Here is a 56,733-nt window from a genome sequence, read left to right as displayed (position 1 = left end):
ATCCCGGCGAAGCCGATACGCCCGGAGCAGATTTCTCCTTTCATGGCGGCGAGTATCGGCGTGAGCCCAGGGTAGCGATCGCTGGCGGCATCGACCACTATCAGGGCCGGCATCAGCGGCTCCAGCCCTTGCATTGCGCCAAGATCAAACTGCATACAGCCGTAAAAAAGAATGGCGCTGGGGATGGCGCTGGTCGTAGGGCACAGGTTGACGGCGCTGACCGTGTCACCCAAAGGAGCCGATTCGAAAAAACCGATGTCCTGGACTGGCGCGTCCGAGCTGGACAGCAACTGATGCGCTGCGCCCTGCGGCAAGAACACTGCATGCCCTGCGGACAGTTCATGCAGGACACCATCTTCCGTGCGCAGCACAGCTGAACCGATGGCGAGGTAGTGAAAATAGGCATGTCCACGCCGGGCGTTCAAGCTTACACCGAACGATGGACCGGTCTGGATACGACGGTACTGCACGCCTCGCAGGCGCATGCCGGTCAGCAATTCGCTGATGAGTTCGGAAGAAAGAGCGAATGGATCTGACATGTGCAATCCGGATTCCTGATCAAAAACTACAGACGAACCATCATAGATCCTCCTGAAATCGACGCATAGACTTTGCGCTCGCTTCAACTTTAGGGAGATGGTGATGGTGAATGACAGCGTAATGGCGCCCCAATCCAGTGTTCAAGCGGGCGTCGCTGGAGGTGTAGAACCGAAGACACCGGCCTGGATGGCGGTGCTTTCGCTGGCAATGGGCGTGTTCGGATTGCTGACGGCCGAGTACCTTCCGGCCAGCCTGCTGACCCCGATGGCCACAGACCTGGGGGTATCTGAAGCCATAGCGGGCCAAGCAGTGACCGTCACCGCCATTGTGGCGCTGTTTGCTGGATTGCTGGTGCCAGGGTTCACGCGAACACTTGACCGGCGCACTGTGCTTCTGGGGTTTTCGGTGCTCATGATCGCTTCCAACCTGTTGGTGGCGTTGTCCTCCAGCATGTGGGTGCTCATGCTGATGCGTGTTCTGCTGGGGGTGGCACTGGGTGGCTTTTGGTGCATGGCTGCGGCCGTGGCTATGCGTTTGGTCCCGGCGCGGCTGCTTCCTCGGGCGCTGTCGATCATTTTCAGTGGTATTGCCGTAGGCACGGTGGTCGCGGTCCCGCTCGGTAGTTACCTGGGTGGCCTGTATGGCTGGCGCTCCGCGTTCCTTGCCGCTGCCGCAGTGGGCGGTATTACCCTGCTCTTCCAGTGGTTCACACTGCCAAAAATGGCGCCGCGCAGTCCGGCACGACTCAGAACTGTACTGGAGGTACTCATGCGTCCTGGCATCGCTGTCGGCATGTTTGGCTGCGTGCTTGCCCACACAGGCCATTTCGCGCTGTTCACCTATATCCGACCATTCTTGGAAAGCACCACCGGCGTTGGTACGGATGGGCTCGCCCTTATGTTGCTGGGGTTCGGGGTGGCCAATTTTGTCGGCACGATGCTGGCGGGGTGGCTGATTGCGCGGAGTCTGAGCGCGACATTGGCGCTCATGCCGGCGCTGGTTGGGCTGGCAGCGCTGGGTATGGTGCTGTTGCCTGCCTCAGAGCCGGGCCAGGCGCTGCTGGTTGCGTTTTGGGGATTGGCGTTCGGCGGCGTGCCAGTCGCGTGGTCCAACTGGGTGGCACGGTCAGTGCCTGATCAAGCGGAAAGCGCAGGCGGGATGGTGGTGGCATCGGTGCAGTCTTCTATCGCCGCGGGTGCCGCTGCGGGAGGTGCCATGTTCAGCTTCAGCGGCATCGCTGGCGTGTTTGTCGCGGGAGCAATCGTGATGCTGCTATCAGCCCTGCTGATCGTATGGCGCGTCAGCGTTCAACCGTCCTCTCTGGGCAAGGCCACCCTGGCGGGGCATCTTTAACGTGTTGTAGCTCACTCCAGGCCGCCTTGGAGTGGGCACCTCAAGCGGATAACAGATGAACGCCTGGACGGGTGTCCAGAACCAAAATACCGAGCGCTTGAACCTGGTGCTGATCGGTCGGGCTGAGTTGAACGCCGTCGGGGCCGCACAGCGGCACCGATCACTCTTATCCTTGAGCCGGTTTTTTGGACCCAAGAGACGGTGCATGCCTGCCACGACCTGAGCGCGACAGGTGTGCTTGAGGTGCACACGCTACCGCGCTGCGCCCGAGCGATCTTCGCCCAGACGCAGCGCGGTAGCGGGTTACTTGGCAGCGCCTGCCATCCACTTGAAGTACACCACTCCCCACACCAGCCCGATCGCCGCCGCCAGCGCGGACGCACACAGCACGCTCAACTTGGCCACGGCCAGCAGGTGCGCATCATCGAAGGCAAGGCCTGCGATGAAGATCGACATGGTGAAGCCGATCCCGGCAAGCAGCCCGACCAGCGCCACCCCACCCCAGCTGACGTGCTGCGGCAGTGTGCAGACACCGCTGCGCACCAGCAGGAAGGTCGCCAGGAAGATACCGATCGGTTTGCCGACCACCAGCGCTACCACGACCCCGTACGCCACCGAGAAGCTGATCGGCACATCCAGATGAGCGCCCTGCAAATTGACACCGGCATTGGCCAAGGCAAACAACGGCATGATGGCGAAGGCCACCCATGGATGCAGACGCGACTGCACGCGCTGGACCGGCGGCACCACTTCACGCTCGGCCAGACGAATCTGCTTGAGCGGGGTAGCCACTTTCTTTTCGCCCTGGTCGACCCGATGCAGCAGATCACGGAATGCCTTGGACATCATGTCCAGCGGCCGCTCATGGGACGGCGCCGAGCGCACCGGGGTGATCAGGCCCAGCACCACCCCGGCCAGCGTAGGGTGCACGCCGAGCTTGAGCAGGCCGGCCCACATGATCACGCCCGGGAGCACATAGGCCCATGCGTTACCGATGCCCATGCGCTGCATGACCAGGACCAGTGCCAGACCACCGGCGGCGATCCCCAGGCCGGCGAAGTCCAGGCTGGCGGTGTAGAACACGGCAATGATCAGGATGGCGGCGATGTCATCGATGATCGCCAGGGCCAGGAGGAAGATGCGCAGGTTAGCCGGAATCGACTTGCCCAGCAGCGCCAGAACGCCCACCGCGAAGGCGATATCGGTGGCCGTCGGCACGGCCCAGCCGTGACTGGAAGGCAAGCCCCAGTTGAAGGCCAGGTACAGGCCCGCAGGCACCAGCACGCCGCCCAGCGCAGCACCCAGCGGCAAGGTGGCCAGGCGCGCGTTGGACAAGGCGCCGTCCTGGATTTCCTGACGGATTTCCATGCCCACCACCAGGAAGAAGATGGTCATCAGGCCATCATTGACCAGAAAATGCAGGGATTGGCCCAGGCTCAACGCGCCGATGGTGAGGGTGACCTGCGTATGCCAGAAGGCCTCGTAGGAGGCGCTGGCGGCGCTGTTGGCCCAGATCAGCGCGGCGATCGCGGCGATGACCAAGGCAATGCCGCTGACGGCTTCGATGTGCGCGAAACGTTCCAGCGCGGCGAGGGCCTGGCGGGTGAGCTGCTGGGGCCGGGGGATAACGGCCGAGGCGGGCGTATTGGGTGCGGGCACGGTAAAACCTCACCAGCGGCCCGACTGGTGTTGGACATTTAACCTGCGATTCAGCGACATGCCTGACGCACCCGTGCGCATTGTAGGCATAGCGCCCGACACCTGCAAAACACCCTGGACCGATGACCGGCGCTGGCCCCTGATATCAGGCATTTCCTACACAGGGGAAGTGTTTCCCGCGCTCTTGCAGAAATCCCTTCAGCGTGCACTGATGGTAGACGGTATACCACTCGGCGGATGCTATCGCCGCCATCGCCGATTTCGATTGGCAATAGCTATGTGCCACCATTACTCTCCATCACATTGGGCCTAACCAAAAGTTAAGGCGTGCCGATAGTCTGTTGCCACGCTGCCGATCCACCCCCTCAGAACCTGAACCATGAAAGCAACTGTGCCCTGCCTCGCAGCAATGATGCTGTTGAGTGGGTGCAATGGAATGCCCACCCGCTCGTTCGCTTCAAACCCCACCTATGACCAGGCGTTCGTCGTCCATTCCGGCGGTCCGCTGCCGATGCTGCTGATGGCCTCGGCGATCCAGTGGAACGAGGACTACGCGGTCACCGCCAAACACACCCCTTTCCTGCCCGGCGTGGTCCATGAAGGCCTTGGCGATGTCGTGTTCTTCCGCCACAAGGCCGAGCGCACCCCGCAGTGGCGACAGTTCGTACCAGGCGAGGCCGTTACCGCAGTTGGTTTCAACGGCTTGCAGATGCCCGTCGAGGGCCGCGGCCATGCCTCGGCCTCGCTGGTACGGCTCAAGGGCACCGGTGGCGGCGTGTTCTATTCAGTGCATGACGGCCCGCTGGTCAAGGGCATGTCGGGCGGTCCGCTGTTTGCCGATGATGGCAAGGTGGTTGGTATCAACATCGCCTACATCGACAAGGACGAGATCGACAGCACCCGCCGACCAGATCTGGCCAGTGCCGAGCGCATCAGCGTGTTCATGCCCTACAGCGAGATCGACCGCGAGTGGCGCCGCTATCAGTTCCAACTCGCCCGGCAAGGGGTCACGCCGCAGCGGCCCAAACCGGTACCGGCACTGGTGGCGAAAGCGCCGCAGGTCTGAATCCGCCCTGGTACTTGGGCGTGGTTCGTCGGCATCAGGCGGCGGCTGTGCCTCAATGCGGACAGGCGGCCACTTCGGTGGTCGGCATGCCGTCGGCCAGCACCAGTCGATTACGGCCGCTGCGCTTGGCTTGGTACAGCGCCATGTCGGCGGCGTGCAGCCAGGCATCGGCATCGGCCAACGCCGCACAGTGGGCCGCGACGCCGATACTCAAGGTGACCCGCAGTTCCGGCAGCGCGGGATGGCGGTACGCCTCCACCGCCTGGCGCAGCCGCTCGAGGATGTCTTGGGCCTGGGCAGGCGATGTGTCGGGTAACAGCACGCAGAATTCGTCGCCGCCGTAGCGCCCCATCGGGTCGCGTTTGCGCAATTGGCGGGTAAGGCTGGCGCTGATGGCGCGCAGGATGCTATCGCCCACAAGGTGGCCGTAGGTGTCATTGATCTGCTTGAAATGGTCGACATCGATCAGCGCCAGATGGGTAGGCCCCGCCTGCAGCCGGCAGTGCTCGAATTCGCGCAGCAGCAGGTCTTTCCAGGCGCCGTGGTTGGTCAGCCCAGTGAGGCTGTCGGTTTGGCTAAGACGCGCGAGGGCGCGCTTGTGCTGACTGAGCTGCACCGTCACCTGATAGCAGACCATGCCGATGGCCATCGGGTAGATGAGCAGAATCGGCAGACACGCCAGCATCTGCTGCTGGGTGGTCGGTGGAAACAGCGGCGGCCCATATAGCCACAAGCCCACACCGATACCCACAGCCTGGGCGGCAAAGGTCTTGAACAGCATGTGCCAACCACCGGCGGCAATCTTGTCCATGGCGATCATCGACAGGATGATCACACTCGGTAGCGGATTCAGGCCCATCGCCCCCGCCCAGCAACCGCCGGCAAAACCATCGAAGATCAGGCTGCGCTGCTCGGTACGAAAAGGCGAGGCCGACACGCGGGCCAGCTGGAAGGCCACATGCGGCCAGACGAAACCGTGCGCCAGCAGCAGCAACCACACCCCGCCATCAGGCTGCAACGGCCAGAGGCCCACCGCAACGCAGAAGAAACCCAAGCCTGTTCCGACCGCGCGCGGCAGGTACATGCGCCTGGCGAACGACAGACCCTTGGCGGCTGGCTGGTGCATGGAGAAGTACCGAGTCGAAAGCGTGCCTTGGCGGAGCACAGGACAAGATCGAAGCCGCTGCCAGAACAACCAAGGCATTGTGCCATCACCTGCGGAGTTCGCCCAGATACCCCGACCAACCGCAGCGTACGGCAACCGCTCGCGCGAACCTTGCTCATGCCGCGACGTCCGATGCTCACTGTCCCGCACACGAGGTCGTGCCTTGAAAGCACTCATTGCCCACAAAATTCGCTTAGTGACAAAAACCCTCGGCTATATCGGTTGGTCACTGTTCTGGCTGCTGATCTGGGACGTTCTGGTCACCATTGATTTCATGCTGTTTCTCAACAGCAAGTTCAACCTGCCCTTGATCCCGCTCACCCTGCTCGGCTCGGCGCTGGTGGTGCTGGTGAGCTTTCGTAACAGCAGCGCCTATAACCGTTGGTGGGAAGCGCGCACGCTGTGGGGGGCGATGGTCAACAGCTCACGCAGCTTCGCCCGCCAGGTGCTGACCCTGATCGATGACCCGGACGACCGTCTCAGCCCGATCAAAGCCACCTTGCTGCGGCGCCAGGTGGCCTATGTCAACTGCCTGGCGGCGCACCTGAAGGGCGAGCCCTGCCCGCCCGAGCTGACTGCGTTCATCCCGCATGCGGAATTCGAGCGGCGCAATGGCTCGAACAATTTCGCCAATGACATTCTGGCGGGCTCCGCAGCACTGCTGGCCACCGAGTACAAGGCGGGGCGGCTCGACAGCATCCGTCTGGCGCGGCTGGAATCGACCATGGTCGATATCTCCAACGCGCAAGGCGGCATGGAGCGCATTGCCAATACGCCCCTGCCCTTCCCGTACGTGTATTTCCCCCGGTTGTTCATCAGTCTGTTCTGCCTGATCGTGCCGGTCGGCATTGTCGAATCGCTGGGTTGGTTCACACCGCTGGCTTCTACCGTGGTCGGTTTCATGCTGCTGGCCATCGAGCGTATCGGCACCGATTTGCAGAGCCCGTTCAAGGCCAGCGAGCACCAGATCAAGATGGACACGATCTGCGAAACCATCGAGCGCAACCTGGAATCGATACAGCGCGAGGCCCTGTACGATGAGCCGGTGCCTGAGCAGCCGCGGGTCTAGCCCTCGGGGTTGGCCATTTGCTCAAGCTCTGCGGCGCGGTCGCGGGTCAGGTCCTTGACGCACATCGTCGCGTTGACCCGCGACAGCGTGCCGTTGTCGAGGCTGCCATGGAAGCTGCAGTTGGCGTCGCGGTAGGCCATCCAACTGCGCTGAATCTCACGCAGACCTTTCTTTTGCTGCGCATCCAGCTTGCCCATCAGCTGCTTGTAGGCCTGATTCAGGCGCGCATCTTGGGCCTGGGTTTCGGTCTGGATGCAGGTGCTCATCAGCGAGGTGCTGGAGGCGGTGTCCATGCATTGGGTATAGGCCGGCGAGTCGTCTGCCGCGTGGGCGCAAGAGACCGCGAGCAGCAATACCGCGCCGGTGCCGATCAAGGAACGAAGCATCAGGTGAACTCCTTTCAAGTCAATGCAGAGCCGGTCAAGAACGCCTGCCCATGCTGGCCCTAGACCTCAGGTTGCCAGGGAGGGTTCAGGCGGCAGCAGAATCCGCCCAGGCTCGAACCGCAGCGAGGGCATGTCGGCGGCGGTGTAGAGCGTCAATGCCAACGCCGCCAGCAGCAGCACATCCGGCCACCGCCAACCGGGCACATCGCTCGCACTGCGGGCCTTCCAGCACCACCAGCCCTGCCCCAGGCTGAAGCCGAACAGGGCCAGCACCCACACGTAGAAACCCACGCCCAGGGCCGTGACGTCATGGAAGACGTAGCTGATGTTGTCAGGCAGGCGCTCGATGCCCAAGCTGCCTAAAGCCAGGTACAGCGCGGCCAAGCTCGCCAGGAGCGCCAGGCGGCGAAAGCGCCGATGCGCCAGCACGGCCAACGCGAACAGCGGATTGGCAAACCACTGGAACAGACCGAAAGGCATTGCCCACGGGCCATACAGCAGCATCTGCAGCGACGGCATCTGGCTACCGCCGTCCAGGTGAGCCCCCGTGCAAAACAGACAAGCCAGGTACAGCAGCAGGCTCAAAGACAGGTAATAACGGGGCAAGGTCGGCACCACACACAGATCGATCGTGCAGCGACCCTACCTAGCCCCCTGCCGGCGTGCAAGCTGACTCACGCCACTGGCGGCTCCAGCAGCAAACCATACAACCCCGAATCCGACAGCTCCCCGGCCACGCACCAGCGTGCGCGCAACGTGCCTTCGAGTACGAAGCCTTGGCGTTCCAGGGTACGGGCCGAGCCCTCGTTGCGTGGATCGATCTCCGCTTCCAGGCGGCGCAGGTGCAGGGTATGGGCCAGGTAGTCGATGAAACAGGTCAGGGCTTCATCCATGTAAGCGCGTCCCTGCACCGCGCTGGCCAGGCAATAGCCGATCTCGCCGCGACGCGACACTTCGTCGATGTTGAACAGCTGCACCATGCCGATCAGCTCGCCATTGTCACGGCGGTACATGCCCAGCTTCAGCTGCTGGCCGTCAGCGTAGGCCTGGCGGTCTTGGGCCAAGGCGCTTTCGGCCTCGGACACATCCTGCCAAGGCGCGTGGTGCCAATACCGCATCACCTGCGGGTCGGCCATGATGGTCAGCCAGGCGGGCGCATCGGCATGGCGCATGGGGCGCAATTGCAAGCGCGGGCTTTCGAGGCTGAGGTCGGTGGAAAAACTGCGGGGCTGGGTCACGCCGGGTCTCCTGTCCATTGCGGTCGTATGACCGTGTAGTGTCATCTGGTCACACTACCAGAGCGCACCCGGCCTTGGTCGAATGGACAGCCGTCGGGTTACCTCATTGCCGGCAGTTATGCCACTTTGGCGCCATCGTCATCATCATCGTCGTTCGGCCAGTGCGGCTCGTTGACGCCCGGCGGCATCAGCGGCGGCAGGCCATAGGCGGCGCGGGCATCGTCGCAGCTGGGGTTGTGCACGCCGTTGACCCACGAGGCGTCGAACTCCCGGCACGGGCTGGAGCGGTTGGCGTAGATGCTGCAACCGACCTGCTTGCCGATTTCGCCGTTCAGGCTGATGCAGCGTGACGGTTTGGCGTCGGTGCCAATCATCGCAACGCGGGTCGGGTTGATCTGCACGACCAGATCATCGGGCACCACCCCCCCGGAGGACTGGCATTCACCCCAGAAGAAGGACACACGGAAGTACGCGCAGCATGCGCCGCAGTCAAGGCAAGGGTTGTATTCGGACATGATGCCCACGGGAGGAGAAGGATTGAGGGGAACGGGTTTGCCCCGCGCGCTCTTTTTAATCCAATGCCGTGCGGCTGAGAAGAGGGCTGATGAAAAATAAAGGGTCGGCAGATGGCCGGTCATGGCGAACCTCACCACGGGCCGCCACCCGTGGTGAGGCAGCACTCACTTCTGCGTCAGGCCATCGGCCCGGAACATCTGCCGAATGCCGCGAATGGCCTGGCGAATACGGTCCTGGTTTTCGATCAGGGCAAAGCGCACATGGTCGTCGCCGTAATCACCAAAACCGATGCCCGGCGACACACACACCTTGGCCTCGGCCAGCAGCTTCTTGGCGAACTCCAGCGAGCCCAGATGGGCATACGCCTCTGGAATCTTCGCCCACACGTACATCGACGCCTTGGGGTTCTCGACCATCCAGCCCAGCTCGTGCAAGCCTTTGACCAGCAGGTTGCGACGCTGGCGGTACTGCTCGGCGATGTCGCGCACACATTGCTGATCGCCTTCGAGCGCCGCGATGGCGGCCACCTGCAGAGGGGTGAAGGTGCCGTAGTCGTGATAGCTCTTGATCCGCGCCAACGCATTGACCAGCTCAGGATTGCCGACCATGAAGCCAATGCGCCAGCCAGCCATGTTGTAGCTCTTGGACAGGGTGAAAAACTCCACCGCAATGTCCTTGGCGCCGGGCACCTGCATGATCGACGGGGCTTTCCAGCCGTCGTAGACGATGTCGGCGTAGGCCAGGTCGTGAATCACCAGCACGTTGTACTGCTTGGCCAGGGCCACCACGCGCTCGAAGAAGTCCAGCTCCACGCACTGCGCGGTGGGGTTGGAGGGGAAGCCCAGGATCATCATCTTCGGCTTGGGAATCGATTCGCGAATCGCCCGCTCCAGCTCATTGAAAAAATCCACCCCCGGCACCAGCGGCACCGAGCGCACTTGGGCGCCGGCGATGACTGCACCGTAGATGTGGATCGGATAACTGGGGTTGGGTACCAGCACGGTGTCACCAGCATCCAGCGTGGCCAGCATCAGGTGCGCGAGGCCCTCTTTGGAGCCGATGGTGACGATGGCTTCGTCGTCCGGGTCGATGTCGACCTGATAGCGGTCCTTGTACCAGCGCGAGATGGCCCGGCGCAGACGCGGAATACCGCGCGAGGTGGAGTAACCGTGGGTGTCTTCGCGCTGGGCGACCTGCACGAGCTTCTCGACGATGTGCGGCGGCGTGGCGCCATCGGGGTTGCCCATGCTCAGGTCGATGATGTCCTCGCCACGGCGGCGGGCGGCCATCTTGAGCTCGGCAGTGATGTTGAAGACGTAGGGGGGAAGCCGGTCGATGCGCGCGAAGCGGCGCGGCGAAGGGGTGTCAGCCATGATGTGCCTCTGTAGACGTCAGCGCCCGGAACCGTCCGAGCGACGTTGGCCACTGCGGTGGCCGAAACAGACGTTACCGCTGAAAAGCTTGCTTTGTAAACGAGTATTTCCTGTTTATGAGAACATTTTCAGCATCATCATTCGGGTACGGGTTTTCAACCGCCCATAAAAAACCCCGGCACAAAGGCCGGGGCTCGAGGTACTGCATGCCGATCAGCGTGCGTAAGTCATCAGCACATCGGTCGCGCTCTGGCTGTCCACCGACATCATCAGGCTCAACGCCATGACGGTGAGGATCGAGAAGCCGAACACCTTGCGCGCCCACTTGCTGTCGTCCTGGGCCCGGTAGCCGCCCCAGGCCATGTACAACCAGTACAGGCCCATGGCCGCTGCCACCACCAGGTAACCGATGCCGGCATAACCGCCCAGCGTCAGCATCACGGTGGCAAGCACAAAGGCCAGGATGTATAGCAGGATCTGCTTCTTCGCGGCCAGAATGCCACGCGCCACCGGCAACACCGGAATGTTGGCGGCGCGGTAGTCATTGAAGCGGAAGATGGCGATGGCAAAGCTGTGTGGCATCTGCCACAGGCTGAACATCACCAGCAAGGTCACGGCTGCGAGGTCGAAGCTGTTGCTCACAGCGCAGTAGCCGATCACCGGAGGCATGGCCCCCGACAGACTGCCGACCAAGGTGCCGTGCACCGACTTGCGCTTCAACCACAGGCTGTAGAAACCGACATAGACCACGAAGCCAGCCAGCGCGCAATAAGCCGCCAGCGGGTTGGCCTGGACATACAGCAGGCTGAAGCCGGCTACGCCCAGCAGCGTCGCGTAGACCAGCGCCACGGTCAGGGACATGCCGCCCTGAACCATGACGCGGTTCTTCGTACGCTCCATCTTCTGGTCGATGTCGCGGTCGATGCAGTTGTTGAATGCACAGCCGGAAGCCACCACCAGACACGTGCCGACGATCACTGCCAACAGCAGCGCAAAGTCGACGTGGCCCTTGGCAGCCAGAAAGAACCCACCTGCCACGGAGATCACGTTACCGAAAATGATGCCCGGCTTGGTGATCTGGATGAAGTGCTTCACGGACATGCAGAGTTACCTCACTTGGCCATCATCTGGAAGTGGATGCTGAAGATGATCCACAGCGACAGGCCGACCAGCAGTGCGATCACCATGACGGTGAACAGGAACGTCGAGACGTTGTTGCGCTGCCCTTTCGAGCGGTCCATGTGCAGGAAGTACACCAGGTGTACCACGACCTGAATCACGGCCATCGCCACCACGACCACTACGGTCCACATCTTGTCCATTACTGGCGACATCACCAGCGCGAACGGGATTGCGGTCAGGATGATCGACAGTACAAAGCCGATCATGTAGGACTTCACGCTGCCGTGGCTGTTGTCGTGATGCGCGTCATGTGCATTGGCCATTTAGATAACCCCCAGCAGATAAACGACGGTGAATACGCAGATCCAGACCACGTCCAGGAAGTGCCAGAACAGGCTCAGGCAGCTCATGCGCGTGGTGGCGGTCGGCGTGATGCCGTGCTTGTTGATCTGGTACATCATGATCGCCATCCAGATCAGGCCAGCGGTCACGTGCAGACCGTGGGTGCCAACCAGGGCAAAGAAGCCCGACAGGAAACCACTGCGCTGCGGGCCGAAGCCCTCGCCGATCAGGTGATGGAATTCATAGACTTCCATTGCGATGAAGCCTGCACCGAACAGGAAGGTCACAGCCAACCAGCCCAGCACGCCTGACTTGCTACCGGCGAACATCTTCAGCATGGCGAAGCCGAAGGTGATCGAGGACAGCAGCAGGAACGCGGTTTCCACCAGCACGAAGTCGAGCTGGAAGATGTCGTGACCCGACGGGCCGCCGGCAAAACTGCCGGACAGCACCGCGTAGGTAGCGAAGAGCGACGCAAACAGAATGCAGTCGGTCATCAGGTACAGCCAGAAGCCCAGTACGGTCATCTGGCCCGAGTCGTGGTGGTGATCGTCGTGCCCATGGTCATGACCATGAGCGTCACCGTGCATTACTTGACTGGACATTGATTACACCCGTTCAAACGTTTCGACACGTGCGCCACCGGTAGGCACACCGGCGAGCTGCAGGGCCCGTTGGCGTTCACCTTCGATGCGCGCCACTTCTTCAGCCGGCACCATGAAGCCCTGGTCATCACGCGCAGCGTGGCGAACGAAGACCGCGATGGTCGCAACCAGGCTCACACCGACCAGCCACCAGATATGCCAGATGAAGGCAAAGCCGAAGACGGTCAGGAACATACCCATGAACAGACCCGTAGAGGTGTTGCTCGGCATGTGAATGGCGTCGTACTTGGCTGGAACCTTGTAGGCAACACCGGCTTCCTTGGCTTCGTGCCAAGCGTCGAGACCGACCTTCTCAGGCATGTGGGCGAAGTTGTAGAACGGTGGTGGCGACGAGGTGGACCATTCCAGCGTACGGCCGCCCCATGGGTCGCCAGTGACGTCCATGTTGTCTTTGCGGTCGCGGATCGACACGAACAGCTGGATCAGCTGGCACGCGATACCGAACAGGATCAGCACGGCACCGACCACGGCGACATACAGGTAGGGTTCCCACAGCGGGTTGTCGGAGTGGTTCAGACGACGGGTCATGCCCATGAAGCCCAGCGCGTACAGCGGCATGAAGGCGACATAGAAGCCGGTGAGCCAGAACCAGAACGCTGCCTTGCCCCACTTCTCGTTCAGGGTGAAGCCGAACGCTTTCGGGAACCAGAACGCGAAGCCTGCGATGTAGCCGAAGACTGCACCACCGATGATCACGTTGTGGAAGTGAGCGATCACGAACAGGCTGTTGTGCAGCACGAAGTCGGCACCTGGAACAGCCAGCAGGACGCCGGTCATGCCACCGATGGAGAAGGTGACCATGAAGCCCAGGGTCCACAGCATCGGCGGCGTGAAGCGAACACGGCCCTGATACATGGTGAACAGCCAGTTGAACAGCTTCACACCCGTCGGAATGGAGATCAGCATCGTCGCCAGACCAAAGAAGGTGTTGACGCTCGCGCCCGCCCCCATGGTGAAGAAGTGGTGCAGCCAGACCGCGAAGCCCAGTACCGCAATGGCACCCGACGCATAGATCATCGCGTGGTGGCCGAACAGGCGCTTGCCAGAGAACGTCGAGGTGACTTCCGAGAACACGCCGAAGGCCGGCAGAATCAGAATGTAGACCTCAGGGTGACCCCACGCCCAGAACAGGTTGACGTACATCATCGGGTTCCCACCAAGCTCGTTGGTGAAAATGTGGAAGTCCAGATAACGGTCAACGGTCAGCAGTGCGAGTGCAGCAGTCAGGATCGGGAACGAGGCGACGATCAGCACGTTGGCCCAGGTGCAGGTCCAGGTGAAGATCGGCATGTCCATCAGTTTCATGCCAGGCGCGCGCATCTTCATCACGGTGACGAGGAAGTTCACGCCGGTCAGTGTCGTACCCAGGCCTGACAGCTGTAGCGCCCAGATGTAGTAGTCGACACCCACCCCAGGGCTGTACTGAATACCCGCAAGCGGCGGATAGGCTACCCAGCCGGTCTTGGCGAATTCACCAACACCCAGCGAGACGTTGACCAGAATCACGCCTGCCAGCAGCAGGTAGAAGCTCAGGGAGTTGAGGAACGGGAAGGCCACGTCACGTGCACCGATCTGCAGAGGAACCGCAAGGTTCATCAGGCCGGTGAAGAACGGCATCGCCATGAAGATGATCATGATCACACCGTGCGCGGTGAAGATCTGGTCATAGTGTTCAGGCGGCAGATAGCCTTCGGAGCCACCGGTCGCGACCGCCAGCTGTGTACGCATCATGACGGCGTCGGCAAAACCACGCAGCAGCATGACCATGGCAACGATGATGTACATCACGCCGATTTTCTTGTGGTCGACCGTGGTCAGCCATTCGGACCACAGGTACGTCCACTTGCGGAAGTACGTGATCAGGCCGACGACTGCGATACCACCAAGCGCGATCATGGCAAGCGTCACCATGACTATCGGCTCGTGATAGGGAATCGCCTCCAGACTTAATTTACCGAACATCTCTTACTCCTCTGCCCCGGCAGCTGATTGCTTACTCGACTCAACACCCTGGGTTGTCGCCAGATCCTTGCTGCCTTCCTGCTCGTGGCTCGGACCGCGCTTCATACCTGCGTACTTGTCGACGATGACCTGGAACTGCTCAGGCGCGGCCTCGCTGTACAGCACAACTGGGTTGTTTTCGCTAGGTTTGGCCAAGGCGTCGTAGGTTGCCTTGTCCAGTTTCAACGGCGACCGCTTCACTTCGGCGACCCATGCATCGAAGTCAGCCTGGGACGTGGCGGTAGCCTTGAACTTCATACCGGTGAAGCCGGCGCCGCTGTAGTTGGCGCTGATACCGTCGAATACACCTTCCTCGTTGGCGATCAGGTGCAGCTTGGTGGTCATGCCCGCCATGGCGTAGATCTGCCCGCCCAGGCCTGGGATGAAGAACGAGTTCATCACAGCGTCGGAGGTCACGCGGAAGTTGACTGGGGTATTGGCCGGGAAGTTGATCTTGTTCACCGTGGCAATGCCTTGCTCGGGATAGATGAACAACCATTTCCAGTCCATTGCGATGACGTCGATCTTCACCGGCTTGACGTCGGAGTCTAGCGGACGGTACGGATCCAGGCGGTGCGTGGAGAGGTAGGTGACGTAACCCAGGGCGATGATGATCAGGATCGGGATGATCCACACCGCTGCCTCGATCTTGGTCGAGTGCGACCAGTCAGGCGTGTAGGTCGCGGACTTGTTGGAAGCACGATACTTCCAGGCAAAGGCCAGCGTCATGATGATGACCGGCACTACCACAAGCAGCATCAGGCCGGTCGCGATCAGGATCAGGTTCTTTTGCTCAATGCCGACCTGGCCCTTAGGGTCGAGCAGGGTCCAGTTGCACCCACTGAGTAAAAGCATGCCTAAAACGGGCAATATGCCAAACAGTCTGGGGTAACGCTTTTTACTCATCTCACGACCTCTAGATCAGCTTGCTTCAATGCAATTGTGTTTTGGTAGCCAACGTTTCGTCCTGCCAAACGTGAGCATTTATTAGCTCGAATACGCGCCTGCCAAGGATCCGACTGCTGGATCTGGCGAGGAGCGTGCTCAACGGTGCTTAGGTATCTTAGGCTAACGGCCTGTACTTCAGACCAAGTCCATTTGGTGCGAGAAAACGCGGAGGGGTATCCGCCCGGCATCGCCGCTTGGCGAAACTTGACGAAGTCAGCAAAAAGGAGCGCTGAGGCTTCCTTCTATTCTGCGACTCGCAAGCAGTTGCCGAACGGAAATTGGGGGCGATTGTAGTTAGCTAGCCAGACGGTGACTATGACTTATTGAGCAACAGTCTATTGCATGAAATGTAACAATAGACCCTCAACAATCAACTTTGCGACAGTTTGTCGCACCCTCGCTGAACAGTCTGCACGCCTTGATCTGCGCGGGTTAGCGCAGATCAAGTGGGGGGTTTGCCGGGGGAACTGGGCTGTCGCAGTGGCGGGCAATGGGGGGCAGCGACTGCGGCATTTTGTCTACCCCTTGCGGCGATTGCGCGCTATGCCAAGCGGAACCAGGATCGCCGTCAAGACGAAGGCTGCCAACGCCCACTGGGCGAGGGAAAGACCGAGGATGGGCGGATAAGGCGTGCTGCAGAAGCCGTCGACCTGAAACGCCAGGGGCCAGAGCTTGGCCAGGGGCAGGTCGTCGACGATCGGCTGCAGGGTATCGATGCCGCAACTGACCATGGGGTTGGCGAGGATGTAGACGTGGTTGCCCGCTGCCGCGATTCCGCCAATGGCGCTGACCACTACCAGGGCTTCCATCACCGTCAGGCTGCGGCGTCCGGGCATGGCCGCGCCGAGGAAGGCGAACACGGCAATGAACAGCAGGGCGTAACGTTGCAGGATGCACAGGGGGCAAGGCGCTTCGCCAAGCACCACTTGCATGTACAGCGCGCCGCCGATCAGCGACAGGCAGATGACTCCAAGCAAAACCAGAAAGCGCCGCTCTCGGTTCAAGGTGGAGGTGTGTTCGTTCATTGCCGGTTCCTTCGAGGAATAATGACAGCGTGCAGCGTATGAGGCGTTAGGACCCAAGCCTGTGAAATCGGTTCAACGATGACCCCACTCGACCCAGTGCTCCGGACGCCCCGTGGCCACAGGCCGTGACCGTCGGCAGTGAAGAATACAGGGATTAATGAAGGATTAAAGATGAACGAGATCAATCCTCGTTCATTTACCCACGGCGTCGCTGCTGCCCTGCCCCTCCCCCGACGTGCGTCAGGCCAAGACGGATCGAAAACCGGCGGCCATGTCGATGATCGACAGGGTTGGCCCGGCAGCCAGGCGACTTTACGCAACTTTGGTTACAGAAGAGGACCGATGCGGACCACGAACTGCGCCCTGGCCTTGAAACCCCCTTCATTACCGCTTATGTCGAGCCGCCGCCATGGGCGACGGTCATCTCCCCAGCGGCAGGGAATACTGGCCAACCCGTTCGCGCCGCGACGATTGGAGCGACACCTCAGAAAACGGCTGGGCGCATGATGCGCCCTAGGGGCCCGCACTCAGCCTTGCTGGGCCTTCTCCTCCTGCTCAGCCAGCGACGCCGCCAGGCGCGTGACTTCCAGATCGTTGTCCGAATACACCCGCTGACCGGCGTCGTCCTCGACACAGAACGCCTGAGTAACCCCTGACTCGCGCAGTGCTTCAGGGACATCGCTACCGTGAACCTTGATGACATGAACAGACATGACGCTCTCCAAACCTGAACAGTGAATCGTTTGGATGGAGGCTCTTGGGGATAGGTTCGAATGAGGGTGGGGGTGGTTCGGACGAGCGGAATCGGAGAAATAGTTCAGTTGGGTTGGGTAACCGAGAAACCGTAGTCGTACCCGCCTCCCAAGCGAATGCAGGCTCCCGCAGCTCGGCCTTCCTGGCCTGCGTCAGGCTTCCAGGCGCGACGTTCAGAGGTCACGCAGCGCCTGGGCACATCGCACGGCTGGCCGGCCTGCGCAGGGCCACCAGGCCAACCTGGGACGCTTGCTTCGCGGCCCATCGCCATCACCGAGCAGGTGTCGCCGCTCTTCTGCGCTGGAGGCCCCCGTCCTCGTGCTCAGAAGAAGTACCTGGCCGATGCCCCCAGTGTGGTGGACGGCTGCGGGACGATCACCAGCCCGGCGCTGGTGCCATAGGCGACCTCAGTGCCGTAACGATGGGGCTGAAAGGTGCCGTACAGGCTGAACTGATACTGGTCGTAGTCATAAGAAGCGCGCAGGTCATAGCGGGTATAGACCGGCATCTCGTTACGCGCACTGCCCACGTAATAAGGGATGCCCGCCAGGTGGTAAGCATCGGCATTGAGGGTCAGTTGGCCACCCATGAACGCATCGCGGTGCTGCACGCCCGCCTTGTAGGTGTGTTCGGGCACCGGCAAGCGGTCACCCACGCCCGGTGCAGGATTGCTGATCGATGCCTCGAGGATTCTGCCGTAGCTGGCATAGGTACTCAGGGTGGAGGTGAGTTGGTAGTTGACACTGGTTTCCACCCCCTTGCGCGTCGTGTCGCTGGCTTGCTCGAAGACGCCGGGTGAGGTCTGCAAGGTCTCGCTGTCGTTCAGGATGTAGTAGAACTCGGTGGTGCTGGACAGTCGATCGCTTGGGCGTGCGGTAAAGCCCACGTCATAGGAGGTGACCTTGCTGGGCCGCACGCTGCCGTTGATCCGCCCCCCGGTCTCGCTGAGCGGCAGTGCAGCACTGCTGCCGGAGCTGATGTACTCGGCCGCAGGCGAGCGGAAGCCCTGGGCTGCATTGCCAAACACCTCGAACTGCTCTGTGGGCGTCCACACCACCCCGAGCTTGGGCGTCGTGACGGAGCTGTGGTAGCCGGTGTCGGCATCGCGGAACTTCAGGTTCTTGATGTCGTAATCGAAACGGTCGTAGCGCATGCCGGCCAGCAGTTTCAAGGAGTCCACTGGCTTGTACTGCCCCTGGGCGAATACGCCGTAGGTGATCAGATCCTGGTCGAAGTCGAAGTAGTAGTTTTGCGTGGGCTGGAAGTTGCGGTATTGCTGTCTGAAGGCATCGCCCTTGTCGCGGCGAGCGTCGGCCCCGATCAGCAGCGCGGCCGAGTCCCGATAGACGAAGTTGTAGGCAATGCGGCCGCCGTAGATATCGCGATCATCCTTGCCGTAGTTGTGGGTCCGGGCGCCGTTGGCGATGCCTCGCACGCGCTTGAAGTCTTCGAAATAAGCAGTGTAGGAAAGGCCCGCTTCGCCTTCTGCCGGCGCGCGATTGAACACATAGGTGTTGCGGTTCGCATTGCCGAAGCCATACAGGTTATCCGTGTCACGCCGGCTGATGGTGCCCGCCTTGAGTGCAGGCAGGTTCAAGTAGCCGTCGTTCTTGAAGTCCGATTCGTAGTGGCTGAATCGTGCCGAATACCGGGCGTCCCCAATCACCTTGGAAAGCTTCCAGAAATAGTTGTCCCGATTGGTTTCGGCGGCTTTGCGATAGCCGTTGGTCTGGTAGGTATCGGCGATGAACAACGACTCGAAGCCCTCATGCTCGCCGCCAAGAACCAGGTTCCCACGCACGCCATCGAAACTGGCGATGTCCATGCCGATGCTCGAGGCCACATCACCGCCGTCGAGTGTTTCGATGTTCACCGAACCTGCGCGGTTCTGATCGCCGGAGAGCGCCGAGACAGGCCCTTTGATGACGTCGACCCGCTTGATCATCTGCGGCGTCAGCCACTCCAGAAAGACAGGCCCGTGCCCGGCGCCGCCCTGGCTCGACGGGATGTTCTGCGGCACGCCGTCGACGCTTACTGCGACATCCGCGCCGTGCGTGCCGTTGGTGGTGAAACCGCGCATGCGAAAGCCGTTACCGGTATCGCCCTGGTCGATATTGTTGGCCACGACACCCGGCACACGGCGGTAGATATTGGAAATGTCTCGGTCGACGTTCAGCGTCTGGATGTCGTCCTGAGTCAGCGTGGAGACCGCCGCCGGCAGATGTTCAGCGCCAGTGCCGACCTTGCTGCGTGTCAGCGGCTTGATGGGCCCAACCCCCTTCCCTTCACCTGCAACTTCGATCGCTTCCAGCTCGACGACATTTTCCGCGCCGGCTTCTGCTGCCGCCACCGATGCCCAAGAGACTAGGCCGGTCAGGGCGGCGCGCCTGAAAAAACCGGGCTGAACACGGTGTGTGGACCTGTACATGACGCGGTGTACCTCGATGATGTTGACTAATAACAATCTAACATTACTACGTTATACTATAACAAATTAAGTTTTGATCAGCCTTGGCGCAAGCCTTGACCAGATTGTGCCGAGGCCCCGTTTGCCTCCCTGCAGGAGGCTTCACGCAAGGCAACTGGAAGACCCTATGAGATTTTCACCCTTGATGGCTGTGGCAATCGGCGTTCTCAGCACAGGTGCCGCTTCGGCACACGGGATCTGGACGGAGGAACGCCGGGGTACGCTTGAAGTGGTCTATGGCCATGGCGCAGAAGACGAGGCCTACGCGCCGGAAAGGATCAAGCAGGTGTGGGCTTATGCACGCGATGGCCACTCGATACCCACCACGGTTGAGCGGCGGCAAGACCATGTCCGCCTGGTGCCGCTGGCCACGCCGGCGGTGGTGAGCGTTGCCATGGACAACGGCATCTGGAGCAAAGGCGCCGATGGAAAATCGGTCAACGCATCGATGACCCAGGTGGCGGGCGCAACCAGCGCGAGCCACAGCTACAAGTACAGCGTGGCCATTTTGCAGCCGCAAGCTCGCCTACCCACTGATCTGCGGTTGGCGATGCTGATTCGCCCCCTGCTAGACCCAACGACGGTGGGTGTCGGTAAGCCGCTGCCTGTTGAAGTGACCATCGACGGCAAGCCCGCGCCCGACATTGCGCTGTTCGATGACTATCGCGCGATGGCGGATGCCAGCAGTGTGCGGACCGATGCACACGGGCGCGCGAGCGTGATCGTCCGCAATGCCGGGCTGAATGTCATTGCGGCACAGGCCAGAGTGCCCTCGAACCGCGACCAGGGCGTGACCGAACGCAGCCTTTCCACTTCACTGACGTTCGTGGGCGAGCGCCATTCACACTGAACCGCGTCTACGCGTGATTTCACTTCGCCAGTGTCTGCACCGAGCTGCGCAAGGCGCCTGGGGCCGCCCCATCGCTGGCTGCCAGAAAGGCCTCGACGTCGCGGTCAGAGCGCAGGTGCACCACGCGGCAATGGTCTGGCGCGGTAGAGACAAGCTGCTGCATCTTGTTTCTTGCCGAGTGCCGCGTGGTCCACATGAACCGAAAGAACCCTGGCAGGTTTCTCAGCCGCTCGGGACAGTGATCCGGTAAGTCCGGGCGGGTGTGGCCACGCCCCTTGAGGGTTCTCTTCAAGGCCCGCCAAAAGCGCAGCGCCGGGGCGCGGTCGAGCCAGATCAGCAGATCGGCGCGCGCAACGCGGTTGGCCCAGGTGGCAGCGTGGCCACCTTCAAAAATCCAGTGTTCTTGCGCCTCGGCTGCCAGGCAGAGCCGAGTCTTCTCGTCCTGACTGCGCTCCTGCCAATTGGGCTGCCAATGGATCCTGTCGATGTGAATGATCGGAATGCCGGTGGCCTCGCCCAGTCGTCGAGCGAGGGTTGATTTGCCGGAGCCGGGTTGGCCGATGATGATGATGCGCGGCATGGGAAATCCGTTTCATGGGAAAGGGTATGGCTGGAACAGGCAAGGTCCAGCGGTTGAATGAAGCTGACACGCCGCAGAGCGCTGGAGGGTCCGCTCATGCGTTCGAACGTACAGCGCATGCGCGTGGTGGCATGCATCGATCTCAAACGATTCCACGTGCAGAGTCAAAACCACGCACCCGATACCTTATCGACTTCCTGCCTCAACGGCAGACGATGATCATGGGTTGGGCGAGATTGCCGTGGCTCATGGGCTGCACTAGCGGCGCACGCTCAGTCTGTTGAAGGCCTCTGCTGCGACAGCCTTGGCGGGCCAGTGATCATCGGCAGTGACCGCGCTGGCAATAGCCTTGCCCTATCGTCGCCAATGCCAAGGATCAATTAGCGTTCTCTAGGGTCACTACATACTATCGCTTTGCCATTATCTGGCTTTGAGCCAGTACTCGGTCCGGCATTCCCCTCGCCTCTTCAGGTTCACCACGCATGAACAGATCCCTCCCGCTCGCCACCCGTATCGGCCTGGGTTTCGCCGTCATTGTTTCGCTGCTCGTTCTGGTCACCGCCGTCGGCATCCAGCGCGTGGGATTCATTGATTCCACCCTCGAACACGTCAGCGAAAACGCCGCCAAAATCCAGCGCTACGCCATCAACTTTCGCGGCAGCGTGCACAACCGTGCCATTGCCATCCGCGATGCCGTGCTGGTGGACAATGAGGGCGACCTGGCGCGTCATCTGACCGAAATGACCAACCTGCAACAGGCCTATATCGATTCGGCCGGGCCGATGGACCAGCTGTTCGCCGAGCGCGGCGTGTCTCCAGAAGAGCAGCAACTGCTGCAGGGGATCAAGGACATCGAGACCCGTACCCTCGCCTCGTCCAAAGCCGTACTCGACCTGCGCCGCGCCGGTGATATCGCAGGTGCCCAGGCGCTGCTGCTGCGTGAGACTTCCGGCGACTACAGCGAGTGGCTCAAGCGCGTGAACGCGCTGATCGACCACGAAGAAGCCTCGATCAAGCAGCAACTGAACGATGTACAGGCTACCGCCAGCCAGTTCCGCGGGCTGATGCTCGCGGCCACCGGCGTGGCGCTGCTGCTGAGTATTCTGCTGGCCACGGTGATCATGCGCTTCGTGCGCTCGACGCTCGGCGCAGAACCCACCGAGGTCGGCCAGGCCATCGAGCGTCTGGCGGCAGGCGATCTGTGCCAAAGCATCGCCACGCGCTACCCCGGCAGCGTGATGGGCGTGCTCAAGACCGCGCAGGACCGCCTGGCCGACACCATCGCCCAGGTGCGCCTCGCCGCGCAGGCGGTCAACCAGTCCTCGACGCAGCTGTCCGAAACCTCCAGCGCCAACAACGAACACATCGGCCTGCAAACCCACGAGACCCAGCAGGTGGCCACGGCCATCGCGCAGATGTCCGCCACGGTCAACGAGGTCTCCGGCTACGCCGCCCAGGCCGCGCAGGCGACCCGCCAGGCCGACCAGGAAGTCGACCAGGGCAACCGCCTGGTGGCCGACAGCACCTCGGCCATCGAACAACTGGCGGCGGCTCTGGTGGAGACCACCGAGACGGTCGAGCAGGTCTCCCGCCAGGGCGAGCGCATCGAGACCGTGATCGACGTGATCAACTCGATTGCCTCGCAGACCAACCTGCTGGCGCTCAATGCCGCCATCGAAGCCGCCCGCGCGGGCGAGCATGGTCGCGGCTTCGCGGTGGTGGCCGACGAGGTCCGCTCGCTGGCCAACCGCACCCAGCAGTCGACCGAAGAGATCCGCGAGATGATCAGTAGCCTGCAAAGCGGCACCGCCGCCGCCAGCAACACCATGCGCAGCAGCTGCGAGCTGGCTGAATCGACCGTGAGCCAGACACGCAACGCGCAGCAGGCGCTGGCGCGGATCAGTCGGGAAGTCGGTGCGTTGAACGAGATGAACACGCAGATCGCCAGCGCGGCGGTGCAACAGAGCGCGGTGGCCGAAGAGGTGGCGCAGAATCTGAGCCGGATCCATGGCTCGACGGTGGAATCGGCGAACGGCTCGTTGCAGGTGGCGTCGGCGAGTCAGGAACTGACGGGGTTGGCGCAGCGGTTGGCGGAGAAGGTGGCGATGTTCAAGGTGCGGTGAGGGGTTGGGCCCGACGGTTGGGCGTGCGGCTGCGCCGGCGATGGGATGGCCGCAGCCCAAGGTCGCATCGCCGATGCTTCGGCAAACGGGGGAATTTATCTCTGAGAGTTCGCTTTCGCGAGCGTAGAGGGGCTTCAAATGCTGCAAGCGTTCTCAGCGTCTCCGACATCTGCCGCTAGCTTATTGCAGCAGGCTATCTCCACACAGTGTTCGTTTAGCCTGATACTGTGATCAGCCCCCAGGCGCACGACCAACATGCAAGAGCGCGACCTCACCCCGCGCATCTGGAACATCATCGAAGAGCACCTCGCCAATGCCACGCCGTGGGAATGGCACCTCTACGCCGATGGCTCTAACCACAGCGACAACCGATCGGGGTTGGAGTGGCTGCTCGATCAGCCTGAGCTGGAGCTGGCAACGGCGCTCCGATGATCATGATGCGAACCATGGGAAAAACCGCTTCTTCGTGTGGTGCTCGATTGATGAGAAATGGCCAGGTTGCAGCGTGGGTTGAGCCAATCACTATGCTGCCCTTGCCAGTTTTCAGCGGTGCTGACGAGTCCGTGCTGCCGCCACATCGCGCGCCGCGCTTGCCGCGCGTTCACGGTGCTGACGAGGAAGCCCTCTGATCCATTGGTACCCCCAGCCAGCACACCAGCAGCACCGAAGCCACTCGCCAGCCAAGGCCAGTCATGAACTGGAAGCAGCCCTCCGGGATCGGTGCTTACCCTGCCTGAATTCACTGACATGAGGTCTTTGCCTCGCACGGACGGTTTTTTACTACAAGCGTACGGCGAATATCGAGGTTGAAAATCAAGCCATCCCCGGCCGACAGTCATCTTCGGGCACTGACACCGCACGCCAGATTTCCTCGTCGTCAGCCTTTGATTACTGGGCCGTCCTCCGCTTCGAAGGCCTCGTAAAACTCGGACGCTATACGACGCAGTGAGCGGCCGATATTGGCATAGTCATACTCATTCAAGTTGGCGAGCGACACTCGCCCCGACGCATGCGTGCCGCCGAAACCACGGCCAGGCAGCAGAACAATGCCAGTATCCTGCGCGATGCGGAACAACGCCTCGTTGGGTTGCAGCCGCGTCAGTATCCATTCACCAAAGTGTGCACCATACATCTGCGTGGCGATGTCCTGCAGGTCCAGCAAGTGGTAATAGCTGACGGAGTTAGGATCGACGGGCAGTGGCAAGCCCAGCTCGCGGTACAGTGCCTCTTTGCGGCGCAGCACAATACGTTTCATCGATTGTTTGTAGGCCTGAGGCTCATCGAGCAGGCAGAACAGCGAGAACATCACCATCTGCGCCTGCACCGGAGTGGAAAGGCCGGCGGTGTGATTGAGTGCCACGGTTCTGCTGTCGGCAACCAGGCGATCGATGAATTTCAGCGAGCGCGGTTCAGTCGTGATGGAGCCGTAACGCTCATCGAGGTCTTCGAGGGTGCTTTCGGGCAATTCGCTGATCAGTCGGTCGAGGATATTGTTTTCATGCGTCGCGACCACACCCATGCGCCATCCTGTAGCACCAAAGTATTTGGAGAACGAGTACACAAGGATGGTGTTCTGCGGACAGATCGCAAATAGCGATTTGAAGTTGTCCGCGAAAGTGCCGTAGACGTCATCGGTCAGGATGATCAAGTCAGGTCGCTGCTTGACGATCTCGGCAATATTTTCCAGCACTTCGTCACTGAGCTTCACCGAAGGTGGGTTACTCGGGTTGCAGAGGAAGAAGGCCTTCACTTTCGGATCGAGCAATTTTTGCAGTTCTTCTTTGGTGAACTGCCAGTTGTTCTCGGCCGGCGCGTCAATCAGCAACTCCACCAGCTGGTAATCGTTGAGACGGGGTATCTCGATGTAAGGCGTGAATATCGGCATGCCTAGGGCAATGGTATCGCCAGGATGCAGCAGGTGGTTTTCGCGCAAGCTGTTGAACAGGTAGGTCATGGCCGCAGTGCCGCCCTCCACCGCATACATGTCGAAACGCCCTACGAACGGGTGAGTTCCGATCATTTCCTGGTGAATGTACTGGCCGACAATGATTTCACTCATGCGCAGCATGCGATCGGGTACGGGGTAGTTGCAGCCGAGAATGGCTTCGCACATCTCGTAGATGAAGTCGCCTCCCGACATACCGAGCTGATCGCGGACATAGGATACCGCCGCCTCGATAAAGCGCACGCCCGGCTGGCCCTCATGTGCTTTGGTAAAAATCTCGAAGCGTGCCTCGATACCCTCGCGCTGAGGAAAGCCACCTACGCCGTCCATGTAGATGAACGAGCGTTCGCTTTCTGTCATCGCAAAAAGACCGAACTGGAAGAAGCCGTGACGTGGCGTGGTCGCCACGAAGTTGGGATTGCCGCGTCCTGCGTTCAGCAGGAGCTGTTTTCCACCACTGGCTACCTTGATCAATGAATCCTTCAGCTCGAACGGGCTGAGGTTGGCGAGTTTCTGAATCTCATCAAAGTCCATGGAGATACTCCTTTTTAGATGAATGCGTACGGTCTCAAACCAGCGCCACGATCAGTGGGCCCAGTAAAGTCAGAAATACATTGGCCAGTGCGTAAGTGATTGCAAAAGGAACGGTCGGGATGGTGTTGCTGGCTTTGTCGAGCACTTCACCAAACGCCGGGTTTGCACTGCGCGAGCCACTAAGCGCACCGGCAAAAATCGCAGTGTTGGAATAGCGCAGCACATAGCGTCCGAACAGCATGGTCAGCACCATGGGCACAATCGTCACGACCACGCCCACACCAAAGATGGTCAGGCCTAACTGTCTGACCGTTTCCACCGCCTGCAAGCCTGACTGCAAGCCTACGACGACTACGAAACCCGCCAGTCCGAGATCTTTGAGAAGTTGTACGGCCCCACCAGGAATCTCGCCAATGGTTTGCTTTTTTGCCCGATACCAGCCGAACAGCAAACCGGCGAGCAACGCGCCACCGCCAGCCCCTAGCGTAAGCGGGATATTCGCCAACTTGACGCTGAGCATGCCGATCAACAGGCCAGCGACAATACCTGCTCCGAGGTAGACAAAATCGGTCTTGGCACTGGACACGATCGTGTCACCAATGGTGGCGGCCACACGCTTGACGTCCTGCTCGGCCCCATAGATAGACACGACATCGCCGATGTGGATAACAGTCTGAGGCTGGAGAGGAAGTGCCACACCCATACGACTCAACTGCACGACAAACACACCGTGGCGCACGCCGCCAAGCGTCGCTTCGCGGATGTTGGCGACCGTTTTCTGGTGGAAATTACGATTGGTCAGCACCACCTCGCGCTTGAACATGGTCAGCTCCATATCTTCGACAGCGAATACCTCACGCCCGAACAGAGGTGCATTGGCGATCACTGCTTCGCGTCGCCCCACGACCAAAACAATGTCGTTGCGATGCAAAACCAGCTCAGGGCTAGGATCAATCAGTTTGCCGTCGCGCTTGATGCGTTCGATGGTAATGGTCGTGGTCGGGTCTGCGTTTTCGATCTCAGCGACGCTGCGCTGTGGATCGTCGGTCATCTCGTAGATTCGGCCGACCAGCGACGGCGCTGCCGCCTCCTGATCGGGGCCCAACACGTGCACGCCCGCCTGCATGGCCGCTTCGGCTGCAATGGCGTCATCACGGATGCTGCGGCCCATGAGCCGGGGCAAGATGTTCACGCACACCAGAATGGCGCCAAAAGACCCAAATACGTAGGTGACGGCATACCCGACTGCAACGTTGCCTTGCAGGCGTGCCGTTTCTTCGGCACCCAGGCCCAGCTTGGCGATGGCGTCACCGGCAGTACCAATGATTGCTGACTGCGTAAGACCACCTGCTGCAACGCCTGCGGCCAGGCCTTTGTCCAGCGCGAACAGTTTTGCCATTACTACAACGGTGACGAGACCAGTCAACGCCATTACCGCTGCCAGCACGATTTCTTTGATCGACTGACGTCCCAGGGAGCTGAAGAACTGCGGCCCGCTTTCGAAGCCGACGGCGAAAATGAACAGTGCGAACAGCACTGCCTTGATGCCTCCATCGACGTGGACGCCCACTTGGCTGACCAGCACCGCTACCAGCAACGACCCTGCGACGCCCCCCAACTGGAACTTGCCGAATTTTATCTTGCCGATCGCGTAGCCCACGGCCAGTGAGAGGAATATCGCCATTTCCGGCGACCTTCCGAAGAGATTATGCAGCCATTCCATGAGTCGACTCCGTGACGTGAAAAAAGTGGGTTAGTCCGCAGGTAACATGCCTGTAATGGCTGCACTGAATGGCGCCCTCCACGACGACAGCACAGGTGTGTTGGCAAAGGTGATAGCGGAGATGCAGCGCAATTGCCCGCCGCATTCTGTATCGGTATTCGGCGCAGCTCGTATGCCTCGCTCAGTGAAGCGCGCATACAATGGAGGCCTGCCGCTAGCATCCAGCGCGAAGATAAACAGCATGAAGAAAGTGTTCTTCATGCTGTCTGCAAGGAGGAGATGGAATTGCCCGACGACAACGGCTGCCGGGAACGCGCCACAATGAGTGAGCGGGATCGGCTTAAAGCGGGTTTGATGGACCACGTAGCCGGCTGCCAAGAGCAGAAAAAGCGCTAGTTCCAGGTGTTTCTGAAGATTTGAAATAGAAACGGAAAGCGTACCTGACATACTCAAATCCTTTCGAGCACCCTGCCTCTCTCAATCGAGGAGAAGCCACTTACTTCGGTAATCCTGTGCCTTGTGACGAGCCGCCGTAAGCGTAGACGCATGATCAGCATCCCACCAATGCCTCAAGTCAAACAAGATGGACGAATATAGTCTTGACGAGCGAAAGTCAGGGAGATTCAGGCGGGAAGGTAGCTAGATGGCGGCAAGCGTGTTTCGAGCCCGGCATCGGCTCCTACTTCTTCGGTAAATCGCTGCATTCCTTTGCTGCAAGCCGACTAACGATACACATCGCCTGATAAGTGCCTGCCACGTGCCGAACATTCATGCGGGGCGAATCGTCGAACTCCAGAGCGCTTCGCCTGGTAATTCCTGCGTCCATAGGTAGGCCTAAGTGCTATGAGACTGCAATGATCCTCCACGGGCGCACGCCTCTGCAGACCGTACTGCTTGTGCCTGTGAGCGATGCGGAGATCGCGAAATGAGTGCGTCATTTCCCAAAGGCGGCGAACGGATACGAGGTCCTGCTCAACTGCCTGTAAGCCTGGATGAGGCTCGGATTTTTTCGGCACCTCAGCGTGGCATACCGAGCTGACTTTCAGCGCAGTATGAACGAGTATCAAGGCTTTTCAGGCAGAACATAGGCTGCTTTTGTTGAGCGTATGGGCGGGAACCCGCATGATTGCCCTACATCCGGATGTAAAAAAGGCCTGCATCGCTGCAAGCCTTGATTTTACTGGTGCCGGAGACAGGAATCGAACCTGCGACCTTCGCGTTACGAGTGCGCTGCTCTACCGACTGAGCTACACCGGCGTGTTGCGCAACGTACCACTGCCGCGAAGGTTACGCAAACCTCTGTTTCAACTCATTAATTACTCGGCCCGGAGGCTGGTGTACAGCCTGTGGGCGCGAGGTCTTCTTCGATGGTCGTCGCGCAGGCCCAACCCGCTGCCGTGCGGTTCAGCGTCACCGTCTTGCCGATGATGCTGGAAGGGGCCTGGGCGAGGGTGCATTGCAGCGTGCCGGTCGCGGCCGCGGCATTGCCGGTGGCGGTGATGGCGCAGTGCGCCGTGGTGGCCTGGCCGCCCAGGACCGTGACGTCAGCGACATCTTTGCCATCGGTCAGGCGCAGGTCCATGGGCGTTTTCAGGGCCGAGATTTCCAGCAGCGCCGCTGCGGCCTTGGAGCGGGCCTGGTGGCTGGTGTAGCTGGGGATGGCAATGGTTGCCAGGATGCCGATGATCGCGACCACGATCATCAGTTCGATCAGGGTGATGCCGCGTTGCTGCTGCATGGGGAGCTCCTTGTGGTCGGGTAGGTCCGCAACACGTGCAGGGCTGGCGCCAGAGGGTGAATACCGGCAGGCCAGTCACGTTTTGTCACGCTCACGGGGAAGGACTTCATGTCCGCTGCACTACTCTAGTGAGCCTCTCGCCACGTGCGCTGTGAAGCTGTTGCGGGAGTTTACCTGGAGCGCTTCACCCTTCCGCCACCGCTTTTGGAAAAGGATTTTCCATGACTCGATCCCTGCGTCAATTTGCCTGGGAAGGCACTGATCACCAAGGCATGGCCATCAGTGGCCAGCTCTCGGCGCGCAGTCCGCTGTTCGTGCGGGCCCGGCTTGAATCACAAGGCATCCGCGTGGCGCGGGTGCAGCTTGCCGGGGCGATGCGCTGGCGACTGCCCGTTCTGCAGAAAACCGATCCTGCGGGTTTCAGCCGTCAGCTCGCCACCTTGCTCAATGCCGGTATCCCGTTGCTGCAAAGCTTCGAGGTCATGGGCCGAGCAGGCGCGAATGCCAGCCTGGCAACGCTGCTGGAGCGGTTGAAACAGCAGGTATCGGCCGGTCTTTCCCTGGCCGATGCCTTGCAGCAGCACCCGAGCTGGTTCGACGAGCTCTACTGCAACCTTGTGCGGGTGGGGGAGCACTCGGGCACCTTGGAGCGCCAGTTGGCGCAGCTGGCGGGCATGCTCGAACGCCGGCAGACACTGCGGCGCAAGGTGCGCAAAGCCCTGATGTACCCACTGATTCTGCTGCTGACCGGGCTGGGGGTAGCGGCGCTGTTGCTGTTGGAGGTCGTGCCTCGCTTTCAGGAGTTGTTTGCCAGCTTCGATAAAGCACTGCCGCCTTTTACCCAGTGGGTGATCGATATGTCCACCGGGTTTGCTGATCACGCGGGGGGCGTGTTGATGCTTGCCGTACTCGGGGCGTTGGGGGGGCGGGCGTGGTATCGGCACCATGCGCCCGCGCGCCATTGGATGCTGCTGCGGGTGCTGGCACTGCCGGTACTGGGCACCCTGCTCAGCGACGCTGCATTGGCGCGTTTCAGCCGCAGCCTGGGTACGGCGTATGGCGCAGGGGTAGCGTTGCTGGATGCATTGGACAGCGTGGCGAAGGTCAGCGGCAATGAACTGCACGAGCACGCGGTGCTGCGCTTGCGCCGGGGCATGGCCAACGGGCAGGGGTTGAACCAGGCGATGGCGAGGGAGCGGGTATACCCGCCGATGCTGGTGCAGATGATCGCCATTGGCGAAAGCAGCGGCACGTTGGACCTGATGCTGGAAAACGCTGCCAGCCATTACGAAGCGAAGGTCACTCAATCCCTGGACCAACTGACCACGCTGCTGGAGCCGGCGGTGGTGCTGATTCTCGGCGTGCTGGTCGGCGGTCTGGTGGTGGCGATGTACCTGCCGATCTTTCAGCTGGGGAGCTTGTTCTGACATGTCGGACTGGACGCTGCTGCTGGAACAGCCACCCTGGTTCACGACGCTCGCGGGGCTGCTGGGGCTGCTGATCGGCAGCTTTATCAACGTCGTGGCCTATCGCTTGCCGATCATGCTCAAGCGCCAGTGGCACGAGGAGGCGCAAACGGTTCTGGGCTTACCCATGGTGCGGCGTGCGCGGTTCAACCTGGCATTGCCAGGGTCATGCTGCCCGCGATGCAACCACGCTCTGCGGGTGTGGGAAAATGTGCCCGTGCTGAGTTACTTGGCCCTGCGGGGTCGATGCAGCGCCTGCAGCAGGCCAATCAGCGCACGCTACCCGCTGGTGGAATTGCTCAGTGGCGCGCTGTCAGCCGCCGTCGCTTGGCGTTGTGGCCCGGGGTTCGAGGCACTGTTACTGCTTGTACTGACCTGGGGACTGATCGCGCTCAGCGTGATCGACCTGCAGCACAGGCTATTACCGGATGTCGTGGTGCTGCCGATGCTCTGGCTGGGCCTGCTGATCAATACCGTGGCAGTGCTGGCCGATCTGACCCAGGCCGTGCTGGGCGTGGTTGCAGGCTATTTGAGCCTGTGGACACTGTTCTGGCTGTTCAAGCTCCTGACCGGCAAAGACGGCATGGGCTACGGCGATTTCAAATTGCTGGCGATGATGGGCGCCTGGGGCGGCGTGCAGATCGTGCCGTTTACCCTCCTGTTGGCCTCGATAGGCGGCGCGCTGACAGGCCTATGGTTGCTGGCCCGACGCAAGGCGCGCACTGGCAGTGAAATGCCTTTTGGTCCCTGTTTGGCCATTGCGGGGTGGATCATGCTGCTGTGGAGTGATGAAATACACACTTCCTACCTGCACATGACCGGCTTCTGATGACTAGCGCAGCACATTCCCCATGGATTCTCGGCCTCACCGGTGGCATCGGCAGCGGCAAGAGTGCCGCAGCCGAGCGCTTCGTCGAGTTGGGCGTGCACCTGGTCGATGCGGATCAGGCGGCGCGTTGGGTGGTGGAGCCGGGGCGGCCTGCGCTGGCGAGCATTGCCGAGCGCTTCGGCGCGGGCGTGCTGCTGGACGACGGCCAACTGAACCGCTCGGCCTTGCGTGAGCTGATCTTCGCCGATCCCGAGCAACGCCGCTGGCTCGAAGCCTTGCTGCACCCGCTGATCGGCCAGGAGATCTTCACTTATCTGGCCAAGGCCGAGTCGCCCTATGCGGTGTATGTTTCGCCCTTGCTGATCGAGTCGGGCCAGTACGCCAAGACCCAGCGCATCCTGGTGATCGACGCGCCGCACGAATTGCAGATGCAGCGCACCTTGCAGCGCGACGGCACCAACCCTGCGCAGGTGGAAGCGATTTTCAAGGCGCAGCTCAAACGCGAAGACCGCTTGCGACATGCCGACGACGTCGTGGTCAATGACCGGGACGTGCTCTGGCTGCGCGAGCAGATCGACCGCCTGCACCATTTTTACCTGACTTTGAAAGGAGGCCAGCCATGAGCCAGCCACTGAACGTAGACTGCCCTACCTGTGGCGCCCCCGTAGAATGGAAGGCGGCCAACACCCACCGGCCGTTCTGCTCCGACCGCTGCAAACTGATCGACCTGGGCGCCTGGGCCGCCGAAGAGCACAAGATTCCTGCCGCGCCTGAGTCCGAAGACGAGCTGTACTCCGGTGAACTGGAACCTCGCCACTGAGCCACCACGCCCTGCGTTGGCAGGGCGTACTTTTTTCACGGGTAAACAGCATCTTACCGTCATCGATAGCAGCTAAGCTCAGTGCATGGACGACTCAGACTACCTGCGCCTGCTCACCATCCAGGCCGAACAAGCCAATGCCTTTCTTTCCAATGCCCGCAAATGGGAGCGTGAGCGTTGGGTCTGCCAGCGCCTGCTGCAAGGGTTGAACATTCCTTATCGAAACGAAGATTTCAGCCCGGCCAATCAAGAACCACCAGACGTGCTGTTCCATGACGCCGCCTTCGAGGTGTTTTTCGTACTCGATGAAGGCCGCCGCCTGAACGATGAATGGCGCGAGGAACTGCAGCGTCGTCGCAGTGCTTTTTCCCTGGCTCAACTGGTTCGCCGCGAAGCGCGCCCGCGGCGCATCAGTGCACAGGAACTGCTGGCACGGCTGGCCCCGACGCTGCGCAAAAAGGCGCACAACTATGTAGAGCGCGGCCTGGATCTGGGCGAGCTCGATATCATCGCCTTCGCCAGCCTGAAGCGCGAAGTGCTCGATCTGAACAGTCATTTCCCGCCCCCCACCGAGTACCTGCGTCAGGGCTGGCGCTCGCTTTCGCTGGTCGGACCGACCTTCGCCCGCGTGCTGTTCGCCCATCCGGATGCACCCGATTTCCTGCGCAGCAACCTGGGGCGCAGCATCGTTTTCGACGTGGGCATCAGCCTTTGAGCGCAGGCAGCACGGGATAGATTGCCACGTCGCGGTTGAAAGGCATTATCATCCAGCCACTGCGAGAACGCTGTGGCGTTTGTGCAGTCCTATGCGTCTATCCACGGCCCATCGTGAACAGCTCTGACGATCAGCGTCGCGTCGCTGAGTACCTGCAAGCGCCCCACTCTCGTGTCGAGCGCAGGCCGTTCCGGCCTTGGTTGCGCCTGATTTGGGAGTCGCGGCGGGGGTTGCCTTGGGCGTGATCAGCCGTCTGTTGAGTGGACTGGTGCTATGAGCTGCCTCGCGCTCGCCCTCCCCTCACCTGAAACAGACACGGGCCCGGCAGGCCAAGAATTTTTCAACCTTACGAGATCTCCTCATGACTCATCGCATCGTGATCGTCGGCGGCGGCGCTGGCGGCCTGGAACTGGCGACCCGCCTGGGCAAAGGCCTGGGCAAGCGCAAGCAGGCCGAAGTGACCTTGGTCGACGCCAACCTGACCCATATCTGGAAGCCCCTGCTGCATGAGGTGGCCGCCGGCTCCCTGAACTCCTCGGACGACGAGCTCAACTACGTCGCCCAGGCCAAATGGAACCACTTCAATTTCCAGCTCGGCCGCATGAGCGGCCTGGACCGCCACAGCAAGATGATCCAGCTTGCCGCCACCCTGGACGAAGAAGGCCGCGAGCTACTGCCGGCGCGTACGCTGGGCTACGACACACTGGTGATCGCCGTCGGCAGCAACACCAATGACTTCGGCACCCTGGGCGCCGCGCAGCATTGCCTGTTTCTCGACACCCGCAAGCAGGCCGAGCGTTTCCACCAGCAACTGCTCAACCACTATCTGCGCGCCCATGCGGGCGATGTGGCCAGCGAAAAGATCAGCGTGGCCATCGTCGGCGCGGGCGCCACGGGCGTGGAACTGGCGGCCGAGCTGCACCACGCTGCCCATGAGCTGGCGGCCTATGGCCTGGACAGCATCCAGCCGCAAGACATGCACATCACCCTCATCGAAGCCGGCCCACGTGTGCTGCCCGCGCTGCCCGAACGCATCAGCAAGCCGGTGCACCGCACCCTGGAAAAACTCGGTGTTACGGTGATGACCGGCGCGTCGGTCAGCGAAGTGACGGCCGACAGCCTCAAGACCAGTAACGGCGAGGTCATTCAGGCGAGCTTGAAGGTGTGGGCGGCGGGTATTCGTGCGCCGGCGTTCCTCAAAGGCATCGATGGCCTGGAAAGCAACCGCATCAACCAGTTGGTAGTGCGCCCTACCCTGCAGACCACCCTTGACGATGACATCTTCGCCTTCGGCGACTGCGCGGCCTGCCCGCAGCCGGACAGCGATCGCACCGTGCCGCCGCGCGCGCAAGCTGCACACCAGCAGGCGTCGATGCTGGTAAAGAGCCTGACCGCGCGCCTTGAGAACAAGCCGCTGCCGACCTACGTGTACAAGGACTACGGCTCGCTGGTGTCGCTGTCGCGCTTCACTGCGGTGGGCAACCTGATGGGCAACCTGATGGGCAGCGTGAAGCTGGAAGGCTGGCTGGCGCGGATGTTTTACGTGTCGCTGTACCGCATGCACCAAGTGGCGCTGTACGGTTTCTTGCGCACAGCGTTGATGATGCTGGGCAGCAAGATCGGCCGGGGCACCGAGCCGCGGCTCAAGTTGCATTGAGGGTGATGCCTGCGCGGCTTGCCACGAGCCGCGCAGGCTGGCCATGGCCAAGCGCTCGTTCGTCGTGACGAGCCTTCGAGACAAGGGGCGTAGCCCGCCTACTTTTACCGCCCACGCATGATTTTCGAACGCATACGAAAAAGCCCGCCATTAAGGCGGGCTTCTTCACATTTTCGGCTAACAAGCGACTTGTACATCGCTTCATCGTCTTGAAAATGGTGGGTCGTGTAGGATTCGAACCTACGACCAATTGGTTAAAAGCCAACTGCTCTACCAACTGAGCTAACGACCCGGAAAATGGTCGGGGTGAGGGGATTCGAACTCCTGACATCCTGCTCCCAAAGCAGGCGCGCTACCGGACTGCGCTACACCCCGAAATTGGCTCCGCGACCTGGACTCGAACCAGGGACCCAATGATTAACAGTCATTTGCTCTACCGACTGAGCTATCGCGGAACTGAACTTCGTACAACTTTTCCGTAAAACTTTACAACTTCGAAGACTGAGTAAGCTTCAAAATCATCGGCTTGCGCTTTCGCGTTGTTGCCTCTGATGGTGCGCTATTCTACATCCTTCGTTTTGCTTGTCAACCCCCAATTTGCTTTCAAGTGACTGATTTGCAAATTGTTTTCAGATCATCGATACCGCTGCTGATCTGCTTAGTGCCTGACAACGCGGCGTATATTAGGGTGAGCTTTTGTCCATTGCAAGCAGAAATTTCAAATTTCTCAACATGTTATCGATGAGGCCCGAAAACCGGCGTGTTAGGCGCCTGCCACGCTCCCCAGGCAGGGCTAAATGACACCCATGCGAATAAAAAAAGCCCGGTGCGGACGACGATCCGCACCGAGCTTTAACCTCGAACCCACCGATGATCACTCGAAACGGATGCCCTCTCCCTCTGCTTTGCCGGTAATCGCGGTACCCGGCAGGAACTGGCCCGACAGAATCAACTGCGCCAACGGGTTTTCGATCCAGCGCTGAATGGCCCGTTTCAGCGGCCGCGCGCCATAGACGGGGTCGTAACCCACCGCAATCAGCTTGTCGACCGCTTCAGGCTCCAGGTTCAGCGAGAGTTCGCGCTCGGCCAGGCGACTGCGCAGGCGCCCCAACTGAATCTCGGTGATTCCGGCAATCTGTTCGCGGCCAAGGGGTTCGAACACCACCACTTCGTCGATCCGGTTGATGAACTCGGGACGGAAATGCGCGCTCACCGCGTCCATCACGGCGGCGTGCTGAGCATCGCGGTCACCGACCAGCTCCTGGATCTGCGCCGAGCCCAGGTTCGAGGTCATCACGATTACCGTATTGCGAAAATCCACGGTACGCCCGTGGCTGTCCGTCAGACGGCCGTCTTCGAGCACTTGCAGCAACACGTTGAAGACATCCGGGTGCGCTTTCTCTACCTCATCGAGCAGCACCACCGAATAGGGTTTGCGACGCACCGCCTCGGTCAGGTAGCCGCCCTCTTCGTACCCCACATAGCCCGGCGGCGCACCAATCAGGCGAGCGACCGAATGCTTCTCCATGAACTCGGACATGTCGATACGCACCATGGCCTCTTCGGTATCGAACAGGAATTCGGCCAGCGCCTTGCACAGCTCCGTCTTGCCGACCCCGGTCGGGCCGAGGAACATGAATGAACCGCTGGGCCGATTGGGATCGGACAACCCGGCACGCGAGCGACGCACTGCGTTGGCCACAGCGATCACTGCCTCTTCCTGGCCGATGACCCGCTCATGCAGCAAGCCTTCCATCTTCAACAGCTTGTCGCGCTCGCCTTCGAGCATTTTGGACACTGGAATGCCGGTCCACTTGGAGACCACTTCGGCAATTTCTTCCTCGGTGACTTTATTGCGCAGCAGCTGATTCTCGGTCTTGCCATGCTGATCGACCATCTGCAGGCTGCGTTCAAGATCGGGAATCACCCCGTACTGCAGTTCGGCCATGCGGCTGAGATCACCCTTGCGGCGCGCGGCCTCCAGCTCTTGCCGGGCCTGTTCGATTTTTTGCTGAATCTGCGCAGAGCCCTGCACCTCGGCCTTCTCCGATGCCCAGATTTCTTCCAGATCGGAATATTCGCGCTCGAGCCGTTCGATTTCTTCGGTGAGTTTTTCCAGGCGCTTCTTGGCCGGCTCGTCTTGCTCTTTCTTCAGCGCCTGAGACTCGACTTTCAGCTGGATCAAGCGCCGATCGAGGCGATCGAGCACTTCGGGCTTGGAGTCGATCTCCATGCGAATTCGGCTGGCGGCTTCGTCGATCAGGTCGATGGCTTTGTCTGGCAGCTGGCGATCAGTGATATAGCGGTGGCTGAGCTTGGCCGCGGCGATGATTGCACCGTCGGTGATGGCCACTTTGTGGTGCAGTTCATAGCGCTCTTTCAGGCCACGCAGGATAGCGATGGTGTCTTCCTCGCTGGGCTCCTCGACCAAGACCTTCTGGAAACGGCGCTCCAGGGCCGCGTCCTTCTCGATGTACTGGCGGTACTCGTTCAAGGTGGTGGCGCCGACACAGTGCAACTCGCCCCGGGCCAGAGCCGGTTTCAGCATATTACCGGCGTCCATGGCGCCCTCGCCCTTGCCGGCGCCGACCATGGTATGCAGCTCGTCGATGAACAGGATGATCTGGCCTTCCTGCTTGGACAGCTCGTTGAGCAAGCCCTTGAGCCGCTCTTCGAATTCACCGCGGTACTTGGCACCGGCGATCAGCGCGCCCATGTCCAGCGCCAGCAAACGCTTGCCTTTGAGACCATCGGGCACTTCGCCATTGATGATGCGCTGGGCCAGGCCCTCGGCGATCGCCGTCTTACCGACGCCGGGCTCACCGATCAGCACCGGGTTGTTCTTGGTGCGCCGCTGCAATACCTGAATGGTACGACGGATCTCGTCGTCCCGACCGATGACCGGGTCGAGCTTGCCTTCCTCGGCGCGCTTGGTCAGGTCGACCGTGTATTTGTCGAGCGCCTGGCGTGATTCTTCCGCGTTGGCATCGTTCACGGCTGCGCCGCCGCGCAGGTTGTTGATGGCGTTTTCCAACGCCTTCTTGCTCACGCCCTGGCTGAGCAGCAGCTTGCCCAGCTTGCTGTTTTCATCCATGCCGGCCAGCAGCACCAGCTCGCTGGAGATGAACTGGTCACCGCGCTGTTGCGCAAGACGATCCGCCTGATTGAGCAGGCGCGCCAAGTCTTGCGACATATTCACGTCGCCGGTGGGATTCTGGATTTTCGGCAGTTGATCAAGGGCTGCGACCAGGGCCTGGCGCAGCGCGGTGACGTCAAAACCCACCTGCATCAGCAACGGTTTGATCGAACCGCCTTGCTGATCGATCAGCGCCTGCAATAAATGCAGCGGCTCGATGGCGGGCTGGTCCATGCCCACGGCCAAGGATTGAGCGTCGGATAACGCGAGTTGTAACTTGCTGGTCAAACGGTCTATGCGCATGGAGATACCTTCCTGAATAAGGGCAGGCCGGAGCGATGGACACACCTGATGGAGAAACCTGCCAGAGATAACCAATAGATGAGGCTGATTCTGGAAGATTCAAGCGTAGCGGGGTTGATGCAGATCAGCGCGGCTGGAGCCAGACCAAGGATGCGAAGCGGCCACCTTGCGGCGTACGGCGATAGGAGAAGAAACGCGGGTCGGACACGGTACACAGACCGCCGCCATAGACCGCCCTCACACCGCAACTGGCAAGGCAGATGCGCGCCAACGCGTAGATGTCGGCCAGCAACTTACCGGGCTGGGCACCAGGCACGAACGCGGTGCAGGCTTCCGGATGCTGCGCGGTGAAGGCCTCGCGCACTTCCAGACCGACCTCGAAGGCTTGCGCGCCGATGGCCGGGCCAAGCCAGACCAGCACCTCGTCAGCGGGCACAGCCAAGGCTTGAAGCGTGGCTTCCAACACCCCGGCGGCAAGCCCGCGCCAACCCGCATGGGCCGCAGCCACACGCGTGCCGGCGCGGTCACAGAACAGCACGGGCAGGCAATCGGCGGTCATCGCAGTGCAGGCAATGCCGGGCGTTGCCGTCCAGCAGGCATCGGCTTGAGGGACATGCACCGGGTCGGCGTGCGCAACGTCAACGCCGTGCACCTGTTTGAGCCAGGCCGGACGCACGCCCAGCGCCTCGCTCAAACGTCGGCGGTTCTCGGCAACCGCCAGCGGCACATCGCCGACATGGTCACCCAGATTGAAGGTGTCGTACGGCGGCAAGCTGACGCCGCCCTCACGGGTTGTGACACAGGCGCCCACCGTGGCCGGGGCTGGCCAGTCAGGGAAAAGCAGCGCCTGGGCCAGGGGTGTCATCCGATGAAATCGCTGCGGTCTTGCTTGAGCAACGACAGCAACCAGACGAAGTCATCCGGCAGCGGCGCTTCCCAGCCGATGGTCTTGCCCGTGGCCGGGTGGATCAACTTCAGGAAGCGTGCGTGCAGGGCCTGGCGTGGGAACGTCTTCAGTGCATCGACCAAGGACGGGCTGGCCGCAGGCGGAATACGGAAACGACCGCCGTAGGTCGGGTCACCGATCAACGGGAAGTTGACGTGGGCCATGTGTACGCGGATCTGGTGGGTACGGCCGGTTTCAAGCTTCACCCGCACGTGGGTGTGCAGGCGGAAACGCTCGAGCACCCGGTAGTGGCTGATGGCAGGCTTGCCGCCATCGGTCACCGCCATGCGCTGGCGCTGGCCACCGTGCCGGCCAATGGGCGCGTCAATCTTGCCGCCTGCCGTGACCACGCCGAGCACGATGCATTCATAGACGCGGCTGACGCTGCGCGACTGCAACTGATCGACGAGGTTGGTCTGCGCCTGCAGGGTCTTGGCGACCACCATCAGACCGGTGGTGTCTTTGTCGAGGCGGTGAACGATGCCGGCGCGGGGCACATTGATGATGTCAGGCACATGGTGCAGCAGGGCATTGAGCAAAGTGCCGTCGGCATGGCCTGCCGCCGGATGGACCACCAGCCCGGCCGGCTTGTTGATCACCAGGATGTGCTCGTCTTCGTAGACGATGTCGAGCTCGATGTCCTGAGCCTCCCATTCACCCTGGGCTTCATGCTCGGCCTCAAGGACCAGAACTGACCCGCCATGGACGGTATCACGCGGCCGCAGCACCGCGCCGTCGACCGTCAGACGGCCATCCTTGATCCACGACGACAGGCGCGAACGCGAGTACTCGTCGAACAAATGGGCGGCGACCTGGTCGAGGCGTTGGCCCCCCAGTTCGGACGGGACTTCTGCGCTAAGTTGGATGATCTCGGACATGCTCGATTCAGCGGGCGTACAGCCTTTGGTTTCGGCTGCGTGCTTGTGGTTAAATACGGCTTCTTTTGCCCCGGGTCTTTCCGGGGGCGCTCATCATAACAGGACGGCACCGCCCAAGACAGCGGCCGTCAAAGGGACGCAAGCCGCCATGCAAGTGAAACACCTGCTGCTGATCGCCATCCTCGGACTCACTGCTGCCTGTTCCTCGAACAAGGAAGTCATTGATGAGAACCTCAGCGAAGCCGAACTGTACCAGCAGGCGCAAGCTGACCTGGACAACCACAGCTATACCAGCGCTACCAACAAGTTGAAGGCGCTGGAGTCGCGTTATCCGTTCGGTCGCTATGCCGATCAGGCACAGCTCGAGCTGATCTACGCGAACTACAAGAACTCCGAGCCCGAAGCTGCCAAATCGGCTGCCGAGCGCTTCATCCGCCTGCATCCGCAGCATCCGAACGTCGATTACGCCTATTACCTCAAGGGCCTGACCTCGTTCGATCAGGACCGTGGCCTGGTGGCGCGTTTCCTGCCGCTGGACATGACCAAGCGTGATCCGGGCGCCGCACGCGACTCCTACAACGAGTTCGCGCAGCTCACCAGCCGTTTCCCCAACAGCCGTTATTCGCCCGATGCCAAGCAGCGCATGATCTACCTGCGCAACCTGCTGGCCGCGTACGAAATCCATGTGGCTGACTACTACCTGACCCGCGACGCTTACGTCGCTGCCGCCAACCGTGGCCGCTACGTGGTGGAAAACTTCCAGGAAACGCCGTCGGTCGGCGATGGCCTGGCGATCATGGTCGAGTCGTACCAGAAGATGCACCTTGATGATCTGGCGGCCACCAGCCTGGAAACCCTGAAGCTCAACTACCCTGACCATCCGAGCCTGGTCGACGGCAAGTTCGAGGCAAAAGAGAAGGAGTCCGATGGTCGCTCCTGGCTGTCCAAAGCGACGCTCGGCCTGATCGAGACCGATACACCGTTGCCGCCTGGCGAAACCCGCGCGAACCAGGACGTGGTCAAGCAGTTCCAGGATGCTCGCGACGATATCCCGCGCGAGCTGCTGCCCAAGGACGAAAACGGTGACCCGATCGCGCCGGCCGGCCCCAAGGATGCTGACAGCGACCGCTCGTGGTTCAGCTACGCCACCTTCGGGCTGTTCGACTGATCACGCACTGAAACAAGAAGGGAGGCGCAGGCCTCCCTTTTTCATTGGCGCAGCCCTAGCCTACCCTCTCCCACTCTGACAAGCCGGACACCATGATTCGTCTCCTGTTCTGGATCGCCCTGATCGCCGCCGTCTTCTGGCTGTGGCGCAAGTTCAAGATCAGCCAGCAAGCACCTGGTCAACATCACCTGAATGACCCATTGCGCATGGTCCGTTGCGCCCATTGCGGCGTGCACCTGCCCAATGATCGTGCCTTGCAGCGCACGGGCCAGTGGTATTGCAGCCAGCAGCATCTTGAACAGGGCCCCGCTCAGCACTCGTGACCCGGGCGTGGTGTGCACGCCTGGGCGCGGAGCCGCTTAGCCCAGGCGCCCGGCAGGTGCGTAAGGTGTCGGGTCGATGATGGGCGGTGTGCCCGTCAGCAGATCGCAGAAGAGCTGGCACGACGCCGGCGCCAACACCAGCCCGTTGCGAAAGTGTCCGCAGTTGAGCCAAAGGCCTTCGTGCCCAGGCACTGGCCCGATGTAAGGCACACCCTCCGGTGACCCGGGCCGCAGGCCGGCCCAGTGCCCCACCACACGCGCGTCTTCCAGTGCTGGCAACAGGTCGATCGCCGAAGCCGTCAGGCTGGCTAACGCATGCGCGGTGGGTTGTTTGTCAAAACCGACGTGCTCAAGGGTGCTGCCCACCAGAATATGGCCGTCTCGCCGCGGGATAGCGTAACGCCCGTTAGCCAGCACCATGCTCGGCAGGTAGTCTTCGGCGCACTTGAACAGGATCATCTGGCCTTTGACCGGCTGTACGGGCAGCTCGAGGTCTAGCGTGCGCAGCAAGTCACCGCTCCACGCCCCCGCGCTCAACACCACATCGTCTGCTGCCAGCAGCCCGTCGCCGGTGTGTACGCCCGTCACTCGCCCGGCCTGATGTTCGAATCCGCTGATCGGGCAATGCTCGCGCACTGTCACGTTGGGCAATGCGTGCAATGCCGCCTTGAGAGACTTCACCAACCGCGGGTTACGCACATTCGCCACACCGGGCATGTGAATCGCCTGCGCAAAGCCCGGCCCCAGAGCCTTGACCGCGCCGTAGACGCTGGCGATATCCACCTCCACCAGTGGTCGTCGTTGTTGCTCGGCCCAGGCCAGGGCATCAGCCTGGTCGTCCAGGTCGAGCCAATACAGGCCCGTGGTGTGGACCTCTGGGTCGATACCGGTCGAGGCCAGTAGCCGCTCGGCCAACTGCGGGTAGAAATCCTGCGACCAGTGCGCCAATGCCGTCACTGCCGGACTGTAGCGCCAGGGGTACAACGGCGAGACGATCCCGCCGCCTGCCCAGGACGACTCCCGACCCACCTCGCCCTGGTCACAGACGGTCACATGCCCGACTTTCGCCGCCAGGTTGAACGCGGTCAGCAGACCAATGACACCACCGCCGACAACTACTACTCGTTTGCTCATTGATTCATCCAACACGTGAAATGATCCGCGGCGCGTGTGGCACCCTTTCAGCTTCCCCAACAGGCCTGTGAGTCGTCCAGACTATTCGGATTGCGACGCGCGCCTGTGTGCTCAAGCTCGAAATCGCCGCAGTGGTCATCCGCCATCATTGTGTGCAGGCGCCGCGTGCCGACCAGCGTGAAGCGTGTGCCCTCGCGCCGGGCGCGCAGGTGGTAATAAGCGCTACCGATCGGCAATGACGCGTGCTGCTGGTCCGTGTCGGCGTAGCCACCACTCACGACACGGTGCCGTTCCAGGCGCTGCGCCGCGTCGTGCAGCTGACCGACAATCTCGCTTCGTGCGGCGCGGCGCAGCGACTCTTGATAGCTGGGGTAGGCAATGGCCGCCAGCATGCCGGTCACCGCCAGGACAATCAATAATTCGATCATGCTCAAACCCTGCTGCATATCATCCTTCCTTGAATCGCTGCCGCCAGAGAATTCGCCGAGGCGCCCCGATACCACTGGCCGCCACCGCATACACAGCTTCAAGCACCTGCCGGGCCGCCCGTTGCTCGCTGACGACGGTGATGCGAAACAACCGTACCGACTCACCTGCCGGGACATGGGCTGCACGCTCAGTGAGCCCCAGGTTCTGCACCATGAAGTAGCCGCAGGCGTTGCGTTGCCAGGGGCCATCGAGCGCGTGCGGCCTGGGTGGCGGCAGGCAGCCTTCGCACTCGGGCAGGCTGTCGGGCAGCTGCGAGGCGGCTTCGAGCAAGGCCGCCTCGGCCTGCTCGAAGGCCTGCACGCTACGCAGCAAATGACCGGACAACCGCGTTTCCAGCAGGGCATCACGCAGCGCCGAGGCAGCCAGCATCCCCAACAACAGGCTGAGCACCAGGCACATCAGCATGACCACCCCGCGCTGATGCTTCATGGCAGCGCCATCGGGTTGCGCAACGCGACGCTCAACGTATGGCGTTGGGTGATTTTCCACTGCGGCTCGTACAGGTCCAGCTGAAGGTCGATGCGTTGCTCATCCCCCCACACCACCTTCAATGCCTGGACATGATCGAGCAAGGTCTGTGAACTGCCAGCCCGTACCTGTCTGAGCTCGGCGCCGAGCAGTCGGTACTCCAGGCGGCTGATGGGCAATGCCATCTGGCCCGCAGGTGCTACCACGCGCCCTTTGCGCACCTGGGCCTGCCGGTGGCAGTCGGTCAGCAGTGTCCACTGAGCGGCGCCCGCGTGGCCGGGAAGCTCGGCAACGATCAGGCTGAGACTGTCACCTCGAACGATCACCGGGCGTGCAAACTCGGCGTCCGCCGTGGCGTCAGGAAAGTCCTCTGGCAACAGGCGCAGGCAGCCGAACATCCCGGCCATACGGATATCCTGTGCGATGCGCTTGAGCGCCAACCGCGCATCACCTTGCAACTGCTGCGCGGCGCCTTGCAGTTGCCAGGACTGATAGACCGACACGAACACCTGGCTGGAGCCCGCCAACACCAACAGCCCCAGCGCCATCGCCAGCAGCGCTTCAATCAGGCTGAACCCTGCCTGCGTACCGCTCATGGCGCCAACCTGCCCGGCACATCGATGCTCATCGGATCGCCGCCAGACGCGCCGGGCCATTGCACCTGCACCTGGTGCCCTCCTCCCACCTGGCGCACCCACCCATGGGCGTGCGCACCGAGTGCTGCCTTGAGTTGCATCTGCCACGCCAGCTCATGCTGGGTGGTCAATGTTTGCGCCGCCCGCCCCACCTCTAGCACGCTCTGCGCCAGCCAGACCGCCTGGCTGTGCTGGCGCGCCTGCTCGCTGGCCTGCAAGGCACGCAACTGCAGACCGGCTGCGCCCAGCAGACCTGCCGCCATGAGGCCCAGGCTCAGCGACACCTCGACCAACGTCACCCCACGCTCACGTGCTTGCATCCCTGCTCTCCCTGAGACATTTCCCTCTGCACTCCGCTACTTGCCCCGACTGACGCAATGCCCGCCAAGCGCGATGCTGAAGAAAAGCACGGGTCTGAGGAAAAGCACGGTGAAGCAACACGGCGCAACACTGATTCAAGTGCTCTTGGCGCTGGCGTTGGTCGGTGTGCTTACACAGCTTGGCGTACCGGCCTACACAGGCATCAGGACTGATTTACACCTGGCCGCTACAGCCCGCGAACTCGCTCAGGCCTTGCGCTACGCGCGCAACCAGGCCGTGCTGCTGGAGCAGCCCGTTCAGGTCAGGGCAATCAATCAAGACTGGTCGCACGGCTGGCACGTGCTGGGGGAAGAGCAGCTGCTGCGCGAGCATCGGCCAGGGCAGCCGTTGAAAATCGTCAGCAATGGCGGCAGCCAGGTGACGTTCAGCGCACTGGGCGTGCCACTGGGCCGGGGGGCTGCGTTGTATGCGGCGACGCTGCATGTGTGCCCGCAGGGTCAGGCGGTCAGCGCACACCAAGTGGTGATTGCCAGCAGAGGTCGCATCAGTCTGCGCACCCAGGCTCAGCCCGAGCCCAGATGCGCAGTGACGCCATGATCAGAGCAGTGACTTGACGCGCAACTCTTTGGGCATGGAGAACGTAACGTTCTCCGCACGCCCATCGAGCTCCTGAGCGGGGGTTGCACCCCAGGCCTTGAGCTGGTCGATAACGCCCCGCACCAGTACCTCAGGTGCCGAGGCCCCGGCGGTGATTCCGATCCGCGCGACACCGTCGAACCAGCTCTGCTGCAGGTCTTCGGCGCCGTCGATCAGGTAGGCCGGCGTGCCCATGCGCTCTGCCAATTCGCGCAGGCGATTGGAGTTCGAGCTGTTGGGGCTGCCGACCACCAGCACCACATCGCTTTCATCGGCCAGCTGCTTCACCGCATCCTGACGGTTCTGGGTGGCGTAGCAGATGTCGTCCTTGCGCGGCCCGCCGATCGCGGGGAAGCGCGTGCGCAGCGCGTCGATGACGCGACTGGTGTCGTCCATCGACAACGTGGTCTGGGTCACGAAGGCCAGGTTCTGAGGATCACGCACCTGCAACTGCGCGACGTCATCTTCGTCTTCGACGAGGTAGATGGCGCCACCATTGCTGGCATCGTACTGCCCCATGGTGCCTTCGACTTCCGGATGACCTTCATGGCCGATCAGAATGCACTCACGGCCGTCCCGGCTGTACTTGGCCACCTCGATGTGCACCTTGGTCACCAGCGGGCACGTCGCGTCGAACACTTTCAAGCCGCGGCCTTCAGCCTCCTGACGCACGGCCTGCGAGACGCCGTGGGCACTGAAGATGACGATGACATCGTTCGGCACCTGATCGAGTTCTTCAACGAACACCGCGCCGCGGCTACGCAAATCTTCGACCACGAACTTGTTGTGCACCACTTCATGGCGCACATAGATCGGTGGACCGAAAACCTCGAGGGCACGGTTGACGATCTCTATCGCCCGATCGACCCCGGCACAGAAGCCGCGGGGGTTGGCGAGTTTGATTTGCATGCTCGGCTCCAGCCTTAGAGGGCCTTCACCTCGAGGATTTCCACCTCGAAGTTCAGGATCTTGCCAGCCAGTGGATGATTGAAATCAATCGTCACCTGCTGGTCGTCGAATGCCTTGACCACACCCGGTAGCTCGGCGTTGGCGGCATCATTGAAAATGACCAGCAACCCATCGGACAGCTCCATGTCACTGAATTGCGAGCGTGGCATGACCTGCACATTCTGCGGATTGGGCTGACCGAAGGCGTTTTCCGGCGCGATCGTGAGGGTGCGTCGATCGCCGGCCTTGAAGCCGAACAGCGCCATTTCAAAACCTGGCAGCAGGCTGCCATCACCCACTTTGAAAGTGGCCGGGGTCTTGTTGAAGGTGCTGTCGACCGTGTCGCCGTTTTCCAGGTGCAAGGCAAAATTCAGCGTAACTTCGGTGTTCTGGCTGATGCGGGTCTCAGTCATGGACAGGCTCCTCGGACTTCTTGCTCTTGAACATATCCAGCGCCAGCATCACTGCACCGATGCAGATCGCGCAGTCTGCCAGGTTAAAGACCGGGAAACGCCAGGCGTCCTGCCAGTGCACGAAGATGAAATCGATCACGTGGCCATGGGCAATGCGATCGTAGAGATTGCCCAGTGCGCCACCCAGCACCAGCGCCAGAGCGATGGCCAGCCAGGTGTCGCTGCGCCCCAGGCGCTTGAGCCAGACCACCAGGATGCCGCTGACCACGACGGCGATTGCCGCGAACAGCCAACGCTGCCAGCCGGCGCTGTCGGAGAGGAAGCTGAACGCAGCACCGGTGTTATAGGCCAGCAGCCAGCTGAGCAGCCCGGGGATCACGCTGATCTCACGGCCATCGGCCAGGGCACTGTCAAAATAGAGCTTGGTGGCCTGGTCCAGGACCAGGACCGCCAAGGTCAGCCACAACCAGGCCAGGCGCCCGAACCGCCCTGTGTTGGGGTTAGGCATAGTGACGTACCTCGCCCGAGCCACACAGGTTGTCGACACAACGACTGCAGATTTCCGGGTGCTCCGGGTGGCTGCCGACGTCTGCGCGGAAGTGCCAGCAACGGCCACACTTGGTGTAGCCGGACTTGACCACCGTCAGCTTCAAGCCTTCGACTTCGGTTGCCACTGCCTCGGCAGGGGCCTGGGCAAACGGCGCAACACTGGCGGCGGAGGTAATCAGCACAAAGCGCAACTCATCACCCAGCTTGCCCAGATCCGCTGCAACAGCGTCTTCGGCGAACAACGTGACTTCGGCCTGCAGGTTGCCGCCAATGACCTTGGCCGCACGCTGGTTCTCCAGCTCCTTGTTGACCGCCGCCTTGACCGCCATCACGCGGTCCCAGTAGGCACGATCCAGCTCGAAACCTTCCGGCAGCTCGGACAGGCCTTCGTACCAGGTGTTGAGCATGACCGACTCGTTACGCTCGCCCGGCAGGTACTGCCACAGCTCGTCGGCGGTGAACGCCAGGATCGGCGCGATCCAGCGCACCAGCGCTTCACTGATATGGTACAGCGCGGTCTGGCACGAGCGGCGCGCGACACTGTTGGCGCCGGTGGTGTACTGGCGGTCCTTGATGATGTCGAGGTAGAAGCCGCCCAGCTCCTGCACGCAGAAGTTGTGAATCTTCGAGTAGACGTTCCAGAAGCGGTATTCGCCGTAGTGCTCCTGCAACTCGCGCTGCAGCAACAGGGTACGGTCCACGGCCCAGCGATCCAGCGCCAGCATGTCTTGGGCAGGCAGCAGGTCACGTGCAGGGTCGAAACCCGACAGGTTGGAAAGCAGGAAACGCGCGGTGTTGCGAATACGTCGGTAGGCGTCGGCGCTACGCTGGAGGATCTGCTCGGAGACGGCCATCTCACCCGAGTAGTCGGTGGCCGACACCCACAAGCGCATGATGTCGGCACCCAGGGTGTCGTTGACCTTCTGCGGCTCGATGGTATTGCCCAGCGACTTGGACATCTTGCGGCCGTTCTCGTCCACGGTGAAGCCGTGGGTCAGCAGCTCGCGGTACGGTGCATGACCATCGATGGCGCAACCGGTCAGCAAGGATGAGTGGAACCACCCACGGTGCTGGTCGGAACCTTCCAGGTAAAGGTCAGCGCGCGGGCCGGTGGCATGACCGATGTCATGGGAGCCGCGCAGCACGTGCCAGTGCGTGGTACCGGAATCGAACCAGACGTCCAGGGTGTCGGTGATCTTGTCGTACTGGTCGGCTTCGCTGCCCAGCAGGTCGGCGGCGTCCAGTTTGAACCAGGCTTCGATACCGGCTTGCTCGACGCGCTTGGCCACTTCTTCCATCAGCTCTACGGTGCGTGGGTGCAGCTCACCGGTCTGCTTGTCGAGGAAGAACGGAATGGGCACGCCCCAGTTGCGCTGGCGCGAGATGCACCAGTCAGGGCGCGTGGCGATCATCGAGTGCAGGCGCGCCTGCCCCCATGCCGGGACGAACTTGGTCTGCTCGATGGCAGCCAGCGCCCGCTCACGCAGCGGCGTGCCGGTGCTGGGCTGCTTGTCCATGCCGACGAACCACTGCGCGGTGGCGCGGTAGATCAGCGGGCTCTTGTGACGCCAGCAATGCATATAGCTGTGGGTGATGGTTTCGGTGTGCAGCAGGGCATCGACTTCACGCAGTTTGTCGATGATCGCCGGGCCGACCTTGAACACGAACTGGCCCCCGAAGAACTCCAGCGACGGCGCGTATACGCCATTGCTTTGCACGGGCGTGAGGATTTCATCGTTGTGCATGCCATAACGCTTGCAGGTGATGAAGTCGTCTTCGCCATAGGACGGCGAGGTGTGCACGATCCCGGTGCCCGCGCCCAGTTCGACGTAGTCGGCCAGGTACACCGGCGACTGACGATCGTAGAACGGGTGACGGAAATTGATCAGCTCAAGCGAAGCGCCTTTGGCGGTGGCGATGACGGTGCCTTCGCGGCCGTAGCGCTGCAGGCAGGCGTGCACCAGCTCTTCTGCCAATACCAGCAGACGATCACCGATGTCGACCAGGGCATAGGTGAAGTCAGCGTGCACGCTCAGGCCCTGGTTGGCCGGGATGGTCCATGGCGTAGTGGTCCAGATCACCATGGCCGCAGGCTTGGGCAGCTCGGCCAGGCCAAAGGCGGATGCCAGCTTGGCGGCATCGGCCGGGTCGATGGGGAACGCCACATCGAGGGTCTGGGACTGCTTGTCGGCGTACTCGACTTCGGCTTCAGCCAGCGCCGAGCCGCAATCGAAGCACCAGTTCACGGGTTTGAGGCCCTTGAACACGAAACCCTGCTTGACCATCTCGGCCAGGGCACGGATTTCCCCGGCCTCGTTGGCAAAGTTCATGGTCTTGTAGGGGTTGTCCCACTCCCCCAGCACACCCAGACGGATGAACTCGGTCTTCTGCCCCTCGATCTGCTCGGCAGCATACTCGCGGCACAGCTCGCGGGTCCGGTCGGCAGACAGGTGCTTGCCGTGGGTGACCTCGACCTTGTGCTCGATCGGCAGCCCATGGCAGTCCCAACCCGGCACGTACGGCGCATCGAAACCGGACAGGGTCTTGGAGCGGATGATCATGTCCTTGAGAATCTTGTTCAGCGCATGACCGATGTGAATCTTGCCGTTGGCATAGGGAGGACCGTCGTGCAGGACGAACTTCGGACGATCCTTGCCAATCTCGCGCAGCTTCCGGTACAGGCCAATGCTGTCCCAGCGCTGCAGAATCTGCGGTTCGCGCTGAGGCAGGCCGGCCTTCATGGGGAAGGCGGTGTCCGGTAGGTTTAGCGTGGCTTTGTAGTCGGTCATTTCAGGCTCTTGGTTAGCGGTTGAGCGTGCCAATGGGCACGTGCGGCGGCGATGTCCGCGTCGATCGCCGACTTGAGCGCCTCCAGCGAGGCAAAACGCTGCTCTTCACGCAGCTTGTGATGAAATTGCACGGCCAGGCGTTGGTCGTAGAGATCGCCTGTGTAGTCCAGCAGATGGATCTCCAGGTGCGGTCGACCATCACCCGCCACGCTGGGGCGTACGCCGATATTGGCGATACCGGGCCAGCGCTGGCCGTCGATCTCGGCACTGGTGAGGTATACCCCCGACAGCGGTACCCGGCGGCGCTTGAGCTGGACATTGGCAGTGGGCGTGCCGAGCTGGCGGGCCAGCTTTTGGCCGTGAAGCACGCGACCGCAGATACGATAAGGCCGTCCGAGAAGGTGTTCGGCCAAGGCAAAGCCGCCCTCGGCCAACGCTTTGCGAACCTGGGTGCTGCTGACACGCAGCCCCTCCTGCATGACGGTCTGTGCGGCCTCGACGGTAAAGCCGTGGCGCCGTCCGGCGTCGGTCAGATAAGCGAAATCCCCGGCCCGGTCGCAACCGAAACGGAAATCGTCGCCGACCTCCAGATGCCGTACCTGCAGACCGTTGACCATGATCGCATCGACGAATTCGCTGGCGCTGAGGGTACTCAGGTGCTGGTTGAACGCCAGGCACAGGACTTGATCGACGCCCTCATCGGCCAACAGCTCGATCTTGTCGCGCAAACGCGCAAGCCGCGCCGGGGCTGTGTCGGGGGCAAAGTATTCGCGTGGCTGTGGCTCGAATATCACGACGCAGGTGGGCAGGCCCAGCGCCTGTCCGCGCTCACGCAGACGCGCCAGGATCGCCTGGTGGCCGCGGTGGACCCCGTCGAAATTGCCAATGGTGGCGACACAGCCCCGATGCTCAGGGCGCAGGTTGTGAAGACCTCGGACCAGCTGCATAGCGCGCTTCTTGCTCATAAAGTGGTCGATTATAACCACACCCGGGCGCTGACGACAGGCAGCAGTGTCCGGCTGTGGCATTGCTGAAAGAAAACCGACGCCTGGCGCTCACAGCGCATCAATGCAGCGACTTGCGGGCAAATTGAGCCGGGCGTAGTCCACACAGTAATAAGCAGCCGAAGTAAGTCACTACGCCAGCGAGAATCAGCCCGCCCAAGCGTAGGAATCGTTCCAGCATGTCACCTTGCGCCCAGGCCGGCATGTAATGCATGCCCAGCAGCAGTACGCCAGACATCAATAGCACTGCGACCACCAGCTTGGCCAGAAAGCCTGCCCAGCCTGGTTGCGGCTCGAACAGCTCGAGACGACGCAATCGCCAGTACAGCAGGCCGGCATTGAGGCAAGCACCGATACTGATGGCCAGGGCCAGCCCCGCATGCTTGAACGGCCCGATCAGCACCAGGTTCAGCAGTTGAGTGGATATGAGGGTGAAGATGGCGATCTTCACCGGGGTGCGAATGTTCTGCTGCGCATAAAAGCCTGGCGCCAGCACCTTCACCAGGATAATCGCCAGCAGGCCGATGGAGTACGCCACCAGGGCCCGTTGAGTCATGGCCGCATCGAACGCGGTGAACTTGCCATATTGGAAGAGCGTGACTGTCAGCGGTTCGGCAAGAATGGCCAGCGCCAGCGTGCACGGCAGCACCAGCAGGAAGCACAGGCGCAGGCCCCAGTCGAGGATACGCGAGTATTCCTGACGGTCGCGATTGGCATAGGTCTTGGCCAAGGTCGGCAGCAGAATAGTGCCCAGCGCGACACCCAGCACCCCGGAAGGCAACTCCATCAAGCGGTCGGCGTAATACATCCACGACACCGACCCTGCAACCAGGAACGACGCAAAGATCGTGTTGATGATCAGGGAAATCTGACTGACCGATACCCCGAGAATCGCGGGCAGCATCTGCCGCAGCACGCGCCAGACGCCACTGTCGCGCAGGTTGAGCCGCGGTAGAACCAACATGCCGATGCGCCTGAGCGCCGGCAACTGATACAGCAGCTGCGCCAGACCGCCCGCCAGTACGCCCCAGCCCAACGCCATGATCGGCGGATCGAAATAGGGCGTGAGGAACAGCGCAAAGATGATCATCGCCACGTTTAGCAAGGTCGGCGTGAACGCCGGCACCGAGAAGCGGTTCCAGGTATTGAGGATCGCCCCCACCAGCGACGACAGCGAGATCAGCAATATATAAGGAAACGTCACGCGCAATAGCGCGCTGGTCAGCTCGTATTTCTCAGCACTGTCGACAAAGCCTGGCGCGGTGACCCACACGACCCAGGGCGCCGCCAGGATGCCCAGTACGGTCACCACTGCCAGGACCAGCGTCAGCAGCCCGCTGACATAGGCGATGAAGGTCCGCGTGGCTTCTTCGCCCTGCTGCGTCTTGTATTCCGCAAGGATGGGCACGAAGGCCTGCGAGAATGCACCCTCGGCAAAAATTCGGCGCAACAGGTTGGGCAGCTTGAAAGCGATGAAAAAGGCATCGGTCGCGACGCCTGCACCGAATACACGTGCCAGGATGGTGTCGCGAACAAAGCCCAGGACACGGGAAATCATGGTGATGGAACTGACCGCAGCCAGAGATCTGAGCAGGTTCATGGAAAAGTTTGCGCCAAGGGACGAGGAGCGCTGCCAGTTGGCGCTCGAATGTGCGATACTCCCGCGCTCTTCGCAGGGGAGCTAAATTTCCCGAGTTTACAGGTAGCGGCGCAGAATGGAATCCACTCCTTCCGTACCCTTGCCACTCAGCGGAGCCCTGCATATGGCCTTGACAACCGATGAACTCATCGGCATGATTCGCGGCCTTATTTGCTTGTCATTTATCCAAAAAGTCTTTCGAGGAGCTCGACGGTGGCCAACTCACCTTCCGCCAAGAAACGTGCAAAACAGGCTGAGAAGCGTCGCAGCCACAACGCCAGCCTGCGTTCCATGGTCCGTACCTACATCAAAAACGTAGTTAAGGCCATCGACGCTAAAGATGCCGAAAAAGCACAATCGGCTTACACCCTGGCTGTGCCCGTCATCGACCGTATGGCCGATAAAGGCATCATCCACAAGAACAAAGCTGCTCGCCATAAAGGCCGTCTGAATGCGCACATCAAGGCGCTGAAAGAAGTCGCTGCTGCTTAAGCGAAGCACTTGTTCATAAAAAACCGACCTTAGGGTCGGTTTTTTGTTGCCTGCGAATTAGCACGTTGAGCCACCACAGTCAGACCGCGCAGTCCGACCATAGTGTGCATGGCTTATTTAGCCAACGGGATCTTAGGCGCCCATTCCAGCCATTGGTCATCCGGTTTGTCGAACAACGCGAAGGTCTGCTTGGGCCGCGCAGGGTTACCCATCTGATCGCCTTCAGGGGTGGCAAATGCGATTCCACCATCGATCAAGGTTTCTACCGACTCAGTGCGCAAGCTCACGCCCTTGAGCAATCCCCAATCAACGCCAAACCCACTGCTGTTCCAGAACCGACTCCCCCCCCTTACCAGCGATGCATATTTGGGCTCGATCAGCACGTGGATCAGTACACGGTCAGCGCTCTGGCCTAGTTCATAGCCGGTCACTTTGCCTACCGTGACCTCTCGATAGGTCACCGGCACACCGGGCTTGATCGAACCACGGCGGGCGGCACTCAACGTCAAGGGCAAGCCCGTTTCAGGCTCGGTTACCTCGGGAGCCGCCGCGAGGGCAATGAAGTCGCGCTGAGGCGCTTGCACTCTCGCGGCAGGTTTGACTTCCAGGTACTGACCGCTGATCAGCGTATCCAGGTTCTCGGTACGCACCAGACCCAATGCCGGCTTGACCACCCAGAACTGCGTGCCTGCCCTTGCGATACGCTCGGGCACCTCGGTGATGCGAGCGCGCAACAAGACCGCCTGCAGATCAGCGGTGAGGTCGACACTCTCGATATTCCCGACTTCCAACCCACGGAAGCGAATCGATGTACCCGGCTTGAGACCATCAGCCCTGTCTACCCGAATAGTGATCAATGTGCCTGCGCGATTGGCCGCTTCCTGGCTTTCGTGCAACTGAAAACGCGGGATACGTCTTTTCAATTTCACGTTGGCCTGTGGCGTATCGAACGTGATGCCACCCGCCAGCAGCGTCTGCAAGGACTCACTCTGGACCTTGATACCGGACAAACCACCGGTAAGCGTGATGCCGCTCGAGTTCCAAAAGCGCGTAGAGCCATTGACCAGATTTTCGTACTCTTTCTCGATGTGTACACCAATGAGAATCCGTTTGCTGTCACGGGCGAACTGGTAGCTCTGCACGTTGCCCACCTTCACTTGGCGATACATGACAGGGCTACCCACCTCGACCGAACCCAGGCGGTCGGCAAACAGCACCAGGTGCAAGCCCGGCGCCTTCAGATCCAGCGGCGGCGCTTTGGCCCGAGCCTCGAACTCTCGTAATGGAGCCGCCCCTTTGTCCCCAGGGCGAATCGCTATGTAGTTACCTTTGACCAGCGCTTCCAGGCCGGTGATACCTGCCAGTGAGATCGACGGCTTAACTACCCAGAACTGTGTCCCCGCTACCAGGAAATCCTCAGCCAGCGGGTCCATGGTCAATTCGGCAATGGCGCTGGACAAATCTTCTTCGATCTTCAGCGTCTTCAGCGATCCGACCTGAATGCCCTTGTACATCACTGGGGTGCGACCCGCCTGCAGGCCTTCAAAGTCACTGAGCTTGAGTTTGATGCGGATCCCCGCCTGAGCGGCGTCGAAGTCTTCGTAGAGCCGGAAGGGCAAATTGGGGTCGGTTGGCGGGCTGTCTTTGCGATGCTCGGGCGTGGCGAACGCAATCCCACCTGCAACGATGCTGGCTAGAGATTCGGTGCGGACTTTTACACCCGATAGATCAGCATTGATGCTGACCCCACTCGCGTTCCAGAACCGCGTATGTTTGCGCACCAGATTGGCGTAAGCCGGCTGGATGAATACTTTGATTTCGACCAGATCCTGATCTTCGGACAGTCGATAGCTCTTTACCCGACCTACCTGGATCTGCTTATAGAACACTGGACTGTCACGATTGAGCGAACCCAGCCGTTCAGCCTTGAGCGTCAGATGCAGCCCAGGTTCGTTATCCGATAACGGCGGCGCCTCCGAAAGCGCGGTGAAACGCTTGGCGGCCTCCCCCTTGCCAGGATCTATGGCGATATAGTTGCCGGAGACCAAGGTTTCCAAGCCGGAAATACCAGCAATGGTCACGCTGGGTTTGACCAGCCAGAACCGTGTACCCGTGGTCAGGTGATCCTGCGCGGCCCGGTTCATCTCGATGGTAGCAATCACCCCGGTGTTGCGGCCTTCATCGTCAAGCACCAGAGACTTGACCTTGCCCACCGACATGCCTTTGTACATCACCTCTGTTTTATTGGCGACGATACCTTCGCCTGTCTTGAAGCGAACTTCGACCTCGACGCCAGCGTCACGGTAGGCCTGAAAGGCCAACCAGCCACCGATGAAAAGTGCGATGAGCGGGAGAATCCAAATGGCCGACCAGTTTGAAGCAGGGCGGGTTTTAGCCGTGGGCAAGTCACTCATGGTCGTCATCCGACTCCGTGTTATCCCAGATCAGTCGGGGATCGAAAGTTAACGCTGCAAACATGGTCAGGATTACTACTGTCGCAAAAGCAACAGCGCCTAGATTCGCTTCGACACTGGCAATACGCCCGAAATTCACCACTGCTACCAGAATGGCGATGACGAAGATGTCCAGCATCGACCAGCGTCCTATGAATTCGATGAAGCGGTACATCCAGATCCGTTGCCGCGCAGACAAGGGCTGATGGCGCTGTACTGAATACAGCAGCAAGGCGATACCAATCAACTTGAAGGTCGGCACTAGAATACTCGCCACGAACACGACCCCGGCGATAGGCACCATACCGTGCTTCATCAAGGTAATGACGCCGGACATGATGGTATCGGGCGTACCCTGCCCCAAGCTACTGACCGTCATGATCGGCAACAGGTTGGCGGGTATATACAGAATCATCGCAGTGAACAGCAACGCCCAGGTTCGAACGATGCTGTTGGGACGCCGATCATGCACGACCGCACCGCAACGCGTACACGCCTGAACGCGCGCGTTTTCGCACCTGCGGTTGAGCTGATGGCACTCGTTGCACACCACAATACCTGCATCAATCGCCCGCATGAACGTCCTCTCCGGAAAGCGCGACCCAGACCTGATGAGGTGACATCACCACCTCCAACCACACCTGGACTAGCAATAACGCCACAAAACAGGCCAACCCCAGGCCGACGGTCAGCTGCGCCATGTCCACCAACTTCACGATCGCTACCAACACGCCCATCAAGTACACCTCGAGCATTCCCCAATCACGCACATGGTGGTAGATCCGGTAGATGAAAAGACCGTAGCTGCGGCCTACATCAAAACGGATGCTTAGCAGCACGAGCAGCTGACACACGAGCTTGAGTAGCGGAATCGCCATGCTGCACAGAAAGACGACTGCTGCGATGCCACGCATATCGGACTCATACAGACCTGCCACTCCGCTCCATACCGTGTCATAGGAGGTCTGCCCCAAGAGATGGAGCTGCATGATGGGCAGAAAGTTGGCGGGGATGAAGAGCACCAGAGCAGTGATCACCAGCGCCAGGCTGCGACTCACAACGTTGTGTCGATGCGCATACAACTCGTAACCACAACGGGGACATTGCGCCTTTTCGTTCTGTTTCAGCACAGGTTTGCGCATCAACAGATCGCACTCATGGCAGGCATCGAGCTCACCCAACGGCAGGCCTTGCAGCGGTTGCGGATCAGCGGAGTCAGGCATGGTCAGCTTCTGAGGAGTGGGTCGGCACCATTGTAATGCTCAGAACACGCCTAGGGGGAAATGACTCCCTCTGGCTAACGGATAAACGCCGCCCAAAGACAAAACCCCTACCTGCGTG

The 56,733-nt window shown here is 61.1% G+C and carries 54 protein-coding genes, 4 tRNA genes and 1 pseudogene (1 of these 59 only partly in view); 17 read left to right on the top strand and 42 right to left on the bottom strand.

The window, feature by feature from the left end; genetic code table 11:
• On the bottom strand, positions 1-539 hold the 5' portion of the coding sequence (locus SJI00_RS11120; protein WP_322461770.1) for an AraC family transcriptional regulator. 427 nt of this gene lie to the left of the window's left edge; only the first 539 of its 966 coding nucleotides appear in the window; it begins with the start codon at positions 537-539; its stop codon lies beyond the left edge, outside the window.
• Positions 540-660: 121 nt separating this feature from the next.
• Between SJI00_RS11120 and SJI00_RS11115 the strand changes: the two genes are divergently transcribed.
• Positions 661-1,893, top strand: coding sequence for an MFS transporter (locus tag SJI00_RS11115; protein WP_322462049.1), 1,233 nt, complete (start codon positions 661-663; stop codon positions 1,891-1,893).
• A gap of 303 nt (positions 1,894-2,196) precedes the next feature.
• Here SJI00_RS11115 and nhaA read toward each other — a convergent pair whose 3' ends face one another.
• Positions 2,197-3,552 (bottom strand): Na+/H+ antiporter NhaA, encoded by a 1,356-nt coding sequence (nhaA, locus tag SJI00_RS11110; protein WP_322461769.1) that lies wholly within the window; start codon positions 3,550-3,552, stop codon positions 2,197-2,199.
• Positions 3,553-3,964: 412 nt separating this feature from the next.
• On the opposite strand from nhaA, the gene SJI00_RS11105 reads away from it, so the two are divergent.
• Positions 3,965-4,618 carry a S1 family peptidase gene (locus SJI00_RS11105; RefSeq protein ID WP_322462048.1) on the top strand — a complete coding sequence of 218 codons (654 nt, stop codon included), beginning with the start codon at positions 3,965-3,967 and terminating at the stop codon, positions 4,616-4,618.
• Between the two features lie 52 nt (positions 4,619-4,670).
• Here the strand turns inward: SJI00_RS11105 and SJI00_RS11100 are convergent, their stop codons facing one another.
• A complete protein-coding gene (locus SJI00_RS11100) occupies positions 4,671-5,744 on the bottom strand; it encodes a diguanylate cyclase (protein ID WP_322461768.1) in 1,074 nt (357 codons plus the stop codon).
• 202 nt (positions 5,745-5,946) lie between these two features.
• Here SJI00_RS11100 and SJI00_RS11095 point away from each other — a divergent pair, with 202 nt between their 5' ends.
• Positions 5,947-6,852, top strand: a complete 906-nt coding sequence (locus SJI00_RS11095) for a bestrophin family protein (RefSeq protein ID WP_322461767.1) — start codon at positions 5,947-5,949, stop codon at positions 6,850-6,852.
• On the opposite strand, the gene SJI00_RS11090 is transcribed toward SJI00_RS11095, so the two are convergent.
• The 13 genes from SJI00_RS11090 to SJI00_RS11030 form a co-directional block, all read right to left on the bottom strand.
• A complete protein-coding gene (locus tag SJI00_RS11090; protein ID WP_322461766.1) occupies positions 6,849-7,238 on the bottom strand; it encodes a lysozyme inhibitor LprI family protein in 390 nt (129 codons plus the stop codon). The two genes, SJI00_RS11095 and SJI00_RS11090, sit on opposite strands and share 4 nt — an antisense overlap.
• Positions 7,239-7,304: 66 nt before the next feature.
• On the bottom strand, positions 7,305-7,844 hold the full coding sequence (locus SJI00_RS11085) for a hypothetical protein (protein WP_322461765.1): 540 nt from the start codon (positions 7,842-7,844) through the stop codon (positions 7,305-7,307).
• 68 nt (positions 7,845-7,912) lie between these two features.
• Entirely contained in the window at positions 7,913-8,476 is a 564-nt protein-coding gene (locus SJI00_RS11080; protein WP_322461764.1) for a GNAT family N-acetyltransferase, read from the bottom strand.
• 116 nt (positions 8,477-8,592) lie between these two features.
• Positions 8,593-8,991 carry a YkgJ family cysteine cluster protein gene (locus tag SJI00_RS11075; protein ID WP_322462047.1) on the bottom strand — a complete coding sequence of 133 codons (399 nt, stop codon included), beginning with the start codon at positions 8,989-8,991 and terminating at the stop codon, positions 8,593-8,595.
• A gap of 165 nt (positions 8,992-9,156) precedes the next feature.
• Positions 9,157-10,365 (bottom strand): alanine transaminase, encoded by a 1,209-nt coding sequence (gene alaC / locus SJI00_RS11070; RefSeq protein ID WP_322461763.1) that lies wholly within the window; start codon positions 10,363-10,365, stop codon positions 9,157-9,159.
• Positions 10,366-10,578: 213 nt separating this feature from the next.
• A complete protein-coding gene (gene cyoE / locus SJI00_RS11065) occupies positions 10,579-11,466 on the bottom strand; it encodes a heme o synthase (protein WP_322461762.1) in 888 nt (295 codons plus the stop codon).
• A gap of 11 nt (positions 11,467-11,477) precedes the next feature.
• Positions 11,478-11,810 (bottom strand): cytochrome o ubiquinol oxidase subunit IV, encoded by a 333-nt coding sequence (gene cyoD, locus SJI00_RS11060; protein WP_312934838.1) that lies wholly within the window; start codon positions 11,808-11,810, stop codon positions 11,478-11,480.
• The gene (gene cyoC / locus SJI00_RS11055; protein ID WP_322461761.1) at positions 11,811-12,434 is read right to left on the bottom strand and encodes a cytochrome o ubiquinol oxidase subunit III; all 624 of its coding nucleotides are present in this window, start codon (positions 12,432-12,434) and stop codon (positions 11,811-11,813) included.
• A gap of 3 nt (positions 12,435-12,437) precedes the next feature.
• Positions 12,438-14,456 (bottom strand): cytochrome o ubiquinol oxidase subunit I, encoded by a 2,019-nt coding sequence (cyoB, locus tag SJI00_RS11050; RefSeq protein WP_322461760.1) that lies wholly within the window; start codon positions 14,454-14,456, stop codon positions 12,438-12,440.
• A gap of 3 nt (positions 14,457-14,459) precedes the next feature.
• Positions 14,460-15,401: a ubiquinol oxidase subunit II gene (cyoA, locus tag SJI00_RS11045; RefSeq protein WP_322461759.1), complete on the bottom strand. Its 942-nt coding sequence runs from the start codon at positions 15,399-15,401 to the stop codon at positions 14,460-14,462.
• A 560-nt stretch (positions 15,402-15,961) separates the two neighbouring features.
• Complete coding sequence (locus tag SJI00_RS11040; RefSeq protein ID WP_322461758.1) at positions 15,962-16,468, bottom strand: disulfide bond formation protein B; 507 nt, start codon at positions 16,466-16,468, stop codon at positions 15,962-15,964.
• A 527-nt stretch (positions 16,469-16,995) separates the two neighbouring features.
• The gene (locus SJI00_RS11035) at positions 16,996-17,181 is read right to left on the bottom strand and encodes a hypothetical protein (RefSeq protein WP_322461757.1); all 186 of its coding nucleotides are present in this window, start codon (positions 17,179-17,181) and stop codon (positions 16,996-16,998) included.
• Positions 17,182-17,543: 362 nt separating this feature from the next.
• Positions 17,544-19,649 carry a TonB-dependent receptor gene (locus SJI00_RS11030; RefSeq protein WP_322461756.1) on the bottom strand — a complete coding sequence of 702 codons (2,106 nt, stop codon included), beginning with the start codon at positions 19,647-19,649 and terminating at the stop codon, positions 17,544-17,546.
• A gap of 184 nt (positions 19,650-19,833) precedes the next feature.
• Here SJI00_RS11030 and SJI00_RS11025 point away from each other — a divergent pair, with 184 nt between their 5' ends.
• Entirely contained in the window at positions 19,834-20,538 is a 705-nt protein-coding gene (locus SJI00_RS11025) for a DUF4198 domain-containing protein (protein ID WP_416221025.1), read from the top strand.
• 19 nt (positions 20,539-20,557) lie between these two features.
• Here the strand turns inward: SJI00_RS11025 and SJI00_RS11020 are convergent, their stop codons facing one another.
• Positions 20,558-21,118 (bottom strand): P-loop NTPase family protein, encoded by a 561-nt coding sequence (locus SJI00_RS11020; protein ID WP_322461754.1) that lies wholly within the window; start codon positions 21,116-21,118, stop codon positions 20,558-20,560.
• 482 nt (positions 21,119-21,600) lie between these two features.
• Between SJI00_RS11020 and SJI00_RS11015 the strand changes: the two genes are divergently transcribed.
• Both SJI00_RS11015 and SJI00_RS11010 read left to right on the top strand, forming a co-directional pair.
• Positions 21,601-23,241 (top strand): methyl-accepting chemotaxis protein, encoded by a 1,641-nt coding sequence (locus tag SJI00_RS11015; RefSeq protein WP_322461753.1) that lies wholly within the window; start codon positions 21,601-21,603, stop codon positions 23,239-23,241.
• A 255-nt stretch (positions 23,242-23,496) separates the two neighbouring features.
• On the top strand, positions 23,497-23,673 hold the full coding sequence (locus SJI00_RS11010) for a hypothetical protein (protein WP_322461752.1): 177 nt from the start codon (positions 23,497-23,499) through the stop codon (positions 23,671-23,673).
• A 445-nt stretch (positions 23,674-24,118) separates the two neighbouring features.
• Here the strand turns inward: SJI00_RS11010 and SJI00_RS11005 are convergent, their stop codons facing one another.
• From SJI00_RS11005 to SJI00_RS10985, 5 genes are all read right to left on the bottom strand, one after another.
• A complete protein-coding gene (locus SJI00_RS11005; protein WP_322461751.1) occupies positions 24,119-25,720 on the bottom strand; it encodes a bifunctional aspartate transaminase/aspartate 4-decarboxylase in 1,602 nt (533 codons plus the stop codon).
• A 34-nt stretch (positions 25,721-25,754) separates the two neighbouring features.
• Positions 25,755-27,443 carry an aspartate-alanine antiporter gene (gene aspT, locus SJI00_RS11000; protein ID WP_322461750.1) on the bottom strand — a complete coding sequence of 563 codons (1,689 nt, stop codon included), beginning with the start codon at positions 27,441-27,443 and terminating at the stop codon, positions 25,755-25,757.
• 30 nt (positions 27,444-27,473) lie between these two features.
• The gene (locus SJI00_RS10995) at positions 27,474-27,890 is read right to left on the bottom strand and encodes a hypothetical protein (protein ID WP_322461749.1); all 417 of its coding nucleotides are present in this window, start codon (positions 27,888-27,890) and stop codon (positions 27,474-27,476) included.
• A 734-nt stretch (positions 27,891-28,624) separates the two neighbouring features.
• Positions 28,625-28,700: transfer RNA gene (locus SJI00_RS10990), tRNA-Thr, on the bottom strand.
• Positions 28,701-28,755: 55 nt separating this feature from the next.
• Positions 28,756-29,181 carry a pilin gene (locus tag SJI00_RS10985; RefSeq protein WP_322461748.1) on the bottom strand — a complete coding sequence of 142 codons (426 nt, stop codon included), beginning with the start codon at positions 29,179-29,181 and terminating at the stop codon, positions 28,756-28,758.
• A 221-nt stretch (positions 29,182-29,402) separates the two neighbouring features.
• On the opposite strand from SJI00_RS10985, the gene SJI00_RS10980 reads away from it, so the two are divergent.
• The 7 genes and pseudogenes from SJI00_RS10980 to SJI00_RS10950 all read left to right on the top strand — a co-directional run bounded on the left by SJI00_RS10980 (position 29,403) and on the right by SJI00_RS10950 (position 34,668).
• Entirely contained in the window at positions 29,403-30,608 is a 1,206-nt protein-coding gene (locus SJI00_RS10980; protein ID WP_322461747.1) for a type II secretion system F family protein, read from the top strand.
• Between the two features lies 1 nt (position 30,609).
• Positions 30,610-31,476: a prepilin peptidase gene (locus tag SJI00_RS10975; RefSeq protein WP_322461746.1), complete on the top strand. Its 867-nt coding sequence runs from the start codon at positions 30,610-30,612 to the stop codon at positions 31,474-31,476.
• Positions 31,476-32,099 (top strand): dephospho-CoA kinase, encoded by a 624-nt coding sequence (gene coaE / locus SJI00_RS10970; protein ID WP_322461745.1) that lies wholly within the window; start codon positions 31,476-31,478, stop codon positions 32,097-32,099. Before SJI00_RS10975 ends, coaE begins: the two co-directional genes overlap by 1 nt.
• Positions 32,096-32,296, top strand: coding sequence for a DNA gyrase inhibitor YacG (gene yacG, locus SJI00_RS10965; protein ID WP_322461744.1), 201 nt, complete (start codon positions 32,096-32,098; stop codon positions 32,294-32,296). The genes coaE and yacG overlap by 4 nt, the downstream gene beginning before the upstream one ends.
• An 85-nt stretch (positions 32,297-32,381) precedes the next feature.
• A complete protein-coding gene (locus SJI00_RS10960) occupies positions 32,382-33,011 on the top strand; it encodes a DUF1780 domain-containing protein (protein WP_322461743.1) in 630 nt (209 codons plus the stop codon).
• Between the two features lie 110 nt (positions 33,012-33,121).
• Positions 33,122-33,288, top strand: a pseudogene (locus SJI00_RS10955) (DUF3094 family protein).
• A gap of 84 nt (positions 33,289-33,372) precedes the next feature.
• Positions 33,373-34,668 carry an NAD(P)/FAD-dependent oxidoreductase gene (locus tag SJI00_RS10950; RefSeq protein ID WP_322461742.1) on the top strand — a complete coding sequence of 432 codons (1,296 nt, stop codon included), beginning with the start codon at positions 33,373-33,375 and terminating at the stop codon, positions 34,666-34,668.
• A 216-nt stretch (positions 34,669-34,884) separates the two neighbouring features.
• Here the strand turns inward: SJI00_RS10950 and SJI00_RS10945 are convergent.
• From SJI00_RS10945 to rluD, 6 genes are all read right to left on the bottom strand, one after another.
• Positions 34,885-34,960, bottom strand: a tRNA-Lys gene (locus SJI00_RS10945).
• 6 nt (positions 34,961-34,966) lie between these two features.
• Positions 34,967-35,043, bottom strand: a tRNA-Pro gene (locus SJI00_RS10940).
• Between the two features lie 4 nt (positions 35,044-35,047).
• Positions 35,048-35,123 (bottom strand) — tRNA-Asn (locus SJI00_RS10935).
• A 419-nt stretch (positions 35,124-35,542) separates the two neighbouring features.
• A complete protein-coding gene (gene clpB / locus SJI00_RS10930; RefSeq protein ID WP_322461741.1) occupies positions 35,543-38,107 on the bottom strand; it encodes an ATP-dependent chaperone ClpB in 2,565 nt (854 codons plus the stop codon).
• A gap of 124 nt (positions 38,108-38,231) precedes the next feature.
• The gene (gene pgeF, locus SJI00_RS10925) at positions 38,232-38,972 is read right to left on the bottom strand and encodes a peptidoglycan editing factor PgeF (protein WP_322461740.1); all 741 of its coding nucleotides are present in this window, start codon (positions 38,970-38,972) and stop codon (positions 38,232-38,234) included.
• A complete protein-coding gene (gene rluD, locus SJI00_RS10920) occupies positions 38,969-39,931 on the bottom strand; it encodes a 23S rRNA pseudouridine(1911/1915/1917) synthase RluD (protein WP_322461739.1) in 963 nt (320 codons plus the stop codon). Before rluD ends, pgeF begins: the two co-directional genes overlap by 4 nt.
• 148 nt (positions 39,932-40,079) lie before the next feature.
• On the opposite strand from rluD, the gene SJI00_RS10915 reads away from it, so the two are divergent.
• Both SJI00_RS10915 and SJI00_RS10910 read left to right on the top strand, forming a co-directional pair.
• The gene (locus SJI00_RS10915; RefSeq protein WP_322461738.1) at positions 40,080-41,099 is read left to right on the top strand and encodes an outer membrane protein assembly factor BamD; all 1,020 of its coding nucleotides are present in this window, start codon (positions 40,080-40,082) and stop codon (positions 41,097-41,099) included.
• 92 nt (positions 41,100-41,191) lie between these two features.
• Positions 41,192-41,422, top strand: coding sequence for a PP0621 family protein (locus tag SJI00_RS10910; RefSeq protein WP_322461737.1), 231 nt, complete (start codon positions 41,192-41,194; stop codon positions 41,420-41,422).
• 36 nt (positions 41,423-41,458) lie between these two features.
• Here the strand turns inward: SJI00_RS10910 and thiO are convergent, their stop codons facing one another.
• The 5 genes from thiO to SJI00_RS10885 are packed head-to-tail and all read right to left on the bottom strand — an operon-like array spanning position 41,459 to position 44,468.
• On the bottom strand, positions 41,459-42,556 hold the full coding sequence (thiO, locus tag SJI00_RS10905) for a glycine oxidase ThiO (RefSeq protein ID WP_322461736.1): 1,098 nt from the start codon (positions 42,554-42,556) through the stop codon (positions 41,459-41,461).
• 47 nt (positions 42,557-42,603) lie between these two features.
• A complete protein-coding gene (locus SJI00_RS10900) occupies positions 42,604-43,002 on the bottom strand; it encodes a type IV pilin protein (protein ID WP_322461735.1) in 399 nt (132 codons plus the stop codon).
• Position 43,003: 1 nt separating this feature from the next.
• On the bottom strand, positions 43,004-43,474 hold the full coding sequence (locus tag SJI00_RS10895) for a hypothetical protein (protein ID WP_322461734.1): 471 nt from the start codon (positions 43,472-43,474) through the stop codon (positions 43,004-43,006).
• Positions 43,471-44,109: a PilW family protein gene (locus SJI00_RS10890; RefSeq protein WP_322461733.1), complete on the bottom strand. Its 639-nt coding sequence runs from the start codon at positions 44,107-44,109 to the stop codon at positions 43,471-43,473. The genes SJI00_RS10895 and SJI00_RS10890 overlap by 4 nt, the downstream gene beginning before the upstream one ends.
• The gene (locus SJI00_RS10885) at positions 44,106-44,468 is read right to left on the bottom strand and encodes a hypothetical protein (protein WP_322461732.1); all 363 of its coding nucleotides are present in this window, start codon (positions 44,466-44,468) and stop codon (positions 44,106-44,108) included. Before SJI00_RS10885 ends, SJI00_RS10890 begins: the two co-directional genes overlap by 4 nt.
• A gap of 109 nt (positions 44,469-44,577) precedes the next feature.
• Between SJI00_RS10885 and SJI00_RS10880 the strand changes: the two genes are divergently transcribed.
• Positions 44,578-45,066, top strand: coding sequence for a GspH/FimT family protein (locus tag SJI00_RS10880; protein ID WP_322461731.1), 489 nt, complete (start codon positions 44,578-44,580; stop codon positions 45,064-45,066).
• On the opposite strand, the gene ispH is transcribed toward SJI00_RS10880, so the two are convergent.
• The 6 genes from ispH to murJ form a co-directional block, all read right to left on the bottom strand.
• Entirely contained in the window at positions 45,067-46,014 is a 948-nt protein-coding gene (gene ispH / locus SJI00_RS10875; protein WP_322461730.1) for a 4-hydroxy-3-methylbut-2-enyl diphosphate reductase, read from the bottom strand.
• A gap of 14 nt (positions 46,015-46,028) precedes the next feature.
• A complete protein-coding gene (gene fkpB / locus SJI00_RS10870) occupies positions 46,029-46,466 on the bottom strand; it encodes an FKBP-type peptidyl-prolyl cis-trans isomerase (RefSeq protein ID WP_322461729.1) in 438 nt (145 codons plus the stop codon).
• Positions 46,459-46,974 (bottom strand): signal peptidase II, encoded by a 516-nt coding sequence (gene lspA / locus SJI00_RS10865; protein WP_322461728.1) that lies wholly within the window; start codon positions 46,972-46,974, stop codon positions 46,459-46,461. Before lspA ends, fkpB begins: the two co-directional genes overlap by 8 nt.
• Positions 46,967-49,804, bottom strand: a complete 2,838-nt coding sequence (gene ileS / locus SJI00_RS10860) for an isoleucine--tRNA ligase (protein WP_322461727.1) — start codon at positions 49,802-49,804, stop codon at positions 46,967-46,969. The genes lspA and ileS overlap by 8 nt, the downstream gene beginning before the upstream one ends.
• Positions 49,801-50,751: a bifunctional riboflavin kinase/FAD synthetase gene (ribF, locus tag SJI00_RS10855; protein ID WP_322461726.1), complete on the bottom strand. Its 951-nt coding sequence runs from the start codon at positions 50,749-50,751 to the stop codon at positions 49,801-49,803. The genes ileS and ribF overlap by 4 nt, the downstream gene beginning before the upstream one ends.
• Before the next feature lie 118 nt (positions 50,752-50,869).
• Positions 50,870-52,408, bottom strand: coding sequence for a murein biosynthesis integral membrane protein MurJ (gene murJ, locus SJI00_RS10850; protein WP_322461725.1), 1,539 nt, complete (start codon positions 52,406-52,408; stop codon positions 50,870-50,872).
• 252 nt (positions 52,409-52,660) lie between these two features.
• Here murJ and rpsT point away from each other — a divergent pair, with 252 nt between their 5' ends.
• On the top strand, positions 52,661-52,939 hold the full coding sequence (gene rpsT / locus SJI00_RS10845; protein ID WP_312936055.1) for a 30S ribosomal protein S20: 279 nt from the start codon (positions 52,661-52,663) through the stop codon (positions 52,937-52,939).
• A gap of 113 nt (positions 52,940-53,052) precedes the next feature.
• On the opposite strand, the gene SJI00_RS10840 is transcribed toward rpsT, so the two are convergent.
• The 3 genes from SJI00_RS10840 to SJI00_RS10830 are packed head-to-tail and all read right to left on the bottom strand — an operon-like array spanning position 53,053 to position 56,615.
• On the bottom strand, positions 53,053-55,353 hold the full coding sequence (locus SJI00_RS10840; protein WP_322461724.1) for a PqiB family protein: 2,301 nt from the start codon (positions 55,351-55,353) through the stop codon (positions 53,053-53,055).
• Complete coding sequence (locus SJI00_RS10835) at positions 55,346-55,969, bottom strand: paraquat-inducible protein A (RefSeq protein ID WP_322461723.1); 624 nt, start codon at positions 55,967-55,969, stop codon at positions 55,346-55,348. Before SJI00_RS10835 ends, SJI00_RS10840 begins: the two co-directional genes overlap by 8 nt.
• Positions 55,956-56,615, bottom strand: coding sequence for a paraquat-inducible protein A (locus SJI00_RS10830; RefSeq protein WP_322461722.1), 660 nt, complete (start codon positions 56,613-56,615; stop codon positions 55,956-55,958). Before SJI00_RS10830 ends, SJI00_RS10835 begins: the two co-directional genes overlap by 14 nt.
• Positions 56,616-56,733 lie beyond the last annotated feature (118 nt).

This window comes from Pseudomonas gebzensis, assembly GCF_034427815.1.
Lineage (GTDB): Bacteria > Pseudomonadota > Gammaproteobacteria > Pseudomonadales > Pseudomonadaceae > Aquipseudomonas.
This window is presented reverse-complemented; position numbering and strand designations above follow the sequence as displayed.

Excerpts from the sequence above, each read along its gene's own strand:
- SJI00_RS11015 (WP_322461753.1), top strand. The coding sequence starts at position 21,601 with ATGAACAGATCCCTCCCGCTCGCCACCCGTATCGGCCTGGGTTTCGCC.
- thiO (WP_322461736.1), bottom strand. The coding sequence starts at position 42,556 with ATGAGCAAACGAGTAGTAGTTGTCGGCGGTGGTGTCATTGGTCTGCTG.
- cyoB (WP_322461760.1), bottom strand. The coding sequence starts at position 14,456 with ATGTTCGGTAAATTAAGTCTGGAGGCGATTCCCTATCACGAGCCGATA.
- SJI00_RS10840 (WP_322461724.1), bottom strand. The coding sequence starts at position 55,353 with ATGAGTGACTTGCCCACGGCTAAAACCCGCCCTGCTTCAAACTGGTCG.
- SJI00_RS11090 (WP_322461766.1), bottom strand. The coding sequence starts at position 7,238 with ATGCTTCGTTCCTTGATCGGCACCGGCGCGGTATTGCTGCTCGCGGTC.
- SJI00_RS11030 (WP_322461756.1), bottom strand. The coding sequence starts at position 19,649 with ATGTACAGGTCCACACACCGTGTTCAGCCCGGTTTTTTCAGGCGCGCC.
- SJI00_RS10960 (WP_322461743.1), top strand. The coding sequence starts at position 32,382 with ATGGACGACTCAGACTACCTGCGCCTGCTCACCATCCAGGCCGAACAA.
- yacG (WP_322461744.1), top strand. The coding sequence starts at position 32,096 with ATGAGCCAGCCACTGAACGTAGACTGCCCTACCTGTGGCGCCCCCGTA.
- rluD (WP_322461739.1), bottom strand. The coding sequence starts at position 39,931 with ATGTCCGAGATCATCCAACTTAGCGCAGAAGTCCCGTCCGAACTGGGG.
- SJI00_RS11020 (WP_322461754.1), bottom strand. The coding sequence starts at position 21,118 with ATGCCGCGCATCATCATCATCGGCCAACCCGGCTCCGGCAAATCAACC.
- SJI00_RS11115 (WP_322462049.1), top strand. The coding sequence starts at position 661 with ATGGCGCCCCAATCCAGTGTTCAAGCGGGCGTCGCTGGAGGTGTAGAA.
- ribF (WP_322461726.1), bottom strand. The coding sequence starts at position 50,751 with ATGCAGCTGGTCCGAGGTCTTCACAACCTGCGCCCTGAGCATCGGGGC.
- SJI00_RS11025 (WP_416221025.1), top strand. The coding sequence starts at position 19,834 with ATGGCTGTGGCAATCGGCGTTCTCAGCACAGGTGCCGCTTCGGCACAC.
- SJI00_RS10985 (WP_322461748.1), bottom strand. The coding sequence starts at position 29,181 with ATGCAGCAGCAACGCGGCATCACCCTGATCGAACTGATGATCGTGGTC.
- SJI00_RS10900 (WP_322461735.1), bottom strand. The coding sequence starts at position 43,002 with ATGCAGCAGGGTTTGAGCATGATCGAATTATTGATTGTCCTGGCGGTG.
- SJI00_RS10910 (WP_322461737.1), top strand. The coding sequence starts at position 41,192 with ATGATTCGTCTCCTGTTCTGGATCGCCCTGATCGCCGCCGTCTTCTGG.
- ileS (WP_322461727.1), bottom strand. The coding sequence starts at position 49,804 with ATGACCGACTACAAAGCCACGCTAAACCTACCGGACACCGCCTTCCCC.
- SJI00_RS11105 (WP_322462048.1), top strand. The coding sequence starts at position 3,965 with ATGCTGTTGAGTGGGTGCAATGGAATGCCCACCCGCTCGTTCGCTTCA.
- SJI00_RS11010 (WP_322461752.1), top strand. The coding sequence starts at position 23,497 with ATGCAAGAGCGCGACCTCACCCCGCGCATCTGGAACATCATCGAAGAG.
- cyoC (WP_322461761.1), bottom strand. The coding sequence starts at position 12,434 with ATGTCCAGTCAAGTAATGCACGGTGACGCTCATGGTCATGACCATGGG.
- pgeF (WP_322461740.1), bottom strand. The coding sequence starts at position 38,972 with ATGACACCCCTGGCCCAGGCGCTGCTTTTCCCTGACTGGCCAGCCCCG.
- alaC (WP_322461763.1), bottom strand. The coding sequence starts at position 10,365 with ATGGCTGACACCCCTTCGCCGCGCCGCTTCGCGCGCATCGACCGGCTT.
- SJI00_RS10830 (WP_322461722.1), bottom strand. The coding sequence starts at position 56,615 with ATGCCTGACTCCGCTGATCCGCAACCGCTGCAAGGCCTGCCGTTGGGT.
- SJI00_RS10995 (WP_322461749.1), bottom strand. The coding sequence starts at position 27,890 with ATGTCAGGTACGCTTTCCGTTTCTATTTCAAATCTTCAGAAACACCTG.
- SJI00_RS10885 (WP_322461732.1), bottom strand. The coding sequence starts at position 44,468 with ATGCAAGCACGTGAGCGTGGGGTGACGTTGGTCGAGGTGTCGCTGAGC.
- SJI00_RS11035 (WP_322461757.1), bottom strand. The coding sequence starts at position 17,181 with ATGTCTGTTCATGTCATCAAGGTTCACGGTAGCGATGTCCCTGAAGCA.
- murJ (WP_322461725.1), bottom strand. The coding sequence starts at position 52,408 with ATGAACCTGCTCAGATCTCTGGCTGCGGTCAGTTCCATCACCATGATT.
- ispH (WP_322461730.1), bottom strand. The coding sequence starts at position 46,014 with ATGCAAATCAAACTCGCCAACCCCCGCGGCTTCTGTGCCGGGGTCGAT.
- clpB (WP_322461741.1), bottom strand. The coding sequence starts at position 38,107 with ATGCGCATAGACCGTTTGACCAGCAAGTTACAACTCGCGTTATCCGAC.
- cyoE (WP_322461762.1), bottom strand. The coding sequence starts at position 11,466 with ATGTCCGTGAAGCACTTCATCCAGATCACCAAGCCGGGCATCATTTTC.
- SJI00_RS11040 (WP_322461758.1), bottom strand. The coding sequence starts at position 16,468 with ATGAACGAACACACCTCCACCTTGAACCGAGAGCGGCGCTTTCTGGTT.
- SJI00_RS11100 (WP_322461768.1), bottom strand. The coding sequence starts at position 5,744 with ATGCACCAGCCAGCCGCCAAGGGTCTGTCGTTCGCCAGGCGCATGTAC.
- SJI00_RS10950 (WP_322461742.1), top strand. The coding sequence starts at position 33,373 with ATGACTCATCGCATCGTGATCGTCGGCGGCGGCGCTGGCGGCCTGGAA.
- cyoA (WP_322461759.1), bottom strand. The coding sequence starts at position 15,401 with ATGAGTAAAAAGCGTTACCCCAGACTGTTTGGCATATTGCCCGTTTTA.
- SJI00_RS10895 (WP_322461734.1), bottom strand. The coding sequence starts at position 43,474 with ATGAAGCATCAGCGCGGGGTGGTCATGCTGATGTGCCTGGTGCTCAGC.
- SJI00_RS10835 (WP_322461723.1), bottom strand. The coding sequence starts at position 55,969 with ATGCGGGCGATTGATGCAGGTATTGTGGTGTGCAACGAGTGCCATCAG.
- SJI00_RS11005 (WP_322461751.1), bottom strand. The coding sequence starts at position 25,720 with ATGGACTTTGATGAGATTCAGAAACTCGCCAACCTCAGCCCGTTCGAG.
- fkpB (WP_322461729.1), bottom strand. The coding sequence starts at position 46,466 with ATGACTGAGACCCGCATCAGCCAGAACACCGAAGTTACGCTGAATTTT.
- cyoD (WP_312934838.1), bottom strand. The coding sequence starts at position 11,810 with ATGGCCAATGCACATGACGCGCATCACGACAACAGCCACGGCAGCGTG.
- SJI00_RS10890 (WP_322461733.1), bottom strand. The coding sequence starts at position 44,109 with ATGAGCGGTACGCAGGCAGGGTTCAGCCTGATTGAAGCGCTGCTGGCG.
- SJI00_RS11075 (WP_322462047.1), bottom strand. The coding sequence starts at position 8,991 with ATGTCCGAATACAACCCTTGCCTTGACTGCGGCGCATGCTGCGCGTAC.
- lspA (WP_322461728.1), bottom strand. The coding sequence starts at position 46,974 with ATGCCTAACCCCAACACAGGGCGGTTCGGGCGCCTGGCCTGGTTGTGG.
- aspT (WP_322461750.1), bottom strand. The coding sequence starts at position 27,443 with ATGGAATGGCTGCATAATCTCTTCGGAAGGTCGCCGGAAATGGCGATA.
- SJI00_RS10980 (WP_322461747.1), top strand. The coding sequence starts at position 29,403 with ATGACTCGATCCCTGCGTCAATTTGCCTGGGAAGGCACTGATCACCAA.
- SJI00_RS10915 (WP_322461738.1), top strand. The coding sequence starts at position 40,080 with ATGCAAGTGAAACACCTGCTGCTGATCGCCATCCTCGGACTCACTGCT.
- coaE (WP_322461745.1), top strand. The coding sequence starts at position 31,476 with ATGACTAGCGCAGCACATTCCCCATGGATTCTCGGCCTCACCGGTGGC.
- SJI00_RS10975 (WP_322461746.1), top strand. The coding sequence starts at position 30,610 with ATGTCGGACTGGACGCTGCTGCTGGAACAGCCACCCTGGTTCACGACG.